General features: G+C 67.7%; 42 protein-coding genes and 1 pseudogene (1 of these 43 running past the window's edge). 18 read left to right on the plus strand and 25 right to left on the minus strand.

The annotated features are described in order from the left end of the window. The 8 genes from DS837_RS28400 to DS837_RS28435 all read right to left on the minus strand — a co-directional run. On the minus strand, positions 1–1,228 hold a 1,228-nt coding region (locus DS837_RS28400), incomplete at its 3' end, for a pyruvate formate lyase family protein (RefSeq protein ID WP_425599278.1). Between the two features lie 322 nt (positions 1,229–1,550). Next, complete coding sequence (locus tag DS837_RS28405; protein WP_247890175.1) at positions 1,551–2,147, minus strand: PqiC family protein; 597 nt, start codon at positions 2,145–2,147, stop codon at positions 1,551–1,553. Between the two features lie 8 nt (positions 2,148–2,155). Beyond that, positions 2,156–3,850, minus strand: a complete 1,695-nt coding sequence (locus DS837_RS28410) for a PqiB family protein (protein ID WP_247890176.1) — start codon at positions 3,848–3,850, stop codon at positions 2,156–2,158. Beyond that, entirely contained in the window at positions 3,843–5,099 is a 1,257-nt protein-coding gene (locus DS837_RS28415) for a paraquat-inducible protein A (RefSeq protein WP_149167806.1), read from the minus strand. The genes DS837_RS28410 and DS837_RS28415 overlap by 8 nt, the downstream gene beginning before the upstream one ends. Positions 5,100–5,276: 177 nt before the next feature. After that, positions 5,277–5,978, minus strand: coding sequence for a hypothetical protein (locus DS837_RS28420; RefSeq protein ID WP_149167807.1), 702 nt, complete (start codon positions 5,976–5,978; stop codon positions 5,277–5,279). Positions 5,979–6,088: 110 nt separating this feature from the next. Then, entirely contained in the window at positions 6,089–7,783 is a 1,695-nt protein-coding gene (locus DS837_RS28425; protein ID WP_149167808.1) for a tetratricopeptide repeat protein, read from the minus strand. A 65-nt stretch (positions 7,784–7,848) separates the two neighbouring features. After that, positions 7,849–10,167 (minus strand): NADP-dependent malic enzyme, encoded by a 2,319-nt coding sequence (locus tag DS837_RS28430; RefSeq protein ID WP_149167809.1) that lies wholly within the window; start codon positions 10,165–10,167, stop codon positions 7,849–7,851. A gap of 165 nt (positions 10,168–10,332) precedes the next feature. Next, a complete protein-coding gene (locus DS837_RS28435; RefSeq protein WP_149167810.1) occupies positions 10,333–11,634 on the minus strand; it encodes a dicarboxylate/amino acid:cation symporter in 1,302 nt (433 codons plus the stop codon). Positions 11,635–11,863: 229 nt separating this feature from the next. Here DS837_RS28435 and DS837_RS33165 point away from each other — a divergent pair, with 229 nt between their 5' ends. The 3 genes from DS837_RS33165 (at position 11,864) to DS837_RS28450 (ending at position 17,350) form a co-directional block, all read left to right on the plus strand. Then, positions 11,864–13,681 (plus strand): sensor histidine kinase, encoded by a 1,818-nt coding sequence (locus DS837_RS33165; RefSeq protein WP_282187594.1) that lies wholly within the window; start codon positions 11,864–11,866, stop codon positions 13,679–13,681. After that, positions 13,678–15,057, plus strand: coding sequence for a sigma-54-dependent transcriptional regulator (locus tag DS837_RS28445; RefSeq protein WP_149167811.1), 1,380 nt, complete (start codon positions 13,678–13,680; stop codon positions 15,055–15,057). The genes DS837_RS33165 and DS837_RS28445 overlap by 4 nt, the downstream gene beginning before the upstream one ends. A 97-nt stretch (positions 15,058–15,154) precedes the next feature. Then, on the plus strand, positions 15,155–17,350 hold the full coding sequence (locus DS837_RS28450) for a tetratricopeptide repeat protein (RefSeq protein WP_425599279.1): 2,196 nt from the start codon (positions 15,155–15,157) through the stop codon (positions 17,348–17,350). A gap of 7 nt (positions 17,351–17,357) precedes the next feature. Here the strand turns inward: DS837_RS28450 and DS837_RS28455 are convergent, their stop codons facing one another. The 6 genes from DS837_RS28455 to DS837_RS28480 all read right to left on the minus strand — a co-directional run bounded on the left by DS837_RS28455 (position 17,358) and on the right by DS837_RS28480 (position 24,820). Further along, the gene (locus DS837_RS28455) at positions 17,358–18,050 is read right to left on the minus strand and encodes a DUF2161 domain-containing phosphodiesterase (protein ID WP_149167813.1); all 693 of its coding nucleotides are present in this window, start codon (positions 18,048–18,050) and stop codon (positions 17,358–17,360) included. A gap of 72 nt (positions 18,051–18,122) precedes the next feature. Continuing rightward, the gene (locus DS837_RS32250; RefSeq protein ID WP_170296023.1) at positions 18,123–18,233 is read right to left on the minus strand and encodes a type II toxin-antitoxin system CcdA family antitoxin; all 111 of its coding nucleotides are present in this window, start codon (positions 18,231–18,233) and stop codon (positions 18,123–18,125) included. A 71-nt stretch (positions 18,234–18,304) separates the two neighbouring features. Then, positions 18,305–20,458, minus strand: a complete 2,154-nt coding sequence (gene scpA, locus DS837_RS28465) for a methylmalonyl-CoA mutase (RefSeq protein WP_149167815.1) — start codon at positions 20,456–20,458, stop codon at positions 18,305–18,307. A gap of 173 nt (positions 20,459–20,631) precedes the next feature. Then, positions 20,632–21,225 (minus strand): biotin transporter BioY, encoded by a 594-nt coding sequence (locus DS837_RS28470; protein WP_149167816.1) that lies wholly within the window; start codon positions 21,223–21,225, stop codon positions 20,632–20,634. A 38-nt stretch (positions 21,226–21,263) separates the two neighbouring features. After that, a complete protein-coding gene (gene accC, locus DS837_RS28475) occupies positions 21,264–23,264 on the minus strand; it encodes an acetyl-CoA carboxylase biotin carboxylase subunit (RefSeq protein WP_149167847.1) in 2,001 nt (666 codons plus the stop codon). 23 nt (positions 23,265–23,287) lie between these two features. Then, entirely contained in the window at positions 23,288–24,820 is a 1,533-nt protein-coding gene (locus DS837_RS28480) for an acyl-CoA carboxylase subunit beta (protein WP_149167817.1), read from the minus strand. A gap of 219 nt (positions 24,821–25,039) precedes the next feature. On the opposite strand from DS837_RS28480, the gene DS837_RS28485 reads away from it, so the two are divergent. Together DS837_RS28485 and DS837_RS28490 are read left to right on the plus strand one after the other, a co-directional pair. Next, positions 25,040–26,488, plus strand: a complete 1,449-nt coding sequence (locus tag DS837_RS28485; protein ID WP_149167818.1) for a helix-turn-helix domain-containing protein — start codon at positions 25,040–25,042, stop codon at positions 26,486–26,488. Between the two features lie 61 nt (positions 26,489–26,549). Next, positions 26,550–27,278, plus strand: a complete 729-nt coding sequence (locus DS837_RS28490; RefSeq protein ID WP_149167819.1) for an aspartate/glutamate racemase family protein — start codon at positions 26,550–26,552, stop codon at positions 27,276–27,278. 18 nt (positions 27,279–27,296) lie between these two features. Here DS837_RS28490 and DS837_RS28495 read toward each other — a convergent pair whose 3' ends face one another. The 3 genes from DS837_RS28495 to DS837_RS28505 form a co-directional block, all read right to left on the minus strand. Then, a complete protein-coding gene (locus DS837_RS28495) occupies positions 27,297–27,887 on the minus strand; it encodes a DUF2087 domain-containing protein (protein WP_149167820.1) in 591 nt (196 codons plus the stop codon). A gap of 373 nt (positions 27,888–28,260) precedes the next feature. Then, positions 28,261–28,686 (minus strand): EF-hand domain-containing protein, encoded by a 426-nt coding sequence (locus tag DS837_RS28500; RefSeq protein ID WP_170296024.1) that lies wholly within the window; start codon positions 28,684–28,686, stop codon positions 28,261–28,263. Between the two features lie 131 nt (positions 28,687–28,817). Then, positions 28,818–30,692 (minus strand): tetratricopeptide repeat protein, encoded by a 1,875-nt coding sequence (locus DS837_RS28505; protein WP_149167822.1) that lies wholly within the window; start codon positions 30,690–30,692, stop codon positions 28,818–28,820. A gap of 505 nt (positions 30,693–31,197) precedes the next feature. Here DS837_RS28505 and DS837_RS28510 point away from each other — a divergent pair. Then, positions 31,198–31,449: a hypothetical protein gene (locus DS837_RS28510; protein WP_149167823.1), complete on the plus strand. Its 252-nt coding sequence runs from the start codon at positions 31,198–31,200 to the stop codon at positions 31,447–31,449. A 92-nt stretch (positions 31,450–31,541) separates the two neighbouring features. Then, positions 31,542–32,381 carry a polyphosphate kinase 2 gene (ppk2, locus tag DS837_RS28515; protein ID WP_247890177.1) on the plus strand — a complete coding sequence of 280 codons (840 nt, stop codon included), beginning with the start codon at positions 31,542–31,544 and terminating at the stop codon, positions 32,379–32,381. A gap of 20 nt (positions 32,382–32,401) precedes the next feature. On the opposite strand, the gene DS837_RS28520 is transcribed toward ppk2, so the two are convergent. The 3 genes from DS837_RS28520 to DS837_RS28530 form a co-directional block, all read right to left on the minus strand. Beyond that, positions 32,402–33,832, minus strand: coding sequence for a hypothetical protein (locus tag DS837_RS28520; RefSeq protein ID WP_149167825.1), 1,431 nt, complete (start codon positions 33,830–33,832; stop codon positions 32,402–32,404). Further along, complete coding sequence (locus DS837_RS28525) at positions 33,829–35,754, minus strand: esterase/lipase family protein (protein WP_149167826.1); 1,926 nt, start codon at positions 35,752–35,754, stop codon at positions 33,829–33,831. The genes DS837_RS28520 and DS837_RS28525 overlap by 4 nt, the downstream gene beginning before the upstream one ends. Before the next feature lie 120 nt (positions 35,755–35,874). Beyond that, positions 35,875–36,498 carry a hypothetical protein gene (locus DS837_RS28530; protein ID WP_149167827.1) on the minus strand — a complete coding sequence of 208 codons (624 nt, stop codon included), beginning with the start codon at positions 36,496–36,498 and terminating at the stop codon, positions 35,875–35,877. 596 nt (positions 36,499–37,094) lie between these two features. On the opposite strand from DS837_RS28530, the gene DS837_RS28535 reads away from it, so the two are divergent. Next, entirely contained in the window at positions 37,095–37,943 is an 849-nt protein-coding gene (locus DS837_RS28535; RefSeq protein ID WP_149167828.1) for a DUF2092 domain-containing protein, read from the plus strand. Beyond that, a complete protein-coding gene (locus DS837_RS28540) occupies positions 37,940–38,719 on the plus strand; it encodes a hypothetical protein (protein WP_149167829.1) in 780 nt (259 codons plus the stop codon). Before DS837_RS28535 ends, DS837_RS28540 begins: the two co-directional genes overlap by 4 nt. Positions 38,720–38,777: 58 nt before the next feature. On the opposite strand, the gene DS837_RS28545 is transcribed toward DS837_RS28540, so the two are convergent. The 3 genes from DS837_RS28545 to DS837_RS28555 form a co-directional block, all read right to left on the minus strand. Further along, positions 38,778–39,608 carry an aminoglycoside adenylyltransferase family protein gene (locus DS837_RS28545; RefSeq protein WP_211102429.1) on the minus strand — a complete coding sequence of 277 codons (831 nt, stop codon included), beginning with the start codon at positions 39,606–39,608 and terminating at the stop codon, positions 38,778–38,780. A 128-nt stretch (positions 39,609–39,736) separates the two neighbouring features. Then, positions 39,737–40,021 carry a glycine zipper family protein gene (locus DS837_RS28550; protein ID WP_014239563.1) on the minus strand — a complete coding sequence of 95 codons (285 nt, stop codon included), beginning with the start codon at positions 40,019–40,021 and terminating at the stop codon, positions 39,737–39,739. Between the two features lie 72 nt (positions 40,022–40,093). After that, on the minus strand, positions 40,094–40,495 hold the full coding sequence (locus DS837_RS28555) for a Rap1a/Tai family immunity protein (RefSeq protein ID WP_149167830.1): 402 nt from the start codon (positions 40,493–40,495) through the stop codon (positions 40,094–40,096). 973 nt (positions 40,496–41,468) lie between these two features. Here DS837_RS28555 and DS837_RS28560 point away from each other — a divergent pair. From DS837_RS28560 to DS837_RS28600, 9 genes and pseudogenes are all read left to right on the plus strand, one after another. Beyond that, complete coding sequence (locus DS837_RS28560; RefSeq protein ID WP_247890178.1) at positions 41,469–43,691, plus strand: DUF3141 domain-containing protein; 2,223 nt, start codon at positions 41,469–41,471, stop codon at positions 43,689–43,691. A gap of 47 nt (positions 43,692–43,738) precedes the next feature. Then, positions 43,739–44,215: a hypothetical protein gene (locus tag DS837_RS28565; RefSeq protein ID WP_149167832.1), complete on the plus strand. Its 477-nt coding sequence runs from the start codon at positions 43,739–43,741 to the stop codon at positions 44,213–44,215. Between the two features lie 42 nt (positions 44,216–44,257). Next, positions 44,258–45,187: pseudogene (locus DS837_RS28570) on the plus strand (bifunctional enoyl-CoA hydratase/phosphate acetyltransferase); the annotation flags it as partial. Positions 45,188–45,194: 7 nt separating this feature from the next. Then, positions 45,195–46,397, plus strand: a complete 1,203-nt coding sequence (locus DS837_RS28575) for an acetate/propionate family kinase (RefSeq protein ID WP_247890179.1) — start codon at positions 45,195–45,197, stop codon at positions 46,395–46,397. 135 nt (positions 46,398–46,532) lie between these two features. Continuing rightward, positions 46,533–47,552 (plus strand): efflux RND transporter periplasmic adaptor subunit, encoded by a 1,020-nt coding sequence (locus tag DS837_RS28580; RefSeq protein WP_170296025.1) that lies wholly within the window; start codon positions 46,533–46,535, stop codon positions 47,550–47,552. After that, a complete protein-coding gene (locus DS837_RS28585; RefSeq protein ID WP_149167835.1) occupies positions 47,549–48,688 on the plus strand; it encodes an efflux RND transporter periplasmic adaptor subunit in 1,140 nt (379 codons plus the stop codon). The genes DS837_RS28580 and DS837_RS28585 overlap by 4 nt, the downstream gene beginning before the upstream one ends. After that, complete coding sequence (locus DS837_RS28590; protein ID WP_149167836.1) at positions 48,685–51,810, plus strand: efflux RND transporter permease subunit; 3,126 nt, start codon at positions 48,685–48,687, stop codon at positions 51,808–51,810. Before DS837_RS28585 ends, DS837_RS28590 begins: the two co-directional genes overlap by 4 nt. Positions 51,811–51,913: 103 nt before the next feature. Then, positions 51,914–54,676: an MGH1-like glycoside hydrolase domain-containing protein gene (locus DS837_RS28595; RefSeq protein ID WP_149167837.1), complete on the plus strand. Its 2,763-nt coding sequence runs from the start codon at positions 51,914–51,916 to the stop codon at positions 54,674–54,676. Positions 54,677–54,806: 130 nt separating this feature from the next. Beyond that, positions 54,807–55,931 carry an AI-2E family transporter gene (locus DS837_RS28600; protein WP_149167838.1) on the plus strand — a complete coding sequence of 375 codons (1,125 nt, stop codon included), beginning with the start codon at positions 54,807–54,809 and terminating at the stop codon, positions 55,929–55,931. Between the two features lie 356 nt (positions 55,932–56,287). Here the strand turns inward: DS837_RS28600 and DS837_RS28605 are convergent, their stop codons facing one another. Continuing rightward, positions 56,288–57,133 (minus strand): helix-turn-helix domain-containing protein, encoded by an 846-nt coding sequence (locus tag DS837_RS28605; protein WP_149167839.1) that lies wholly within the window; start codon positions 57,131–57,133, stop codon positions 56,288–56,290. A 63-nt stretch (positions 57,134–57,196) separates the two neighbouring features. Further along, positions 57,197–57,671 carry the 3' portion of an alpha/beta fold hydrolase gene (locus DS837_RS28610; RefSeq protein WP_149167840.1) on the minus strand. 374 nt of this gene lie beyond the right edge of the window, so 475 of the gene's 849 nt are visible here — the last part of the coding sequence; its start codon lies beyond the right edge, outside the window; it ends in the stop codon at positions 57,197–57,199.

The following is a 57,671-nucleotide window of genomic DNA, read 5'->3' on the forward strand; positions in this document are numbered from 1 at the left end:
GCCGCATCAGGTCGTCGTTCTCGTACTGCACCGAACAGGTCTTGATCGACGTCTCCGCGCAGAATTTCTTGAAACCCTCCGGCAGGCTCTCCGACCACAGCACCGTCAGGTTCGGTTCCGGCGCCGGGCCGAGATTCTGGAGCGTGTGCAGCATGCGGAAGCTGCCCTTGGTGACCAGCGTGCGCCCGTCGAGCGCCATGCCGCCGATGCACTCCGTCACCCAGGTCGGGTCGCCGGAGAAGAGCTGGTCGTATTCCGGCGTGCGCAGGAAACGCACCATCCGCAGCTTGATGACGAACTGGTCGATCAACTCCTGAGCGCCCGCCTCGTCCAGGCGGCCTTCGCGCAGGTCGCGCTCGATGTAGACGTCGAGGAAGCTCGACACGCGGCCGAGCGACATGGCCGCGCCGTTGGCCTCCTTCACCGCCGCCAGATAGGCGAGGTAGGTCCACTGCACCGCCTCGAAGGCGTTGGTCGCCGGGCGGCTCACGTCGAAGCCGTAGGACGCCGCCATCGTCACGAGGTCGCGGAGCGCGCGGATCTGTTCGGTGATCTCCTCGCGCAGGCGCAGTGTGTTCTCGTCGATGCGGTCGACTTCCAGGCTCTTGTACTGGGCCTTCTTGTCCTCGATCAGGAAGGTCGCGCCGTAGAGCGCCAAGCGACGGTAGTCGCCGATGATGCGCCCGCGGCCGTAGGCGTCCGGCAGGCCGGTGATGACGCCCGACTTGCGGCAGCGCAGCATCTCGTCGGTGTAGACGTCGAAGACGCCGTCGTTGTGCGTCTTGCGCAGCGCCGGGAACACGTCGTCCAGCTTGGGCGAGGGCTTGAAGCCATAGGCCTCCAGCCCCGTCTTGACCATGCGCCAACCGCCGAAGGGCATGATCGACCGTTTCAGCGGCTTGTCCGTCTGAAGCCCGACGATGACCTCAAGCTCCCGGTCGATGTAGCCGGGGGCGTGGCTGACGATGGAGGACACCAGTTCCGTGTCGGCGTCGAGAACGCCGCCCTTGGCCGCACGCTCCTCCTTCAGGAGATCGCGCACCTTGTTCCACAGCGACAGGGTGCGGTCGCTGGCCGGGGAGAGGAAACTGCCGTCGCCGCCGTAGGGGCGGACGTTCTTCACGATGAAATCGCGCAGATCGACCGTGGTCCGCCAGGAACCGGGCGCGAAACCGCGCCAGGGGTTCGGCGTCTCGGCTTCGGCAACGGGGATTTTCGGTTCGAACATCAGGGAATCCATGACGCGCCTCTATTGGTCTGCGGCGGTCCCTGCCCTCCCCGGCGGGGGCCGCGCCACGTTGCGCGGCGCCGGACCGGACGGACCCGCCCGACCAAGCATCGCGCTTGCCCAATCAGTAGGCGCCCAAAGCTCCCCGGCCACATTGATCCCAATCAATCAATCTCTGCGGAATACGCAGGGCACCGTCCAAGTTATGCGCGATCACATAAACTGAGACAAATGACAGCTATTGCGGCGCACCATGTGAGACACTCCATCGAAAATCGGTTATTTTCATCTGGTTCGGCTAATTTAAAATAGACCGATCAGATCAACGCAGCGCGCTTGCAATATCTTGCGCCAAGCGGGCCAGCGTGCGGCTGAGAGCCTCGGCAACGGCACCGGGATCGCCCGCCGCACTCACCGGTTCCTGCGCCGCGGTGTGGCCCAGCCGGCGCAGCCGGTCGCCGCCCTGGTCGAAGACGCGCCAGCGCGCCTCCAGAACGGCCGGCCCGTCCTCCGCCGCGTCGAAGCGGTCCAACGTCACCTCCACCACCTGGGACAGCGGGAAGTCGCGCTGAAGCGGCAGGCCGACCACCTCCGCCCCCGGCAGGCCTTTCTCCAGGTTCCGCAGCAGCGTACGGGTCACCATCTCGTCGAGGGGGCCGCCCCAGCGGTCGAACTCCATGACGACCAGCCGGTTGCCCGGCGCCCGCATCACCAACTCGGACCGGTCGAGATAGCCGGGGACCTCCACGCCCTCCAGCCCGATCACCCGCCGCTGCGCCTCGGCGCTCCGCGGTTGGGCGGCATCCGGCGCGACGGCGTCCAGATGGTAGAAGCGGCTTGGCGGCGTGCTGCAAGCGGCGAGCGACGCCAGGGCGGAGGCGCACAGCAGCAGGCGACGGGCATGAACAATCGGAGCCATGGGAGTCCTCAACCGCGTTTGCCCCGGATCAGGGCTTCGGGATGGCGTTCGAGATAGTCGGTCAGTCCACGAAGGGAGCGGGCCGCCGCGGTCAGCTCGCGCACCAGCCCCTGCAGGTCGCTGACCGCGGGGCGGGACGAGTTGACCAGACCGTCCGTGCTGCTGAGCGTCTTTTCGGCCTGCCGGACCAGCTTGGAGGTGTTCTCCGCCACGTCGCGCAGAGCGCGGATGGTCGGCTCGCCCTCGCTGCCCAGCGCCTGCGTCGTCTTCTCCAGCTCCGCCAGCGACCGGCTGAGCGAGCCCATGGCCTGCGCCACCTCCGGTGAGCCGATCAGGGCGCCGGCCTTCTGGATGGTCGAGCGCAACTCCACCACCGTTTCGGCGATGGGCGCGCGGGCAAGCTCGTTCATCAGGTCGGTGGCGGTTTTGGTCGCCGTGTCGAGCACGTTCGGCTGGGACGGCACTTCCGGATAGGGACCGCCGGAGATCATCGTCTGTTTCGGCGCGTCAGGGAACAGGTCCAGCGTCACGATCAACTCGCCGGTCAGCAGGTTGCCGGTGCGCAACTGCGCCCGCAGCCCCTGCTCGACCAGCGCCTTCATGCCGGCATAGGCGGCTTCGGTGTCGTGCGCCGCCGGCAGCTCGCCGCCCAGCCGTTCCGGCTCGATGTTCAGGGTCACCGGGATGCGGGCCTCGCCGGTCACCGGATCCACGTCGAGGCGGATGTCGGTCACCTCACCAACCCGGATGCCGCGGAACTCCACCGCCGACCCCGGATGCAAGCCGCGCACCGACCCGTCGAAATGCACCAGGAAGGGCACCCGCCGGGTGAAGCGGGCGTCGCTGGCGGCGTTGCGGCTCTCATAGAGGGGGAAGTCCGTGCCCTCCGCCGCGATCTCGCCGTTGTCGCCGGGGCCGCCAAGGCCGGGAGTCTCGAAGGACACGCCGCCCGTCGCCAGCGATTGCAGCGATTCCAGAGCCACCGTCGGCCCCTCCGGCCCGATGGACACCGACAGGCCGCTGGCGTTCCAGAAGCGGGTGTTGGGCCGGACGATCCGGTCATAGGGCGCGTGGATGAAGACCGGGAGGGTCAATGACTGCCAGTCCCGCGAGAACTCATAGCCGACCACTTCGCCGACCTGGATGCCCCGGTAGTAGATCGGCGCCCCCGGCCCGAGGCCGCCCAGCCGGTCGGCGCGCAGCGCGAAGCGCCTTCCCGGCGAGCTGGAGCGGATCAGCGGCGGTTCCTCCAGCCCGCGGAAGGCGCTGAGCGCCTCGCCATTGCCGGTTCCCGGGTCCATGCCGATGTAGGCGCCCGAAACCAGCGTGCCGAGGCCCGACACGCCGCCGAAGCCCAGCCGGGGCTTGACCACCCAGAAGCTCGTCCGGTCGTTGAGGTAGGAGGCGGCGCCCTTGACCATGCGCACGGAGACGACGACGTTCGCCAGATCGGGCGAGACAGCCACCCCCTGCACCGTCCCGACATCCACGTCGCGGTAGCGCACACGGGTCTTCCCGGGCTCCAGCCCCTCCGCCGTGTCGAAGGTGATGGTGATGGTCGGACCGCGCTCGTTCAGCGTCCTCCAGGCCAGCCAGCCGCCGATCAGCGCGGCGATCAGCGGCACCAGCCAGATCAGCGGCAAACCGCGGCGGCGGCGGATCACCGGGTTGGCCGGCTCCACCGTGGAATTCGGATCAATCATGATGGGAATCCTGCCGGCGCGCCCGCCGGGGCGGCGCATCCCAGATCAGCCGCGGGTCGAAGGACTCCGACGCCAGCATGGTGATGACGACGACCGCGGCGAAGGCGACGGCGCCCAGCTCCGCGTGGATGGTGGCGATGGCGCCCAGTTGGACCAGGGCCGCCAGAAGCGAGATCATGAAGATGTCCACCATGGACCAGCGCCCGACCCCCTCGATCAACCGGTAAAGACGTGTGCGGTCGCGCTGCCGCTTCGGCGATCCCCGCTGCACCGTCCACAGCAGATAGGCCAGCCCGATCAGCTTCAGCACCGGCACGGTGATGCTGGCGAAGAAGACCAGCAGGGCCACCGGCCACATCTCCGCCGCGATCAGCGCCTCCACACCGGACAGGATGGTGTCGGGCTGGCCGGCGCCGAAATAGACCACCGTCATGATCGGCAGCAGGTTCGCCGGAATGTAGAGGATCGTCGCCGCGGAGATCAGCGCCCAGCCGCGCGGCAGGCTGTTCGGCTTGCGGTGGTGCAGCCGGGCGCCGCAGCGCGGGCAGGCCCCCTCGGCCCCGGCGACCACTTGGTGGCAGTCGTGACAGGCGGTCAGCCGCTCCGGGTCGGCGCTGGCGGTCTGGGCGACGCGGGTCTGCGGCGCGATCCGCTCCCACACCTCGAAGGGGCTGAGCGACGCCTCCCCCCATACCTGCACCAGGATGAAGGCGACCAGAGCGGCCAGCGACGCACCCGGCTCCAACTCCGCCAGATCGGACAGCTTCACATAGGCGACGATCAGGCCGAGCAGGAAGACCTCCGCCATCGCCCAGCGGCGCAGCCGCGCCACCGTCCGGAAGATCCAGGCCGCACCCGGCGCCGCCGTCCGTCCGGCGGCGAGCGGCATCACGACGTAGAGCGTGCCGAGCACCTGAGCCAGCGGCGCCAGGAACAACACGAAGAAGACCAGAACGCCCAGCACCTCGTACCCGCCGTCCCACAGCGCCACCGAACCGCTGAGCAGGGTCGCCGTCTGCGCCCGCCCCTCCAGTTCGAAGGTCAGGATGGGGAACAGATTGGCGGTGATGAACAGGATCGTCGAGGCGATGGCGAGCGCCACCGCGTGCCCCAGCCCGCCGGTCCGGAAATGGCGCAGCACCGCCCCGCAGCGATGGCATTCCGCGCGATGGCCGGGTAAGGCCGGCGGCAGGGCGTGCGGTGCCCCGCAGTCGTGGCAGAGCAGGATCGGGTGGTCCGGTGCGGTCATAGCGTTGGCTTAACATTTCCCAGGGGCGAAAGGTCCGCCGCATGCGGAGTGCGCCGGCGGAGGAACACCGACCAGGGCGGATCACTGGCCGGGGCGGACCGCAAGCCCCGGATGGAAAAAGCCCTTCCCCCATGAATGGGGAAAGGGCTTCGGCCTTTGACGGAGGATGGGCTTCGGTCAGACGAACAGGTTGAAGCTGCCCATGAGTTTCTGCGTGCCGGACTGGCCGGTGGGGATCGAATTCAGGCTCGACGCCGCCTGGCTCAGCCCGTCCAGCATGGCCTGTTGGCCGGTGGAGAGATTGAACGGGCTTTCGCCCTTCTTCGGTGCCTTGACGACCGTGTCGTAATCCTGGGTGTACTTGCCCATGCTGAGCTGAATGGCGTAATTCTTGGTGTCCTTGGCGGACTGTCCCTTTTCACGTGTCAAGCGCAGCGTGTAGTCGCCGCGGTCGAGTTCGTATTCGCCCTGCATCATGCCCTTGAAGGCATCGTAATTCTTGCCGGCGCTCTTGTCGCTGTCGGCCACGACCGTACCGAACTTGGACATCACCTGGACGCGCAGCCCCTCGTCGCCCACCTGCCCCAGCGTTACCGCGCCCTTGGTGGTCACGCGGAACTTGTAGAAATCGACGGGATCATCGGCGCCCAGCGCGCCGACCACGTTCAGGCGGGTCATGTTCTTGGCGAGAACCCCCATGTCCGTGGCGAAACCGGGGGTGTTGATGGAAGACTTGCGAACGTCCTTGCGGAATTCCTGCACGTCCGCGTTGGCGGTGGCTTCGGCCTCCCGCTGCGCCTTCAGGCGCTCGACAGCAGCGGACACGGACTTGTTGAGGTCCGCAACCATCTGACCAACGCCGGCCATTCCGTCAGACATGGCTCACTCTCCCATCAGGCACGCCCCCAATCGGGGGGACGCGAATGGATCGCTAGACCCTCACTTTACCGCAAAGCATGTAAAGTTGCGAATTGTTTTTCGCCGAAATTTCAGATAGGGCAACGGGCGAGTTGTCCAGCCATCCTTTTCAGCACGCCAAGGGTGTCCTCCCCGTCCTGCGGCTGGAACAGGCGCTGCGCCGCGAACCAGGGGCGTACCGCGGTGCCGAGCTGGGTCCAGTCCCGACCGCCGAAGCGCCAGACCGGCACGCCGAGCGCCGCCGCCAGTTCCCCCACTGCCGTGGCCGGCGCGATCACCAGATCCAGATTCGCCATCAGCGCCGCCGTCCCGTCGAAATCGTCGGTCAGGTCGAGATCGTCCCAGCGGTGGATGGCGACCCCGAAGCGTGCCTCCGCCGCGGCCCGCTCGGCCTCGCACGCGCCATACTGGAGAGTGACGAAGACCACTCCCGGCACGGCGAACAGCGCACCCCACTGGTCGAGCCGGCTGTAGGCGACGCGGCGCGATTCGGTCATCAGCGCGCTGCGCCAGCCGATCCCCACGCGAAGGCCGGGGCCGAGCGCCGCCACCCGCTCCCGCCAGAACGCCACCCGCGCCGGATCGGGGACCAACCAGCCGCCGGCAGGACCGGCGAACGTGGACAGGTCGCGGCGGAAGACCCGCGCCAGGGAGCCGATGGGCGTATGCCGGTCGCAGTCGGGCACGGACTCCGCATCGGGCATCGGGGAACGGACCAGCGCGCCGGGGAAGGAGCGGGCGAACAGCGGCACCAGCCGCCGGTCGGTCTCGATCACCACGGAGTGCGCGCGGGCGATGGCCTCCGCGCAGAGGGAGGAGAACAGGATGGTGTCGCCCACCCCTTGCTCGCCCCAGATCAGCAGGCGCTTCCCCGTCAAGTCCTCGCCGCGCCACGCGGGCAGCCGCGGCTGACGCGCCCCGCCCGCCTGACCGGACGCGAAGCGCCAGCCATAGCCGGCCCAGCCCTCCGCCAGCGCGCCGCGCTCCAGTTGCAGCAGGCCGCGGTTGAAATGGGCCAGCGCCAGATCGGGACACACGCGGAGCGCCCGCCCGTACAGACGCTCCGCCAGCTCACCGTCGCCCAGACGCTGCACCGCCAGACCAAGATTGCAGAGTGCCGCCGCATAGCCGGGGTCGAGCGCCAGGGCGCGGCGGAACCAGCGGGCCGCCTCCGCGTGGCGGAGCCGCGCCTGCAGCGCGTGGCCGAAATTGTTGATGGCCTGCGGTTCGTCCGGCGTCAGCCGCAGGGCGCGACGGTGCGCTCGCTCGGCCTCGTCCAGCCGCTCGGCGTCGCGCAGCCCGCCGCCGAGGTTGGACAGCCCCTCCGGCAAAGCCGGGTCGAGCAGAACGGCGCGTCGCCACGCCGCCAGGGCCGCCGCGGCCCGACCTTGCCGGCTCAGTGCGTTGGCCAGATTGTTCCAGAACGTCGCCCGGTCGGCGCCGCGGGCCAGAGCGGCGCGGTGGCAGGCTTCGGCTTCCGCGAAACGGTCCTGCCCGGCGTGCAGCGTGCCCAGACTGTCGGCTGCGTCCACGAACCGGGAGTCAAGGGCGAAGGCCGCCTCGAAGCATGTGGCGGCCCCGTCAGTCTGTCCGAGATCGCGCAGCACCAGCCCGAAGCCGTAGAGCAGCGCCGGGTTGCGGCGATCCAGCCGCAAGGCGTCGGTGTAGGCGGTCACAGCCTCGGCCAGCCGCCCCTGCGCGTGATGGCGGGCGGCCTGGGCCGTCAGACCGGGGAGGTCATCCAGGGAGACATCGTCGGGACTCATCCCGGCAGAGTGGCCCGCGGGACCGGAGCGGCGCAAGCACCGTCCGGTCCCGCGGTTGCGGTTGCTCAGTCCTCGCCGTCCTGCAACGCCGGGGGACGCGGGGCGGCGTTGACCGGGGCGGCGAGCTGGGCGTCGACCACCGCCACCGCCGTCATGTTGACCAGACCGCGCGTGGTCACCGACGGGGTGACGATGTGCACGGGGCGCGCGGCGCCCAGCAGCATCGGCCCGACATTCTGCGCGTCGGCCATGATCTTCAGCATGTTGAAGGCGATGTTGGCGGCGTCCAGGGTCGGCATGACCAGCAGGTTCGCCTCGCCCTTCAGGCGGCTGTCGGGCAGCACGCCCTTGCGCAGCACCTCCGAAAGGGCGGCGTCGGCGTGCATCTCGCCGTCCACCTCCAGGTCGGGATTCTCCTCGGCGATGAGCTGGTAGGCCAGACGCATCTTGCGGGCCGACGGGGTGTCCGCGCTGCCGAAGTTGGAGTGGGAGAGCAGCGCCACCTTCGGCTCGATGCCGAAGCGCTTCACCTCTTCCGCCGCCAGCCGGGCGATCTCGGCCACCTGCTCGGCGGTCGGGTCGGGGTTGACGTAGGTGTCGCAGATGAAGTGCGTGCCCTTCTGCGAGATCAGCCCGTTCATCGCGCCGGCCACCTTCACGCCCTTGCGCAGGCCGATCACGTCCATGACGTGGTTGAAGTGGTCGCCGTAGCGGCCCGAGGTGCCGCAGACCATGCCGTCGGCCTCGCCCCGGCGGACCATCAGCGCGCCGAAGACGCTCGGCTGGGTGCGCACGACGTTCAGCGCGTTGGCCGGCGACACGCCGCGGCGGCCCATGAGCTGCCGGTAGACCTCGGCGTAGTTGTGGCAGCGCAGGTCACGGGCGGCCTCGATCACCTCCACGTCCTTGCCGATGCGGATGCGCAGGCCCATGTCGGCGATGGTCCGCTCGATCACGTCGGCGCGGCCGAGCAGGACCGGGTGGGCGATGCCGTCGTCCACCACCACCTGGGCGCAGCGCAGGACGCGCGGGTCCTCGCCCTCGGCGTAGGCGATGCGCTTGGGCGCCGCCTTCGCCTTGGTGATGACCGGTTTCATGACGAGGCCGGAACGGAAGACATACTGGCCGAGGCTGTCGCGGTAGGCGCGGAAATCGGCGATCGGCCGCGTCGCCACGCCCGACTCCATGGCGGCCTTGGCGACCGCCGAGGACACTTCGATCACCAGACGCGGGTCGAAGGGCTTGGGCAGGATGTAGTCCGGGCCGAAGCGCAGGTTCTCGCCGACATAGGCGGCGGCCACCACGTCCGACGGCTCGGCCTGGGCGAGGCTGGCCATGGCGTGGGTGGCGGCGATCTTCATCTCCTCGTTCACCGTCGTCGCCCCGACGTCCAGCGCGCCGCGGAAGATGAAGGGGAAGCAGAGGACGTTGTTGACTTGGTTCGGGAAGTCCGAGCGGCCGGTGGCGATGATGGCGTCGGGGCGGGCCTGCCGGGCGAGGTCCGGCATGATCTCCGGCTCCGGGTTGGCCAGCGCCAGCACCAGCGGCTTGTCGGCCATGCGGGCCAACATCTCCGGCTTCAGCACCTTGGCGCCCGACAGGCCGAGGAAGATGTCCGCCCCGTCGATGACGTCGTTCAGCACGCGGGCGTCGGTGTCCTGCGCGTAGGCGTCCTTGTAGGGGTTCATCTCCTCGTTGCGGCCCTTGTGGACCACGCCGATGCGGTCGACCAGCCAGACGTTCTCGCGCTTGACGCCCAGGCTGAGCATCAGGTCCAGGCAGGCGATGCCCGCCGCCCCGCCGCCGGTGGAGACGACCTTGACCGTGGAGATGTCCTTGCCGACCAGTTTCAGCCCGTTGAGCACGGCCGCACCGACCACGATGGCGGTGCCGTGCTGGTCGTCGTGGAAGACCGGGATCTTCATCCGCTCGCGGCAGCGGCGCTCCACCTCGAAGCAGGCGGGGGCGGCGATGTCCTCCAGGTTGATGGCGCCGAAGGTCGGCTCCAGCCGGACGATGGTGTCCACCAGACCGTCGACGTCCTTCTCGTTCAGCTCCAGGTCGAAGCAGTCGATGCCGGCGAACTTCTTGAAGAGGACGGCCTTGCCCTCCATGACCGGCTTGGCGGCCATCGGACCGATGTCGCCCAGGCCCAGCACCGCCGTGCCGTTGGTGATGACCGCCACGAGGTTCGCGCGGGCCGTCAGCTCCGCGGCCTGGGCCGGGTCGGCGGCGATGGCGCTGGACGCCGCGGCCACGCCCGGCGAATAGGCCAGCGCGAGGTCGCGCTGGTTCGCCATGGGCTTGGTGGCGACGATCGCCAGCTTACCGGGCTTCGGGTTCCGGTGGTACTCAAGCGCCATAGCGTCGAAGTCGCCGGACATACGTCCACTCCCCTTTTAACTTGATTTCAGTTAATTTGCCGAACGACGAACTGTTTCCACCCCGGCTTATACCTGAATTGCCCAAGCATCGGAATGGGGAAAGGGGCGGTCCGCGGCGGACCGCCCCCTCCTTTTCACCTCTTGGGACCGGAAGCCGGACCCGCGTCAGATGCGGGCGAGCGCCGGTTCCTTGAAGTGCTCCTGGTATTCGGCGACCGCCTTGCTCTCGTCGAACTCGCCTTCCATCTTGGCAACCACGATGGTGGCGACGCCGTTGCCGATCAGGTTGGTGATGGCGCGGGCTTCCGACATGAAGCGGTCAACGCCCAGCAGCAGCGCCAGACCTTCGATCGGCAGATGGCCGGTGGCCGACAGGGTGGCCGCCAGCGTCACGAAGCCGCCGCCGGTGACCGCCGCCGCACCCTTCGAGGTCAGCATCAGCAGGCCGAGGATGGTCAGCTGCTGCCAGATCGTCAGGTCGATGTTGAAGGCCTGGGCGATGAAGATCGCGGCCATCGACAGGTAGATCGAGGTGCCGTCCAGGTTGAACGAGTAGCCGGTGGGGATGACGAGGCCGACAACGTGCTTGGAGCAGCCGAACTTCTGCATCTTCTCCATCATGCGCGGCAGCACGGACTCCGACGAGGAGGTGCCGAGCACGATCAGCAGCTCGTCCTTGATGTAGCGCAGGAAGGTCAGGAGGCTGAAGTTGTACAGGCGGGCGATGCTGCCCAGCACGACGAAGACGAACAGCGCCATCGTGATGTAGACCGCCGCCATCAGCTGGCCGAGCGAGGTCAGCGACGACACGCCGTACTTGCCGATGGTGAAGGACATCGCGCCGAAGGCACCCAGCGGGGCGACGCGCATCAGGATGCCGATCACGCCGAACATGGCGTGCGACACCTTCTCGAACATGTCCTCGACCACCTTGCCCTTCTGGCCCATGGCGGACAGCGCGACGCCGAAGATCACCGCGAAGAACAGGATCTGCAGCATGTCGCCCTTGACGAAGGCGCCGACGACGTTGTCCGGGACGATGTTGACCAGGAAGTCGATGGTGGTGTGGTTCTGCGCCTCGGTGGCGTACTTGGCGACGGCGTCGGCCTTCAGCGAGCCGGCCTGGATGTTCATCCCCGCCCCCGGCTTCACCAGATTGACGACCAGCAGGCCGAGACCCAGGGCGAAGGTGGTGACGATCTCGAAATACAGGATCGCCTTGCCGCCGACCTTGCCGACCTTCTTCATGTCGCCGATCGAGGAGATACCCGTGACCACGGTCAGGAAAACGATCGGGCCGATGACCATCTTGATCATCTTGATGAAGACGTCGCCCAGGGGCTTCATCTGCACCGCAAGAGCCGGATAGAAATGGCCGAGCAGAATGCCGATGGTGATCGCGGTCAGAACCTGGACGGTCAGGTTCGTGTAGAATGGCTTTTTCTGGGGCTGCCCTTGGGCGTGCATGATCGTCTCCTCGTGGCGTTCCTGAAATGGGCTGCCGCTCTTGTCTCGCGGTCGGCGGCCTGCCCGTCATGCCCCTCTCAAAGCAAGCGGTGTGCCAGAATCAAAAGTGAGGAATCGCAGCGCTCTGACGGAACGCGTGGGTCAGAATCCGCACGACAGGGGCGGAATCCATGTGCGAAAATCCGCACATTGCGACGCCTTGTTGCGATGCGGCATGAATTGAGGACCGTTGGTTAGGATCGCCCCCACCCGCCGGACATTTTCGCAAAGCCGCGACTGGCTGGCTCGGCGGCTGCCCGTCCTGTTCGCCCGTCCGCGGCGGGTGATGCTGGCCGTCCTGGTGATCGGCATGCCGCTGGCCGCGGCGGTGGCGGCGGGTCTGGCGGCCGACAACGCCAGCGAATCCCTGCGCGAACAGGGGTCGGCGCAGCTGTCGCTGTACGACTCCAACCTGCGCACGGAGCTGGAGCGGCACGCCGCCGTGCCCATGGTGCTCGCCCGCGACCAGGAGGTCGCCGACCTGCTGCGCGACCCCAGCCCGGAGCGGGTGGACCACCTGAACCGCAAGCTGGAGGCCATCGCGGCGACGCTGAAGGCGTCGGCCCTCTATGTGATGAACGGGGCGGGCACCACCGTCGCGGCCAGCAACTGGAACGCCGCGCCCAGCTTCGTCGGGCAGAATTTCAGCTACCGCCCCTATTTCCAGTCGGCCATGGAGCAGGGGGAGGGGCACCATTTCGCGCTCGGCACCACCTCGCTCGTCCCCGGCTACTACACGGCGCAGCGGGTGGTGGCGGAAAACCGCACAGACGGGCGGCTGGCGGGCGTCGTGGTCCTGAAGGTCGGCTTCCAGGAGCTGGAGCGCGCCTGGTCGCGCGGCCAGGAGAAGGTTCTGGTCTCCGACCGCGACGGCGTCGTCTTCATCACCAACGTCGAGGGCTGGCGCTACAACGCCCTGCCCCGCCGCCTGCCGGTCACGCTGCCCGCCGTGGCGGTCCCCGCGACCGAAGAGATCCCCACCCTGCCCTGGGCTTTCGGGGGGGCGTCCGACCGCATCACCCTGCGCGAGGGCAACGCGGAGCGGCGCTACCTCCTGCAATCCGCCGCGGTGCCCGGCGGCGACTGGACGATCCACGCCCTGACCAGCCTCGCCCCGGTCGCCACCCGCGCCCAGCAGGCCGGGTTGCTCGCCGCCGCGGTGGTGGCGCTGGCCGCCCTGACCGGCCACGCGCTGGCCCAGCGCCGCCTCAACCTCGTAGAGCGGCTGGCCCTCCAGGAGGAGGCGCGGGCCGAGCTGGAGCGCCGCGTGGCCGCCGCCACGGCGGAGCTGCGCGCCACCGAGAACGAACTGACCCAGGCGGCCAAGCTGGCGGCGCTGGGCCAGATGTCGGCGGCCATGGCGCATGAGATCAACCAGCCGCTGGCCGCCATCCGCAGCTTCGCCGACAACGCGGTGGTGCTGCTGGAGCGCGGACGGCCGGACTCGGTGCGCGACAATCTGGCGGAGATCGCCGACCTGACCGACCGCATGGCTGCCATCACCCGCAGCCTGAAGGGCTTCGCCCGGCGCGCTTCGGGCACGCTGGGCGCCGTCTCCGCCGCCGCCGCCGTCGGGCAGGCGCTGGCCTTGCTGGAGGCCCGTCTGCGCCGCGAGTCCGTGACGGTGGACACCGACCTGCCGCCCGGCCCCCTGCTGGTCACCGGCGAGGATGTGCGGTTGCAGCAGGTGCTGGTCAACCTGATCGGCAACGCCGCCGACGCCATGCGCGTCTCCCCCCATCGCCACGTTCATATCGCCCTGACCACGGAGGGGGAGGAGGCGGTGCTGACCGTCCGCGACAGCGGCCCCGGCATCGCCGAGGCCGACCTGCCGCGCATCTTCGTGCCCTTCTTCACGACCAAGGAGGCGGGCGACGGGCTCGGGCTCGGCCTGTCGATCAGCCACGGCATCGTCGAGGATTTCGGCGGCAGCCTGACCGCCGCCAACCATCCGGAGGGCGGCGCCCTCTTCACCATCCGCCTCAAGCGCAGGGATATCCAGACATGACGACCGGCAGCATCGCCCCGGGCGGCCCCGTCCTCTTCGTGGACGACGAGCGGTCCGTCCGCCTCGCCGGGCAGCAGGCGCTGGAACTGGCCGGCTTCGACGTCACCGCCTGCGATGGGGCGGAGCGGGCGCTGCGCCATCTCGGCCGCGACTGGCCGGGCGCCCTGGTCACCGACGTGCGCATGCCTCAGATCGACGGGCTGGAGCTGATGGAGCGCGCCCTGGCGCTGGACCCCGAACTGCCGGTCATCCTGATCACCGGCCACGGCGACGTGCCGATGGCGGTGGAGGCGATGCGGCGCGGCGCCTACGACTTTCTGGAAAAGCCCTTCCCCTCCGACCGGCTGGTCGAGGTGACGCGGCGCGCGGTGGAGAAGCGCCGGCTGGTGCTGGAGAACCGCCGCCTGCGCGACCAGCTGGCCGGGCTGCCCGCCGGGGAGGCCTCGCCCATCGTCGGGCGGACACCGGGGATCGAGCGGCTGCGCAGCGCCATCGCCGCGGTGGCCGACACCGACGCCGACGTGCTGGTGCTGGGCGAGACCGGCACCGGCAAGGAGATGGTCGCCCGCGCCCTCCACGCCGGCAGCAATCGGCGCAAGCACCCCTTCGTCGCCCTGAACTGCGGCGCCATGCCCGAGGCGATCTTCGAGAGCGAGCTGTTCGGGCACGAGGCCGGGGCCTTCACCGGGGCCGGCAAGCGCCGCGTCGGGCGCATCGAGCACGCCAGCGGCGGCACCCTCTTCCTCGACGAGATCGAGAGCATGCCGCTGTCGCTCCAGGTCAAGCTGCTCCGCGTGATCCAGGAGCGGGTGGTGGAGCCGCTCGGCTCGAACGAGCTGATCCCCGTGGACCTGCGCGTCGTCGCCGCGACCAAGGTGGACCTGCGCAAGGCGGCCAGCGAGGGCAAGTTCCGCGAGGACCTCTATTACCGGCTCAACGTCGTCGTGGTGACCATCCCGCCGCTGCGCGACCGCCGCGACGACATCCCCCTGCTGTTCCAGCATTTCGTCGTCCAGGCCGCCGCCCGCTACAACCGCGAGCCTCGCGCGCCCAGCCCGGCGCAGGTGCAGCGGCTGGCGGCCCACGACTGGCCGGGCAACGTCCGCGAACTGCGCAACGCCGCCGACCGCTTCGTTCTCGGGTTGGACGACGCGCTGGCCGCCGTGGGCGGCGGCGCTCCGGTGATGGCGGCGGGCCGCGCTGGGCTGTCGCTGGCCGAGCAGGTCGACCTGTTCGAGAAGAGCCTGATCGAAAGCGAACTGGCGCGGGCCAAGGGCAGCGTGAAGGCCGCCATCGAAGCGCTGAGCATTCCGCGCAAGACCTTCTACGACAAGCTGAAGCGCTACGGCCTCAGCCGCGAGGATTTCGTGGAGTGACCCGTCTTCCAGCGATGGACGGCGGGACCGCGATGGGCGAAAAGACCCGCTGACCCTAACCGCTGCCCATGGACACCGGAGGCCCGCCCTGGCGACCATAACCGAAGCCCTCGCCGCCGCGCTCGACCACCACATGAACGGGCGGTTGGCGGAGGCGGAGATCCTGTACGGGCGCATCCTGGAGGCCGCCCCCGAGCAAGCGGACGCCCGCCATTTGCTGGGCGTGCTGTGCGGGCAGACCGGGCGCGTGGAACAGGCCGCAGCGCTGATCGGCGAGGCCATGGCGCTGCGCCCCGACGCGGCGGATTATCCCGCCAACCTCGCCAACATCCTCGACGCCGCGGGGCAGCCGGAACGGGCCGCCGCCGCCCATCGCCGCGCCCTGTCGCTGGCCCCCGACGCGGCGGAGGGCTGGTACCGCTTCGGCAACACCCTGCCCCACGGCGGCACCCATTTGCGCGAAGCGGCGGTCGCGGCGCTGGAGCGCGCGGTGCGGCTGGTGCCCGGCGACCATCGCGCCTCGGGGCGCGCCGCCCTGCTCCTTCAGATAATGGCGCGCGCCCATCGCGACGCCGGTCGGCGTGCCGAGGCCGCGGCGCTTCTGGAGCGGTCGGTGCGGTTGCTGCCGGAGGATGCGGGCATCCGCTTCGACCGCGCGGCGGCGCTGTATGCGCTGGGTGACCGGAGCGGAGCGATGCGGGAATTCCGCCACACGCTGGCGCTCGCCCCCGGCCACGCCGAAGCCTTGAGCAACCTCGGCCTGCTGCTCGACGAGGCCGGTCGCACCACGGACGGCGCCACAGCCTGCCGACGGGCGCTGGCCGTACAGCCCGGCCATGTGGAGGGCTGGGTCAACCTGTCCGCCGCCTGCGAGACCTTGGGACGTTACGGCGCGGCGGCCGAGGCGGCGCGGCGGGCGCTGACCGTGCAGCCGGGCCATGCCGGCGCGTTCAGCAATCTCGCTGGGGCGCTGGGGCTGATGGGACGGGTGGAGGAGTCTCTGCCGCTGCTCCAGCGGGCGGTTCAATTGGACCCCGACGACCGCGATGCGCGCAGCCGCTACCTGTGCGCCCTGCTCTACCGCAGCGGTCAGGACGGTGCGGGCCTGCTGGAGGAATCGCGGCGCTGGGCGGAGCGTTTCGCCGTGGCGGCGCCCCTGCCGCGCCCGGCGAACGATCCCAACCCAGACCGCCGCCTGCGCATCGGGCTGGTGTCCGGCGACTACCGGAACCACGCCTTTTCCTTCTACATGGAGCCGCTGTTCCGCGCCTTCGACCGGTCGGCGGTGGAGTTGTACTTCTATTCGACCGTCACCGCTCCCGATGCCAAGACGGAGCGTTTTCGCGCCCTGGCCGACCGTTGGTGCGACGCGGCCACTCTGACCGAGGAGGAACTGGCTGCCCGGGTCCGGCGGGACGGGGTGGACGTGCTGGTGGATCTGGCCTCCCACACGGCGGGCAACCGGCTGGGCGTCTTCACCCGGCGCCCGGCGCCGGTGCAGGTGACCACGGCGGTGAACATCGTCACGACCGGCATCGATCGCTTCGACGCCTGCATCACCGACACTCTGCTCGCCCCGCCGGGGGAGGAGGCCCATTACGCCGAGCCGCTGCTGCGGCTGCCCCGTTTCTCCTGGGCCTATCAGGGACCGCCGGAAGCGCCGGAGGTCGGCCCGCTGCCGGCGCTGCGCAACGGCTTCATCACCTTCGGCTCCTTCAACAACCCGAGCAAGATCACCGAGGAGACGGTGGCCCTGTGGGCGGGGGCGCTGAGGGCCGTCCCGAACTCCCGCCTGCTGTTGAAATACAAGGCGATGCGCGATACGGCGTCGCGCGCTCACCTGACCGCGCTGTTCGCCTGCCACGGCGTGGCTTCGGACCGGCTGGAGCTTCGCCGCCCGCCGGCCGGCATCCGCGCCAACCTCGCCGACTACAACGACATGGACATCGGGCTGGACCCCACCCCCTACAACGGCCACACCACGACCTGCGAGGCGCTGTGGATGGGGGTACCGGTGATCGTGCCGGCGGGCCGCCCCCAGGATCTGGGAATCGCGCGGGTGGGGTCCGCCATCATGACCTCCGCCGGGTTGCCGGACCTGATCGCTCCCGATGCCGCCTATTCCACTCGCGCCGTGGCGCTGGCCGCCGATCGCGACGCGTTGGCTGCCCTGCGCGCGGGCTTGCGGGACCGCGTCGCGTCCTCCCCGCTCGGCGACGTTCCGGCTCTGGCCCGCGCCTACGAGGCCGCCTTCCGCACGCTCTGGCGGCGCTGGTGCGCGACGGCGCAGTAAAGCACGCCTATTCGGTGGCGAGCGCGTGGGCGAAGGTTTCCACGCCCTGGACGCCGGCCTCGGTCAGTCCGTAGGTGCCCTTGGCGATGCGCTCGAACCAGCCGTAGACGTTGCGTTGAAGGATGCCCGCGGCGTCCTTCGGCGCCCCGGCGGCGCGCAGCGCCTTCAGCGACAGCGGCCCGGCGGTCAACAGTCGGGCGCAGCGCAGCGCGTCTTGGCGGTAGGCGGTGACGATGGGCACGCGGGTGGACCCGCCGCGGTTGGGATCGCCGCGGCGCCGCGCGTGCTCTCCCAGCAGGCGGGCGGCGCGCGCCCTGTCCTTGCGCGGGTTGTAGGGAACCGGGTCGAGCAGAACCTCGACCTCATGCCCCGCCGCCCGGCCGGTGTCGACGATCAGCAAGCCGACGCCCAGCCGTCGGCAGAGCTTGCGCACCCCGCTGTCGTGGGGCGACGCGCCGCTGGCCTTGCGCCCCGGCTGCGGCACGGCGAGATAGACGGTGTCGGTCAGGGCGAGCCGGTCCACCCCCTGAAGCAGCAAATCCAGGGTGAAGCGTTTCTTCAGCTCGACGATCAGCGGCGGTTCGGCCCCGCGCACCGCGACGAGGTCGCAGCCGTGGATCTCGGCCTTCACGTCGTAGCCCTGGGCTTCGAGGAAGGCCTTGACGGGGGCATAGAGGTCGGTTTCGGCGGTGATGGGCAAGTGAAGAAACTCTCGCTGCGACCCTCACTCTTCCCCCTTCCCCCACAGAGCGGGGAGGGACAGCGAGGCCCATCAGAATAGCCGCTTGCCCTCGCTGAACACACCATGCTTCACAACGAACTCATCATAAGCATTCAGCGCCGGGCGGTTTTCCTCCACCCAGCGCCGCTGCTCATCGGTCAAATCCCGGGGTCCAGGGGCCATATCGGCCCCTGGCTGGGGAGCGCGAGGGAAGGACATCCCCTCACCCATTATCACGCCGCGGCCTTCTGCTTGCGCAGGATGGCCAGGATGTCGGAGGCGGCCTTCGGGATGTTCGTGCCGGGGCCATAGATGGCGGCGGCGCCCGCCTTGTAGAGGTAGTCGTAATCCTGGGGCGGGATCACGCCGCCGCAGACGACGAGGATGTCGCCGGCGCCCTGTTTGCGCAGCTCCTCGACCAGTTGCGGGACCAGCGTCTTGTGGCCGGCGGCCTGGGACGACACGCCGATGACGTGCACGTCGTTCTCCACCGCCTGACGGGCGGCCTCCTCCGGGGTCTGGAACAGCGGCCCGATGTCCACGTCGAAGCCGATGTCGGCGAAGCTGGTGGCGATCACCTTGGCGCCGCGGTCGTGGCCGTCCTGCCCCATCTTCACGACGAGGATGCGCGGGCGGCGGCCCTCCTCGGCGGCGAAGGCGGACACCTCCTCCTGGATCTTCTTGAAGCCCTCGTCGCCCTCATAGGCGGCGCCGTAGACGCCGGAGACGGAGCGGATGACCGCCACATGGCGGGTGAAGGCCTTCTCCAGCGCGTCGGAAATCTCGCCGACCGTGGCGCGGGCGCGGGTCGCTTCGACCGCCAGCGCCAGCAGATTGCCGGACTTTTCCGTGGCGGCCTTGGTCAGGGCTTCCAGGGCGGCGCGGCACTTGGCGTCGTCGCGGTTGGCACGGACCTGATTGAGGCGAGCGATCTGGGATTCGCGGACCGCCGTGTTGTCGATGTCCAGCACATCGACCATCTCGGGGTTCTCCGGACGGTACTTGTTGACGCCGACGATCACCTCCTCGGCGCGGTCGACGCGGGCCTGCCGGCGGGCGGCGGCCTCCTCGATCAGCAGCTTGGGCATGCCGCTGTCCACCGCCTTGGTCATGCCGCCGAGATCCTCGACCTTGTTGATGAGGTCGAGCGCAGCGTTGGCGAGGCTGTGGGTCAGATTCTCGATGTAGTAGGAGCCGCCCAGCGGATCGACCACGTTGGTGACGCCCGACTCCTCGGCGATGATGAGCTGGGTGTTGCGGGCGATGCGGGCGGAGAATTTGGTGGGCAGGCCCAGCGCCTCGTCGAAGGCGTTGGTGTGCAGCGACTGGGTGCCGCCCAGCACCGCGGCCATCGCCTCGATGGTGGTGCGGATGACGTTGTTGTAGGGGTCCTGCTCGGTCAGCGAGACGCCGGAGGTCTGGCAGTGGGTGCGCAGGGCCAGCGAGCGGGCGTCCTTCGGGTCGAACTTCTGCTTCATCAGGGTCGACCACAGCAGACGCGCGGCGCGCAGCTTGGCGATCTCCATGAAGAAGTTCATGCCGATGGAGAAGAAGAAGGACAGGCGCGGCGCGAACTTGTCGACCGGCAGCCCCTTGGACATGGCGGCGCGGACGTATTCGAGGCCGTCGGCGATGGTGAAGGCCAGCTCCTGCACCGCGGTCGCCCCGGCCTCCTGCATGTGGTAGCCGGAGATCGAGATCGAGTTGAACTTCGGCATGTTCAGCGCCGTGTACTCGATGATGTCCGCGATGATCCGCATCGAGGGTTCGGGCGGGTAGATGTAGGTGTTGCGGACCATGAACTCCTTGAGGATGTCGTTCTGGATGGTCCCGCTCAGCTTGTCCTGGCTGACCCCCTGCTCCTCCGCCGCGACGATGTAGCCGGCGAGGATCGGCAGCACCGCGCCGTTCATGGTCATCGACACCGACATCTTGTCGAGCGGGATGCCGTCGAAGAGGATCTTCATGTCCTCGACGCTGTCGATGGCGACGCCGGCCTTGCCCACGTCGCCGACCACGCGCGGGTGGTCGCTGTCATAGCCGCGGTGGGTGGCGAGGTCGAAGGCGACCGACAGGCCCATCTGCCCGGCCTTCAGGTTCGCCTTGTAGAAGGCGTTGGAGTCCTCGGCGGTCGAGAAGCCGGCGTACTGGCGGATGGTCCAGGGCTTCACCGCATACATCGTGGCGCGCGGGCCGCGGGTGAAGGGCGGGAAGCCGGGCAGGCTGTCCAGCTCCAGACCTTCCAGATCGTCGGCGGTGTAGAGCGCCTTGACGTCCAGCCCCTCCGGAGTCTTCCAGACGAGGTCTTCGAGCGTCCCGTTGGCGCCGAGGTCCTTGGTGGCCAGGGTCTGCCAGTCGGCCTGGGTCTTCTTCGGGAACTCGCTCATGGGACGTCTCCTCGACACGGCTTCTTGGTTCGAATGATTTGAAACGATCAATGAATGGGAGGGTCTTGCCCCCACCCCGGCCCTCCCCCGCTCTCGCAGGGGAGGGAGAACAGTCCCCTCCCCTGCGAGAGCGGGGGAGGGTTAGGGTGGGGGCAAGCAAGCCCCCCTTACTCTCAGCCCTGCGACCGGCGGGCGACGACCTTCCAGGCGGCCTGCATGATCGCGGCACCCAGCGCCGTCTTCAGGACCGTGGCGGCCAGGAACGGCGTCAGGCCCAGAGCGACGGCCTTCTCGCCGCCGAACAGGACGGCCATCCAGGCCACGCCCGGAACGAACAGCAGGGCGTGGCCGATCGCCAGGGCGCCGACGGCCTTGAGCGGGCTGCGGTCCCAGCCGCGCTCGGCCAGCCAGCCGGTGACGCCGGCGGCCAGGACGAAGCCCAGCAGGTAGCCGGCGGTCGGGCCGGCCATGTAGGCCGGGCCGGCGCCCGGACCCGCGAAGACCGGCAGGCCGGCCAGACCCTCGGCCAGATACAGCAGGACCGTCGCCGTGGCGAGGCGGCTGCCGTAGGCCATGCCGAGCAGGATGACGACCATGCTCTGCATCGTCATCGGAACCGGCCAGAAGGGCACCTGGACCTTGGCCGAGGCGGCCAGGAGCAGGCTGCCCAGAACCGCGGCGGTGGCGGCGGTGAGCAGGCCGCCCCGCGGGGCGACCGTCTCGAGAAGCGAAGCGGCACGCTGCGAAAGCGTGTTTGCGAAAGCCATCGTCCTTACCTTTCCCTATATGTCGGAGCCCGCTTGGCTCACGCGAACTCCAGGATCTTCTGATCGACCGCCAGGCTGGAGCCGGGCGTCGCGTGCACCTTGGACACCGTGCCATCCTGCGCCGCGCGCAGGATGTTTTCCATCTTCATCGCCTCGACCACGGCCAGCACCTCGCCGGCCTTGACCTCCTGCCCCTCGGTCACGGCGACCGAAACGAGCAGGCCGGGCATCGGCGACAGCAGGAACTTCGACATGTCCGGCGGCGCCTTCACCGGCATCAGCGCGTCGAGCCGCGCCGCGTTCGGAGTCAGCACCTTGACCAGCGCCTGGCTGCCGGAGTGGGACAGGCGGTAGCCGACGCCGACGCGGTCCACCTGGACGCAGACATGCGCGCCGTTCACCGTGCCGCGGAACAGCGGCTGGCCGAGCGTCCAGTCGCTCCACACCACATGGTGCTTCCCCTCGAAATCGACGGTGTAGCCGATGCGCTGCGGGCTGCCGTCCGTCGGGTGGACATGGACCGGGTGCTGCGTGCCGTCCATCACGACGACCCAGTCGTCGCGCACCCGGATCTTGTTGCCCGGCATCTTGCCGGTGATCTGGATGTCGCGGTCGTTCAGGCAGCGGTGGATCACCGCGGCGACGGCGATCAGGATCGCCGGCTCCTCCGGCGGCAGGTCCGAGGCGTGGAAGCCGTTCGGGTATTCCTCGGCGATGAAGTTGGTGGTCAGCCGGCCTTCGACGAAGCGCTGGTTGGCCATCAGCGAGGCGAGGAACGGGATGTTGTGGCTGACGCCGCGAATGTAATACTGGTCCAGCGCCTCGCGCATGCGGGCAATGGCGGCATCGCGCGTCGACCCCCAGCTGCACAGCTTGGCGATCATGGGGTCGTAGTACATGGAGATCTCGCCGCCCTCATAGACGCCGGTGTCGACGCGGACGTGCGGGTCCTCCGACGGCGGACGGTAGTGGGTCAGCCGGCCGGTCGAGGGCAGGAAATTGCGGAAGGGGTCCTCGGCATAGACGCGGGATTCGATGGCCCAGCCGTGCAGGTGGATGTCCTCCTGCTTCAGCGTCAGCTTCTCGCCCGCCGCGACGCGGATCATCAGCTCGACGAGGTCGAGGCCGGTGACCAGTTCGGTGACCGGATGCTCCACCTGGAGGCGGGTGTTCATCTCCAGGAAGTAGAAGTTGCGCTCGGCGTCTACGATGAACTCGACCGTGCCGGCGGACTTGTAGTCCACAGCGCGGGCCAGCGCCACCGCCTGCTCGCCCATCGCCTTGCGGGTGGCGGCGTCGAGGAAGGGCGACGGCGCCTCTTCGATGACCTTCTGGTGGCGGCGCTGGATCGAGCATTCACGCTCGCCCAGATACAGGGCCGTGCCCTGCCCGTCCGCCAGCACCTGGATCTCGATGTGGCGCGGCTGCTGGATGTACTTCTCGACGAAGACGCGGTCGTCGGCGAAGGAGGAGCGCGCCTCGTTCTGGGCCGAACGGAAGCCTTCGCGGGCCTCCTCGTCGTTCCAGGCCACGCGCATGCCCTTGCCGCCGCCGCCGGCCGACGCCTTGATCATCACCGGATAGCCGATGTCGCGGGCGATGGTCACCGCCTCGCTGTCGTCGGCGATGACGCCCAGATAGCCGGGCACCGTGCTGACGCCGGCGGCCTTGGCCAGCTTCTTGGACTCGATCTTGTCGCCCATGGCCTGGATGGCGTGGGCGTCCGGACCGATGAAGGCGATGCCGGCGGCGGCCAGCGCCTCCTGGAACTCGCGCTTCTCCGACAGGAAGCCGTAGCCGGGATGGACGGCCTGGGCGCCGGTCTTCTTGCAGGCGTCGACGATGCGGTCGATCAGCAGGTAGCTCTGCGCCGAGGGGGCGGCGCCGATGTGGACGGCCTCGTCGGCCATCTCGACGTGCAGGGCGTTCTTGTCGGCGTCCGAATAGACGGCGACCGTCTTGATGCCCAGGCGGCGCGCCGTGCGGATGACGCGGCAGGCGATCTCGCCGCGGTTCGCGATCAGGATCTTTGAGAACAGGGTCGTCATGGGGCGGCGCGCCTTCAGAGCGGGATGTTGTCGTGCTTGCGCCAGGGGTTCTGGAGCTGCTTGTTCTTCAGCATGGACAGCGCCTTGATGACGCGCCGGCGGGTGCCGTGCGGCATGATGACGTCATCGATGTAGCCGCGCGACGCCGCCACGAACGGGTTGGCGAACTTCTGCCGGTATTCCTCGGTGCGCGCCTCGATCTTGGCGGTGTCGCCGATGTCGCCGCGGAAGATGATCTCCACGGCACCCTTTGGCCCCATCACCGCGATCTCCGCCGACGGCCAGGCGTAGTTGATGTCGCCGCGCAGATGCTTGGACGCCATCACGTCATAGGCGCCGCCGTAGGCCTTGCGCGTGATGACGGTGATCTTCGGCACGGTGGCCTCGGCGTAGGCGAACAGCAGCTTGGCGCCGTGCTTGATGATGCCGCCGTATTCCTGCGAGGTGCCGGGCATGAAGCCGGGGACGTCCACCAGGGTCAGGATCGGAATCTCGAAGGCGTCGCAGAAGCGCACGAAGCGCGCGGCCTTCTTGGAGCTGTCGATGTCCAGGCAGCCGGCCAGAACCATCGGCTGGTTGGCGACGATGCCGACCGTGCTGCCGTTCATGCGGCCGAAGCCGATGATGATGTTCCGGGCGTAGTCGGGCTGAAGCTCGAAGAAGTCGCCCTCGTCGACCGTCTTGAGGATCAGCTCCTTCATGTCGTAGGGCTTGTTCGGGTTCTCCGGCACCAGCGTGTCGAGCGACAGGTCGTCGCGGTCGATCGGGTCGGTGCAGGGACGCTCCGGCGCCCGCTCGCGGTTGGAGGCCGGCAGGAAGTCGATGAAGCGGCGGAGCTGGAGCAGCGCCTCCACGTCGTTCTCGAAGGCCATGTCGGCGACGCCGGACTTGCTGGAATGGGTGATCGCCCCGCCCAGCTCCTCCGCCGTCACCACCTCGTGCGTGACCGTCTTCACCACGTCCGGGCCGGTCACGAACATGTAGGAGCTGTCCTTCACCATGAAGATGAAGTCGGTCATGGCCGGCGAATAGACGGCACCGCCGGCGCACGGCCCCATGATGAGGGAGATCTGCGGGATGACGCCCGAGGCGTTGACGTTGCGCTGGAAGACCTCGGCGTAGCCGCCGAGCGAGGCGACGCCCTCCTGGATGCGGGCGCCGCCGGAATCGTTCAGGCCGATGACCGGCGCGCCGACCTTCATCGCCTGGTCCATGATCTTGCAGATCTTCTCGGCGTGGGCTTCCGACAGCGAGCCGCCGAAGACGGTGAAGTCCTGGCTGAAGACGAAGACGAGGCGCCCGTTCACCGTGCCGTGACCGGTGACCACGCCGTCGCCGGGTACCTTCTGGCCTTCCATGCCGAAGTCGTTGCAGCGGTGCTGCACGAACATGTCGAACTCCTCGAACGAGCCTTCGTCGAGAAAGAGTTCGATGCGCTCCCGCGCGGTCAGCTTGCCCTTGGCGTGCTGCCCGGCGACGCGCTTTTCGCCGCCGCCCAGCCGCGCACCGGAGCGCATGGCGTCCAACTTGGCCAGAATTTCTTGCATCAGGCGTTTCCCACTTTGGCGAGCGGCGGAGGACCTTGCGAACCTTGTGGCAGCGGCCCCCTCACCGGAACGCCTGGATTATTCACAAGATTTGCAACAGGGCAATTGGCCGGGCGGGAAAAATGTGCGAAGTTGCGAACATCTTTGCAAACGCAGCGCGCGGTTTGCCAAGTTTGCGAATATGCACTTCGACATAATCTCCGGGTGATAGGCGGGTCCATGCAGAAGCTCTTCCTCGGCTACAAGCTCCGCCGCCTGCGCGAGCAGCGCGGGCTGACCCAGGCGGCGCTGGCCAAGACGCTGGACCTGTCGCCGAGCTACCTGAACCAGATCGAGAACAACCAGCGCCCGCTGACCCTGCCGGTGCTGCTGAAGATCTCCGCCGTGTTCGAGGTGGACCTGTCCAACTTCGTCGAGGACGAGGACAGCCGTCTGGTCGCCGACCTGCGCGAGGCCCTGGCCGACCCGCTGTTCGCCGGGGCGCCGCTGACCAACGCCGAACTGCGCAGCGCCGTCGGCTCCAGCCCCGAGTTGGCCCGCCGCGTGCTGAGCTTGCACCAAGCCTACCAGAAACTGCACGAGCGGGTGCAGTCGTTGGCCGACAGCCTGTCGAACCAGGAACCGAGCGACGCCTTCGCCGGGCCGCAGTTCCCATACGAGGAGGTCCGCGACTACTTCCACTACTGCAACAACTACATCGGCCCGCTGGACGAGGCGGCGGAAAATCTCTGGAACACGGAGAAGATCCACTCCGGCGCCCTGCTGAACGAGTTGGCCGCCTATCTGAAGCGGCGGCACGACGTCCGTGTGAAGATCGTCGCCGACGACGGCGAGACGGCCATGCGCAGCTACGACGGCAGCACCGGCACGCTGCGCCTGTCGGCCCTGCTGAACGGCCCGAGCCGCGCCTTCCACATGGCCCACCAGATCGCCCTGCTGGGCTTCGGTGACGTGATCGAGGAACGGGTCGCCCAGGCGAAATTCTCCAGCGAGGACGCGCGGTCGATCTGCCGCGTCGGACTCGCCAACTACTTCGCAGGCGCGCTGGTCCTGCCCTACCGCGCCTTCGCCGCGCAGGCCCGCGCGCTGCGCCACGATGTGGAGCAGTTGCAGAGCCGCTTCGGCGCCAGCTTCGAGCAGGTCTGCCACCGGCTGTCCACCCTGCAACGGCCGGGGGCGCGGGGGCTGCCCTTCTACTTCGTGCGGGTGGACATGGCCGGCAACATCACCAAGCGCCATTCGGCGACGCGCTTCCACTTCGCGCGCTTTGGCGGCGCCTGCCCGCTGTGGAACGTGCACGAGGCCTTCGCCCAGCCCGGCAAGATCCTGGTGCAGTTCGCCACCATGCCCGACCGCACCACCTACATCGGCATCGCCCGCACGGTGACCAAGCGCGGCGGCGCCTATCTGAAGCCGTCGCGCCAGTTCGCCGTCGGGCTCGGCTGCGAGGCGACCCACGCCAACGAGATCGTCTACGCCGCCGGCATCGACACCTCCAACGAGGCCGCCGCCGTGCCCATCGGCGTGAACTGCCGCATCTGCGAGCGCACCGACTGCCAGCAGCGCGCCTTCCCGCCCATCGGCAGCCAGTTGTCGGTGAACGAGCATCACCGCAGCTTCGTCCCCTACCTGTTCACCCAGGAGGGGCGGACCGTGGAAAAGGCCTGAACGGTTGGCGATCCGCAACGGCCGCTCTATCATCCGCGCCCTCAACCGACGGGATCACGACATGACGACGCCCACCGCCCGGCCCCTGCCCCAGAAGACCATCGGCGTCCTCGGCGGCATGAGCAACCAGGCCACCGCCGAATATTACCGCCTGCTGAACGACGGGCTGAACGCCCGGTTCGGCGGCTGGGACAACGGCGAGATCGTCATCGTCAGCGTCAATTTCGGCAACATCGAGCATTTCGTCCGCCGGAACGAATGGGACGCCGCTCACCGCTACCTGTCCGGCAAGGTCGACGCGCTGGAGCGCGCCGGGGCCGACGTCATCCTGTGCGTGTCGAACACCATGCACCGCGTGGTCGAGCCGATCATGGAAGGGTGCGCCACCCCCTTCATCCACATCGCCGACCCGACCGGCGCCGCGATGCGGACCGCCGGCCTGTCGCGGGTCGCGCTGCTGGGCACCATGCCGACGATGCTCTCCGAGGATCTGCGCCGCCGCTACGCGGAGCGCTTCGGGGTGGAGATCATGGTGCCGTCCGACGCCGACAAGGCAACGGTCGACCGCATCATCTTCGACGAGCTGGTGCGGCGCGACCTGCGCCCGGAGTCCAAGGCCCGTTACCTGGAGATCATCGACCGGCTGGCCGCCGACGGGGCGCAGGGGGTGATCCTCGGCTGCACGGAGATCTTCCTGCTGGTCGATCAGGCCGACCGGCCGGATGTCCCCATGTTCAACACGACGGCGCTGCACGCCGCCGCCGCGGTGGCCTTCGCACTCGGCGACTAGGCGGCCGGAACGCGGCGCTCATGCCTTCGCCCTTTCACCGGCGGACGCGGCCTTGAGACGGCGGATCAAGGCCAGCGCTTCCGGCGGCGGCCGCTGCTCGACGCGCCGGTAGACACTCCCGTCGCGCGTCCGGTCGAGCAGACCGAAATCGCACAGCTCGCGGCGCAGCAGGGCATGGTCGCCGAAATGGTGGGCGTCGCGCAGAAGGCGGTTCACCTCGCCTTCGGCCATCACCTGGCCGGCGGCGATCCGCGACCACAGGACCCACAGGCACAGATCCCGCTCGGAGCGTTTCGGCGGCCAGCGCAGCAAGGCGCCGGCGGCGTCGAAGCAGCGGGCCACCTTCAGGACCCTGACCGGATCGGCCGGCGGCGCCACGTTGACCGTCGCGCCGAGTCGATCCGGCGCCGCCGCCTGTTCCATCGTCTGAGTCTGTTCCGTCGCCTGCACCCGGAAATGCTGGAAGTTCCGGCACCCGACCGCCTTGGCCAGCATGTTGAGCCATTCGACATGGCCGGGCGGCTCGGTCCGGCCGGCAAGTTGTGTGCGCAATGAGCGCGCAAGCGCGGAAATATCGCCCGCGCTGTAGGGCAGCGATCTCTTGGACATGGAATCATCCTCACGACGCGCCATTCCGCGAAGGGATGCCGGTGGTCGCCGACTTCCGACGCGGCACGCGATGAGGTGTCGGTCGAGAGAGTGTCGTGGCAGGTTTAGCTCCCCTCGACGGGGCGGCGACGCCTTGGTGAACTGCCGACCAGAGCTGCTTTCTACCGCAAGGCGGCGGCAGCGGCAACTGGCAAACCCGGGGCGGTTCCGCTGGCGTCAAGGGAAGCGAATATGCCTATCGCCGAACAAGGCCCCTGCGGTCGATTTTATTATTTATTATCAAAAACTTATCATTCCATCTTCTGTTTTTCCACTGACAGCGGCTTGCCGCCGTTTCAGGAACGTGGAAGGGCCGTCGACCACGTCAGCTCACTCATCGGTTCCGAACACGACTCAGGAGCGCGCTGAATTCCTGCCGGTCAAGAAACCCGTCGTGATTGGTGTCGGCCTGTTTGAAGGCGGAATCGACGATATCAAGAAACTCAAGGGTGTCGATCTTGCCATCAGATCCGGCGATGTTCGCGAACACATCGGAGGGCAGAAAGGTCTCACCGGCGGTCAAGGCAAGGTCCTTGTTGCGGTCAAGAATATAGAACACCAGCATTTGATTGTTCTTGAACTCCATCATGGAGACGCTGCCGTCCTGATCGTCGTCGAGAAGTTCGAAGATCCTGGCGTCGCGTGCAGTCTCCACGGAAGCCGCCGCCACGGGCGCCGCAATGTGCGTGAGCGCCGCCACAGCCACAATCAACGTGAACGCCACTTGCAACGTGAACGCCACTTGCGCCTTCGCAGCCATGGCCAATCTCCCCATCCGGACCGAAATGTTCGGCTTCTTCCTGGTATCGGGCCGCAAGCCGGCGTCGTTTCAGAAGTAGCATGCGGCCGCTTTCGGGAATGCTACGCTAGCGCCACGTTGCATCCCGGCGATCAGAGCCTCTCGCCGTCGGCCATCTGCGAGGGCGGGATGGCAAGCCCAGCCTTGCGCAAGCCATCAACGATCCGGACGATGATGTCCGGGTGGATGTTACGCCGCTCGAATTCGGAGATCGCCTTGATCGGGAAGTTCGGGTCGAGCCGCAGGATCTCGGAGACCGCCTTCGCCGCCTCGGACCGGTTTCCGGTCTGGCCGTGGATCATCGCCAGCGCGACGTGGCCGAGAATGACCTCCCGCCCCAGATTGGCCCGTCGCATCTCCTCGAGAGCGTCGTCATAGCGACCATTCACGTAATGATACGTGGCGATCACGATGCGGTACCAGCTCGGCTGCGCCGGGTTGCGCATGAAGGCTTCGCGGATCAGGGGGATGCCGCGCTCCCATTCACCGGTCAAGCTGTAGCAGCGCCCAAGATCGGCGAGGATCGCGCTGTCGTTCGGGTTGAGCGCGAGCGCCTGTTCGTACGCGGCGATGCTGCGCTGTGGCTCGCGGCGCAACCACCAGGCAAGGCCGAGCGCCTGATGGGACAGCGCGCTGTCCGGAGCCAGCATCACCGCGCGCTCGGCCAATTGCAGCCCTTCATCCATCGGATTGGGACGCGCCGGACTGGGGTTGAAGTCGAGCCGGGCTTCGTCGATGGTGATCATGGCCAGCGCCGCCCAGGCCTCCGGGTAGCCGGGGTCGCTCTTGGTCGCCCGTTCGAGGCAATCGCGCACCTCGGCGTGGAGGGCGACGCTGAGCTGGCGCCAATACTGACGGGTGCGCAGAAGGCAGGCGTAGGACGACAGATCCTGTGGTGCATGCTGGCCGCTCAACCGCGCCTCCTCGCGCTCGATCACGCCGTCCGATTGCGCCAGGGTCCGCGCGACCTGAACGGCGATGTCATGGCGCAGATCCAGCAGCTTGGCCGGCGTGACGGCGCGTCGGAAACTGTCCGACCACAGGTAGCGATGATCCTTGGCCGCGATCAGCGTGGCCGTGACTTGGATGTAGTCTCCGGTTTGAGCGACGCTGCCCTTCAGCATGTAGTCGACACGGGTGGTCGGCACGGCCTCGCGCAGGGCCGGCGCCGAAGGGTAGCGGAAGCTGGTGTCGGCGCCGAAGACCAGGAAATCCTCGAAGCGGACGAGCGCCGAGACGATATCCTCGGTGATGCCGTCGGCGACGAGGTCGAGAGCCGGATCGCCGGAACCGTTGGTGAACGGCAGAACCAACAGGGCCGGACCGCGCACCGCTCGTTGTGGCGCGGCCGGCGCCGTGGCGCTCTCCGGGGCGCTCCTCGTCGGGTCGGGAGCGCTGCCGCGCCACCCGGCGAAGAGCCCCAGACCGACCGCCAGAAGCGTGACCGCGACCGCGACGGCCAGCCAACGGAGCGGACGGTCGATGTGACGTCCGAGGACGTGCGGCGTGCGGGGCGCGTCCAGCCTTTCACGGGTCGACAGCGATGCGGGGCCGGATGCCTCATTCGGAAGGTCGGTCCCGGCAGTGACCGGCACCAGGGAAAACTGGGGGACGTAGCCACCCTTGGGGATGGCGATGCGCAGCGGGTCGGCGGCGCCTTCGGTCAGATAATAGTGCTCCAGGGCGCGGCGAAGACGGCCGGCCTGGATGCGGACAACCGGATCGAGCAGCGGATCGAAGCTGGCGTCACGGTCGAACACGTCCATGGCGATGGTGTAGGCCTTGATGCGATTGGCCCGCCCGGCCAGGGCCTCCTGCACGATGAATTGCAGAAAGCGGCGGCCACGGGCGGAACCACGCAAACTGCGGCTGGCCAGCACACGCGCCAGTGCCGCGTCAATGAGCGGTGCCGTGATGGTGGACGCAGGCAGATCAGTGGCTTGCGGCTCGTCGGAGGCGTGAAGCACGAGCGCCCTCCTTCCTTTATGTCCGTCCGGCAGCGGTGCCCATAGGCAAGCGGTCGTTGCAACATGCGGCCCATGCCGGAACGGCCTACACCAGCCACGCGCCTGAAGCTGTAGACACCATGATCACGAGGCGCATGGCACAGCATCCGCCAGAACCTCTCGAATGCACGAAAAGTTTCCACACACGCACGGCGCGCATGATCATTGCGGAAAACGACGCCAAACCAAGAGTGAAAACCAGTCTAGCTCGAAGAAGTGGCGGCAGGAATACTTACCGACGGCATAGACGCTTTACGCTCACGCCCTGGCTACATTACTTCTTTCGGAATCATAATCCCCTACCTTTTTGTGCAGCACGCGAAGCCGTTCTGTTTACCTGTTACGGTATCAAAGCCAACCGTTTCACGCTTCAAGACAGCGGGCGATCCGGTGCAGATTGTCCGGGGGCAAAGCCCGAAATAAGGCAGGCACCCCGGCGCTCTTCCAGAACCGGGGAGACTAGCCCATGTCGGATAAGCTACGGCACGTCGTGGAGCGGTTCCCGGACTTGGAAGAGATGATCAAACAACACAGCGCGGACAACCGGTTCTTTCGCAGCCTCTGTGAAGATTACGGAGAAGCCGTCGAGATTTTGCGCGGATGGGAAGCGTCGAACAGCGGACGACGCTCGAAACGCACCGCCGCGTGCCGCGCTCTCATCGCGGACCTCGAACAGGAAATCCTGCTCGAACTCCAGAACCGGATCGATGGTGTATGACCATTCGCTGAGCCTGTCGCCGTACCTGTCGCCGAGTCTGCCAATGAACCGCCAGTCCCGTTACGGATCACACGGAACACCCGTCCGCGAGGATGATGAGCATGGCAAAAAAGCTGAAGACCAAGCAGCGCGTGGAGTACGCACAGCAAAAGCTCAAGCGGCGGGACTACGAACGCGCGCTTGTGGAGCTTCATGTCGAACTGGTGAAGCTGCAACAATGGGTTGTTCACAAGGGCATGAAGGTCTGCGTCGTCTTCGAAGGGCGCGACACCGCCGGCAAGGGCGGAACCATCAAGGCCATCACGGAGCGCGTGAGCCCGCGCGTGTTCCGCGTCATCGCCCTGCCAACGCCGACCGAGCGCGAAAAGTCGCAAATGTACATTCAGCGCTACATCCCGCACCTGCCCGCTGCCGGGGAAGTCGTCATCTTCGACCGGAGCTGGTACAACCGCGCCGGGGTCGAGCGGGTGATGGGCTTTTGCACCGAGGAACAGGCGAAGCGGTTCCTCGACGCCGTCCCGAGCGTGGAGAAGGCCATCATCGAGTCCGGGGTGATTCTGCTGAAATATTGGCTCGAAGTCAGCCCGAAAGAGCAAACGCGCCGCCTGGAAGCACGGATCAACGATGGGCGGAAGGTCTGGAAGCTGTCGCCGATGGATTTGAAGTCCTACGGCCGCTGGTACGACTATTCGCGCGCCCGCGACGACATGTTCGCACAGACCGACACCCCCTGGGCACCGTGGTTCGTCGCGCGTTCGGACGACAAGAGGCGGGCGCGCCTGAACATCATCCGCCACATGCTCGACCACATTCCCTACGAAGAGCTGCCCAGGGAAGCGGTGAAGCTGCCCAAGCGCCAGGACCCGGACGGCTACGAGGACCCCAACTATCCGTCGAAGGTCATTCCGGAGCTGCAATGGCCCACGGGGTGAGGCCGAACGGTCACCCTCGATCAGCGCCGCCGAACAAACCACAGGCGAACGGACCACAGGCCGGCGGCGAGAAGTCCAGCCACCACGGCACCCAGAAGAGCGAAGTCGCCGGCACCGGAGCGTAGGGAATGGCCGCTTTCCGACGCCGCGCGGACCTTCTCCAGATCCTCCCTCAGTGAGGAAAGTGGAAGCGTGGCGAGATCGTCCACAGGGATTGACCCCAGAATGCGTCGCGGATCCGTCGCTGACCACCACCGGCTGTCCAACGGCAGGCCCTCGGCAAGCCAGCCGACCTCCCCCTCGTCCGTGAAGAATTGCGGATCGAGCGTCAGCGGGAACAGGGTCGTCTCGCCCCGCATGCGCAGTTCGATCATTGCGTTCACGTCGTTGCAGACGCCCAGCGCGTAATAGCCGCCGAACGGAAGCTCCGGATGGCGCCGCTTGATCGCGTCATAGGCGCGCACGATGACGCCGGCGAGGCGGATCACCTCCATCGCCTCCTCCCCGCGGTAGCGGTGCGCCACCCTGCCCATGACCCAGGCCTGATCGCGCGTGACGCTCGGGCGGAACACGGCCCGGCCATCGATTCCGAAATAGAAGGACAGATCCGCGTTGACCACACGGCCACGGACGACGAGTTCGTGCTGAGAATGACTGACCGGAACCAGAAGCGTCCGGTCCGTGCCGGGGATCGGCAGCCGGGTGTCGATCCAGAACGGCGTCAGGACATCGCGGCCATGATAGATCAGGTCGCCGAAATTGGCGAAGTAACGCGAATCGCGGACCTCCACGTCGTGGCCGTCGCGCGCCAGCGCTTCCATCAGGGCGCGGGGCGTGTCCAGCGTCCGGCCGTCAAGAGCGACCCGGTGGCGCGGCCTGCCGTCCGGCGCATTCAGGGAGAGGCGGTTGAGCAATTCGGCCAAACGCAGGCCATCGGCGTAGCGTTCGGCCAGTGCGGGATCGACGCGGTCGCCGGACTCCAGCCCAAAGCCCAGCGGGCGCAGATAGGCATCCGGCGCCGGAGGGGTGCCGGCGGCTGGAATGCCCAGCTCCTCATCGACCGCCGCCTCGACCGTAGCGGACCCAGGCGGCGGGCCATCGTCACCGGACCGGTCCAGCATGGCACCGGCGAGCCGCACGGACCGGCCCATTCCCCGGACCGTCAGCCCGGGAAACCGGTCCAGCCCCTCGAAATCCTTGCCGAGGATCATCTCGCGCAGCCGCTTGATCTCATCCGGCCCCAGAATGCCGCCGGCCTTCGGATTGCGCCCCAGGCGCTGGTACAGGGCTTCCACGAAGTCCGGATTCCGGGCCAGCTCGGACATGACCTGCGAGACGGGCAGCCATGGCGCCTCATCCGCCCGCAGAGACGCGGAGCACAGCAGGGCGGCGGACAGGACGAGAGTGGAAACGGCGCGCGGCAGACCCGCGATCAAGAGGCCCACCATCATCGGGTTCGGCTCGCGACACGCGGGGCGCGGGCGTTGGCTCCGGCGCCCGGCGGCCCACACTCGTTGAGTTTCGTGCAGGATTCGTCCCAGTGGAGGAGAAGGATGCGGCGCACCTCCTCGATCGTGCGCGGATCGGACTGCGTCGAGTGCCCGGAACGCACGATATATTCGGATTCGACCCCGTCGATGTGGGCGCTTTTGTATTCCACGACGCCGTCGTCGCCGGTTTCGACCGGTCCATCGCCGCGCACCGCGATGATCGAGTGCGCCTTGACCCCATGGGCGATGGGTATGCGCGCCAGGGTTTGGACCAGAAGGCTGCCCGGGGTCATGGCATGGATGCTGCCAAACCCTGTTTGCCCGGCAAGCGTGGTGCTGGTGCCGTCCAGCTGGCCGATCTCCGAGGTCACTCTCAGGATGCGCCCCGGCAATCGCACCAGGCTTGCGACGAAATGGCTGATCCGGTTGCCGGCGACATAGCTGCCACCGTGCGGCGTGGCGATGAAGACGAGGCGCTTGACCGACGGAACCGGCTTCACGAACAGGGCGCGTGTCAGCAGGTCGCGCGTTTCCTGGTCGAGCTGAAGCTGGTCGGGCGGTTTGCGGAACGCCGCGTTCCACAGTCGGGCGTCCGTGTTCACCGCCGCCATCTTGGTCAGAAGGCCACCCTGGCTGTGCCCGATGACGACCATCTCGCGCAACGCCGGTTCGCGCCCGGACGGGTCCAGGGCGGCCACCGCCTCCTGCAGCGCATCACGCAACAGCAGGGCGGAATAGGGGACGGGATTGCCCGTTTCGTAGCTGAAGAACCAGAACTGGAAGTGGTCGCGGATGCGCGGGTCGCTCTTCAGATCGTTCAGCATCTCGGCCCAGCGCACCGGGCTCGATGCCGTCCCGTGAACGAAGACGACGGGAATGCGGCCGGACCGGTATGGTTCCAGCGCGACCAGGCGGGACGGCATCTTGTCCAGCAGGCCGCCGCGCAGGAAGCCGCCGAACTCGAATTCCCAGACCGGCATTCCGTCCAGCATGTAAGCCAGCGTGGAGGTGTGCTCCACCTCCAGCGGCACGGGTTGGCGGTCGATCAGCACCGCTTCGGTGTCGGAGGAGGGATAGAGTTCGAGTTGGGCGCGCACCTGACCGCCCATGATCTGGCGCCGGGGATCGGTGATGCGCAGCAGCGCGGTCACGGGCGTCTTGACGCGTGGGGCGACCTGGAAGCCTTTCGCCAGGGTGTCCTGCGTGGTCCCCGCCGCCAAGGGCGCGCCGATGCCGGGTTGGCGATAGCGGGCGTCGAGGCCATGAACCTCCAGCTCGGCGACCGGAAAGAATCCGGTCAGCTGGCGCCCGCCCCACGCCAGCTCCCGAGCGTCGAAGGCCACATCCAACGCACCGAACGGGAGCGGGTGGCGCGCCTCCCGAATGGCGATGCCGGTTCTGTCCTCCGTGGCCAGCCCGGAGGTCAGGCCACGGTTGTACAGGTCGGTGGCCAGCCGGAACCGCGGATCGTAGGGGCTGGGCGGCTGGTCCATCCCTCCCGGAAAGAGAAACGCGTAGGCGTAGAGAGCGGACGCCAGATAATAGGGTCGCCCTCCCCGCTCCTCCGCGTGCAGGAACGACATCTCGGCCAAGGCAAAGATCTCGTCGGCGCCGCCATGCCCTTGCGCGACCACCGCGCGGAGGTCGGCCATGGCGTTCTCCGGCTGCGTCAGAAAGCGGTCCGTCAGGGACCACCGGCGCAACACGTTGTGGGTCGGATCGCTGAGCGCGTGCGCCGACAGGACGTTGTGCGTGAGCTGCCGGTGGACGGTGCCATGGTCCACGCGTTCGACGCTGACCGCCGTCGCACAGCCCCCGGCAAGGAGCGTCCCGGCCAGCAGGACCGCGACGGCGAATCCTCTCGGAAAGGGCGGCCGCCTCATCCCGCCGCCCCCCGTTCCACCCGTCGCCACCGGCCGGGCATCGTGGCTTGCGTACACTCCCATGCCCTCCGCCCGGGCTCTCCGCCCCTGCTCTTCGAATGCGTTCGCGACGGCCGCCGTTCAGAACCAGCTCTTGCGCGCCGGCTCGATCGACACCGCGAGGGCTTCGCTGACGACGGCGGTGATCGTGTCGCCAACCTTCAGCGAGGGAATCTTCGCTTGGCGGGCGGGATCCGTCACATTGACGGTGTAGACCTCGCCGCCCTTGGGATTGACGAGGTCGATGCTGTTCGCGCCGAGGTCGATGCCGACGACCAGCCCGCTGAGCTGCGTCACCTGCACGCCGATGCCGCCCGGCGCCTCGGCCGGGCGCGCGATCACCTGCTGGACCTCATCCTCGGGCACGGGGGCGCCGGGTTGGGACACCATGAAAGCCACGGAGCGGTAGAACTGCGCATCGACGGTGTCTCCCACCTTCAGCATCTCCAAGCGCACCGACGGCCCGGCCATGACGGTGACCGGCGTGCCCGACCGTCCGGCCAGCGTGACCTTCCGCTTGTCCGCATCGATGGCCGTGATTTTCGCGTGGATGGTGACGGCGGCACTTTCCGGAATGGCGTTCGTCAGAACGGGCCTGCTCTGCGCCGACGCCGGATGCGGAACGGTGGCCGCCGCCAGGAGCGCGCCGCAGAGAATGCCCATTGCGGCGGCGGTGACGGTTGGCAAGGCTGCACGACGCTTCATGCTATCCTCCTGTCTTGCCCGGCATGCTCCAGCGCCGCCCCCAACTGCCGCCTTCGCGGCGCGACGTTGGCGTGCGGATCTGGAACCGCCCGGTGTGGTGCGTTGTTGTCCACAGCCAAGTCCTGTAGCCGGAGACGCGGCCTCTGACGAGTATTCTACGGTAGCCTGGATTTCGCTGATCCCTGCCGTTGGGCCAGGCGCTCAGAACACATCCGGCACGGTGAAGAGCGTAAGCATCGGACGGCTTCAGCGGTTTCAGTTACCGTAATGGATGTTACGGTAGCGTACTTGGCACGATGAGGGTGTGCCGCCGCTCATCACCGCGGACAACCGCCAACAATGCTCCCGGTCATGAGGGAGGCGGCGGTCGAGCGGCGTATCGTTCCAACAGAGGCTCAGCCCCGCCCCTGGCACCCTTACGTGCGGCGAGCATATTCGCGGTCGCGCCGGAAACTCCGGGCAGCGTTACCGTAGCGGCCTGCGTTGAACGTGGCTGCTACTTCCAATGGCTCCGCTCCATGCTGCTCAATGACGTCCGGAGTCGGGCTCGCGGGAGCATGACCGCCGGCGCGGCGTCCGGGTCAGGAGGGACATTGATGAACGGACCCAGGTGGCTGATACGGTCGGCGCTGTGCCCGGTGCTCTGCGTTTTCGCCCTGGCCGGGCCAGCCTTCGCGGCCGAGGCGCCGCCATCCGACAGCCCGGCGCACGCGGTCGAGCCGGACGAGCCGGACGACTTGCCGATCGACGACGAGGCGATGACCGTCCTGACGCGCATGGCCGACACGCTCGCCCAGGCCCAGCGCTTCACCGTGACCATTCGGGCCAGTTACGACGTGGTTCAGGACACGGGGGAGAAGATCACGTTCGGCGAGCGACGCGCCGTCACCCTGAACCGTCCCGACGGCTTGCGGGTCGAAGCGCAGGAAAGCGACGGGAAGCGGTCGGTCGTGACGTTCGACGGCAAGGCGATCTCCGTGTTCAATGCGGACGAGAACGTCTATGCCCAGATCGAACGGGCCGGCACCATCGACGACGCCGTGCGCTATCTGGTCCAGGATCTTCGGGTGCGGCTGCCGCTGGCGCTTCTGCTGGTCAGCACACTGCCGGACGAGTTGGAGCAACGCCTTCAGACGCTCGACTATGTGGAGCGGGACACGCTCACGGCGGTGCCGACCGATCACTTGGCGGGGCGGACCGAAGATGTCGACTTCCAGATCTGGATCGCCACCGAAGGCCCGCCTCTGCCGCAGCGCGTGACCATCACCTACAAGGGTGACGAGGGCGAGCCGCAATACCGGGCCGAATTCTCCGACTGGAACCTCAACCCGGACGTCCAGCCGGCCCAGCTCGCCTTCCATCCTCCGGACGGTGCGGAACGCATCCCGGTCATGATCCGTGTCCGCCGCAACGCGGCCGGCAGTTCGGAAGGAGCGCCGAAATGAACAGGTCGTCGTCACGGCCATCCTCACGGCCATCGTCGCAGATTGCCTTTTCCATCGCCGCATCCCTGCTTCTGGTGGTCGGATCGGTCGCGGATGCCTATGCCCGCGGCGGCGGAGGTCGCGGCGGCGGCGGCGGCCGAGCGGGCGGCGGGGGTTATTCCCGGTCCGGTCCGGCGGCGGGTGGCGGCTTTTCCGCTCAACGTTCCTCGGCGGGACGATCCACGGCGGGAGTGGGGGCCCGTCAGGCCGGTGCCACCCAGCGGTCGAGCGACCGGATGGCCTCCGCGCAGACGGCGTCCCGGCAGTCCGGCGCTACGGAGCGTTCCGCGCAGCGCGCCGAGACGAAGCAGACACGCACCGAATCCCGGGCCGACACGCGCACTTCGGGCCAGCAGGAACGAACCGAGCGGCAGGGCCAGCGGCAGCAGGGCCAGACCGAACGCACGGAAGCCCGCCAGCAAGGCCAGACCGAACGCACGGAATCGCGGGCCTATGCGGCGCAGAACATCGCCAACGACTGGGACGGTCATCACTACGACGATGACGACGACGATTGGGGCTGGGCCCTTGCGGGTGCGGCGGTGGGAGCGACCGCCGGCTACATCGCCGGGGCCGCCACGGCGACGCCCAATTATGTGACGGTGCTTCCCTGCACACCCACCGTCGTGCCGTACGGCGGCGTCAGCTACTACGGCTGCGGCGGAACTTGGTACAATCGCAGCTATGTGGACGGAAGCGTCACTTACGTTACCGTCACTCCGCCTCCCGGATACTGATTGCTCTGAGCTTGGTCATGATGCGGGCTGTCGGGCCAGCCCACCTTTTCACGGCCTTTCACGACAGGGTCCGAATGTGTGCGATGACGTGGTCGACATGCGGCCGCACCCTCGGCACAAGTCCACTCCAATCCTCCCGCTCCTCACCAAGATAGGCCGCTCGGGCGTGCGCCAGAACGCGCCGGTGCTCCTCGGGCAGACGGGCGAGTGCCCAATCGGCGGCCTGATCCTTCGGGAGGATCTCGCCGGTCGTGAGCGTCGTCCAAATTCGCGCCAGGGTCAGCAGCCCGTTTCGCCTGTCGTCCCCCTCTTCGATCCCCGGGATCAGGATCGGCACCATGTCCACCATGGCCTGGACAAGATCCGCGTGCGGCACCGGATCGAGGACCGAGTCGACGGGCGGGCCGAAGAGCGGCAGGGCCCCGCAACGGGCCGTCTCGATCAGAACGGCGACGTCGGGATCTCGATATGGCCATTCGGGCATGTCGCCCCGCTCGAAATCGACGCGCATCCATTCGCCATACTGGAGCTCAAGGGCGCCGGGGTGGCGCCATGGGATCAGGGCCGGGCGGGCGAGGATGGTGAGTTCGATGGGGCGGCCCGGCCCGCCGACGGCGGTGCTTCCCGAGATCGGCAAAAGCTGGCGGATGATCGCGACGCGTTCACCGTCCGACAGCGATCGATCGGTGACGACAAGGATGTCGAGATCGCTGTTCGGGCGCAGGCCACCCGCGACCGCCGAGCCGTAGAGATACGCGGCTGAGGCAGCGCCGCCGAGAACGTCGCGAACAACCGCCGCAGCGGCGACGGTCTGCTCGCAGGATCGTGGTTCATGCGCCAGGGATGGTATCATCGCGATCAGAATGCCCGCCGCATCGCAGAATGACAACGGCTGGCCAAGCTTCGCGAGCGTCCTTTACGCAGTCGTCGGCGATGCCCGTGACAAGGACGCGCCGGCCATCCAGTGGGGTCGGCGGCATGGCGAGAACGTCCCCGTCAGCGCAGGATCGCCGCGGGTCACTGGGTGCCGCTTCGCTGGGTGGACCCCTGCTGGACGCCGCGCTGGTAGGCCGAGGCCTCGGTCCGCTTGTGATAGTCATAGAGCAGACCGCCGGCCAGACCGGCACCGGCGCCGATGGCCGCACCCATGCCGGCGTTGCCGGCTATGGCGCCGATCAACGCTCCGCCGGCGGCGCCTCCGGTCGTGCCGGTGAGCGCGCGCTGCTGGGTCGGTGACATGTCGGCGCAAGCCGCAAGGGGAAGCGCGACGACGGCGACGCGGAGGATCTGTGTGGGTTTCATGGTCTTTCCCATCCTGGTTGGCCTTTGATCGAAGGCCGTGGACCGCGGCGAAGGAAGCGGAGGCCGGCGGGATCAGGCGCGGCAGGGGTAGCGCTGAGACAGGAAGCGGAACAGCCCATCCACCGGCGGCGTGTCCATCAGCCTGGGATTCTGCTTCGCCCAGGCGACGAAAGCGGAAACGGCGTCGTTGCGCGACGGCGGTGGCGTCGGCGCGCACACCAGCTGGCGCTTGCCTTCGGCGGCCGTCACGACCTGATGGTACTGATAGGCGCCGACGGCGAAACCGTGGCAGAAATGGAGCGCCGCGATGCCGGTCGGGTCGTTTGGTGTGGCTTCGCACAGCCGCACAAGGTCGCCCGTGGTCCGGACCTGAAAATTGGTTTCCGTAGGGGTCGGCCCCATCTGCGCGTTCGCGGCGGTGATCACCGTCGCCGTCAGGGCAACGGCCAGAGCGACCTTGGTTCGGTGTTTCATGGTTTGCTCCCAACGCTTTTTGTGGGCGGCTTTTCAGGGACAGGAGACGCTTCCCCGGCGAACCGGTCGGCCCGATGCGAAATCGATGGACAGCCAATCGATGGACAGCCGATCGGATGGGCAGGGCGCACAGGTCGGGGGAACAATTGAACTCGCAAGACACTGTGCTTTGGAAGGTAGCATTCCTCCAAGCCAAAGCGCAGTCATGCTACGGTAACGCCCACCGTATCGATCATGTGAAGAAGGCCGCCTTCTGTCCGTAATACCGATAAATTGGCAAAATTTACTCTATTTAAAGACAAGTTCTATCTTGTCACAAGGAAAATCATATAAATTCAGTAAACAAAATCGTGCAAATAACGGACAATTGCGGCTTACTACAATCTGAATTTCATTCACGGAAAATCCAAAATCTGGTTTTTGGTCGGGATCCGGTGCCGCCGTACTGTTTTTGGGATGAGCCACCAAAGGAACGTGGCCTGATACGGTAACAGTGCCAACAGTTGCATGCTTCAACGCGGCGGATGATGCGGTGCAGTATTTGCCGTATCAAAGCCAGTGCCTTGGCCCCTCACCTTCTCATCATGGGGCGGTATCCGCAGCGCCAGCGTCGCAGCGCCTTCGCGGATGCAAAGAAGCCGGTCGGCACAGCGAACGCACAGCCGGCACAGGAGCGTACAGCCAAAGAGGGCATGTGATGAAAAATCGGCGGGTGCGCCCCCTGACGGAACAGCAGCCTCTGGCGAGCTGGTTTTCCGCCTGGACTGCGGCATTTCCCTTCCTTGGACCCTTCGTCGAACCCTCGGAAAACGGGGCCGCAGGAAAATCAACGGGGGCAAAATCAACCGGGACAAAGCCGGTGGAAGAGACGACGGCCGGGAAAGGCGCGGATGGTTGGCCAACGCCGGCTTTCCCCAACCCGTTCAATGTTCCCAACCCGTTTCAGGACGCTTTCGACTATGGCGTCGACGCCATGCAGCGCTGGGTCCTGTTCCTGGATGTCCTGCGGCGCCGCGGCGACCAGTTCATGGACCACGCCGATAAAGGAAAGCCGCCCGTTCTGTCCTTCCCGTACGAGGTCGTGATGGAAGGGCGGAGGCTGAAGCGGCCGTGCAACTACATGCTGCTTCGCATTCTGCCGGACCCTGCCGTCGGCACCGACCCATCCAAGCGTCCGTTCGTCATCGTCGATCCGCGCGCCGGTCACGGGCCCGGGATCGGCGGCTTCAAGCCGGACAGCCAGATCGGCACCGCACTGCGCGCCGGGCACCCCTGCTACTTCATCGGCTTTCATCCCGAACCGGAGCCGGGGCAGACCCTCGCCGACGTGGGTGAAGCGGAGGCCTTCTTCATCGAGCATGTCGGAAAACTGCACGACGGCGCGGCCGGCAAGCCGTGCGTCATCGGCAATTGCCAGGCCGGATGGGCGGTGATGGCGCTGAGCGCGGTCCGGCCCGACCTGATGGGACCGATCATCATCGCGGGCTCCCCGCTGTCCTATTGGGCCGGCGTGAAGGGGCGGAACCCGATGCGCTACCTCGGCGGGCTCTATGGCGGCGCGTGGCTCGCCGCCCTGGCCAGCGACCTCGGCAACGGCCGTTTCGACGGGGCGCATCTGGTCGGCAACTTCGAGAAGCTGGACCCGGCCAACACCTATTGGAAGAAGGCGTACAACCTGTACGCCCATATCGACACGGAAGCGGACCGCTACCTTGAGTTCGAAAAGTGGTGGAGCGGCTTCTTCCTGATGAATGGGGAGGAGATCGAGGTCATCACCGACGAACTGTTCGTCGGCAACAAGATGACCAGCGGCGGCATCGTCCGGAACGGGCGCCGGCTGGATTTGCGGAACATCCGCTCGCCCATCCTGGTCTTCGCGTCCTTCGGCGACAACATCACGCCGCCGCAACAGGCGCTGGGCTGGATACTCGATCTCTACAGCGACGTCGAGGACATCCGGGCCCACGAGCAGACCATCGTCTACAATCTGCATCACGACATCGGGCATCTGGGCATCTTCGTGTCCGGCCGCGTCGCCCGCAAGGAAACGTCGGAGTTCGTCGAGAACATCGACTTCATCGACCTGCTGCCACCGGGTCTCTACGAGATGATCCTTCAGCCGAAGGACCCGAACGTCCCCGGCGCCGATCTGGTCGCGGGCGATTACGTGACGCGGTTCGAGCCGCGCACGCTCGACGACATCCGCGGGCTTGGCGGCAACACGCCGGAGGACGACCGACGCTTCGCCGCGGTGGCCCGCATCTCGGACATCAACAAGGGCCTGTACGCCACCTTCGCCCGGCCTTCGATCCAGGCGACCGTCAACGAGCCCTTCGCCGAATGGCTGCGGATGATGAACCCGGCGCGCAGCCAGTACTACCTGTTTTCGCACCTCAACCCCTTCATGGCGGCGGTCGGCCCCATGGCCGATTGGGTGCGCGAGCACCGCCGCCCGGTGAGCCCGGACAACCCGTACCTGAGCGCGCAGAACCGCGTTTCGGACGAGATCGTGCAGGGGCTCGACCGCTGGCGGGACGCGCGCGACGGCGCCGTCGAGCGCCTGTTCATGGGCCTCTACAACGCACCGCTCCTTCAGGCTCTGGTCGGGCTGGCCGCGCCGGGCGAGGACGCGCGGCCGCCGCACGTCCGCGACGAGGCGTTCGAAGCCCTGTTCGAGAAGCGGATGGCCGAAATCATGGCCCGCGTCGAGGAAGGCGGTGTGCGGGAGGCGCTGTTCCGTGTCCTGATCCACGCACGGCGCGGCGAAGGCGCCCTCGACGAGCGCGCCTTCCAGATGCTGCGGAAGATCCGCGAGGAGCATCCCGGCACCCAGCACCAGTCCATGGACGCCGTCCGCGCGGTCTTCCGCGAACAGGTCTTCCTGATGCTGATGGACGAAGCCGCGGCGATGAGCGCGCTGCCCAAGCTGCTGTCCGGCGAGAAGGAGCGCAAGGAGGTGATGGCGCTGGCGGAGCGCGTCCTGGAGGCCTCCGGGCCTTTGACCCCCGACCAGCGCGCCCGCCTGCGGCAGGTGGACGCTCTTTTGCAGAACAAGGAGGAGCGGATCGAGGCCGAGCGCGAGCCGCCCCTGCGCGTGCTGCCCGGTTCCGGCGGATCGTCCCTGGGCAGGGCCGCCTCCGACATCAGCAGGACAGACGCGCAGCGCAGGGTGATGGGCACCGCGAAAGCCAAGTGAACCCGGCGCCGACGCACGGGACTGACAAGCAACAAGGGGAACGCGTCATGAGCAACATGGACCAGACCAAGGCGGCCGCAGCCGTCCCCGACATCGGCGACGACCTGATTTCGCCCGCCGAACTCCGGAAGCTCGCCGAGGAGCACGAGATGGCCCTGCTCCAGGAAGCCCTGGAGCGGGAAAAGAAGCACATGAAGGAACAGGACACCGTCCGCGAAGCCTTCATGAACCAGCACATCCGCCCCGACGCCAAGGAGCGGTTCACCCGCGCGGTGCGCGACGCCGCGTCGCGCGGCGTGAAGGAAATCCAGGTGGCGCGCTTCCCGAGCAGCTACTGCACCGACGGTGGCCGGGCGATCAACAATTTCGAGCCGGACTGGCCGAATTCCCTGACCGGCTTCGCCCGCGAAGCCTACGAGGTCTTCGACAAGAATCTGAGGGCGAAGGGCTACAAGCTGCGGGCGCAGATCCTGGACTATCCCGGCGGCATGCCGGGGGATGTCGGGCTGTATCTGCGCTGGTGAGGGGGGAACGCCATGGCCGGCAACCAGCCACCCTCCCCGCGTCGGCATGAAAAGTACGAACGGCTGGTCGCCGCCTGCCGCGAGATCTCCCCCATCCCCACGGCGGTGGCGCATCCCTGCGACGCCTCGTCCCTGGGCGGCGCCGTCGATGCGGCCCGCCAGGGCTTCATCACCCCGATCCTGATCGGTCCGGCCGCGCGCATCCGGGCCGTGGCGGACGAGTCCGGGCTCGACATCGCCCCGTACGAGATCGTGGATGTGCCGCACAGCCACGCCGCCGCCGCCACGGCGGTGGAACTGGTGCGCCAGGGGCGTGCGCAGCTTCTCATGAAGGGAAGCCTGCACACGGACGAACTGCTGCGCGAGGTGGCGAGGAAGGACAGCGGGCTGCGGACGGAACGGCGCATCAGCCACGTCTTCATCATGGACGTGCCGACCTACGGGAAGCCGCTGTTCATCACCGACGCCGCGGTGAACATCGCGCCGACCCTGGAGGACAAGCGCGACATCATCCAGAACGCCATCGATCTGGCGCGGGCGTTGGGGAATCCCCAGCCGAAGGTGGCGATCCTGTCGGCGGTCGAGACCATCAACCCGAAAATCCCCTCCACCGTGGAGGCCGGCGCGCTGTGCAAGATGGCCGACCGTGGGCAGATCACCGGCGGCCTGCTGGACGGGCCGCTGGCGCTCGACAACGCCATCAGCCCCGAAGCGGTGAGGATCAAGGGCATCGACTCTCCGGTCGCCGGGCAGGCCGACATTCTCGTCGTGCCGGATCTGGAGGCGGGCAACATGCTCGCCAAGAACCTGACCTTCCTGGCGAACGCCGATGCCGCCGGCGTCGTGCTGGGAGCGCGGGTGCCCATCGTGCTGACCAGCCGGGCCGACAGCGTCATGACGCGCATGGCCTCCTGCGCCGTGGCGGCGCTGTACGCGCACCGGCAGCGGGTCGAGCAGCCGGTGAAGGGGTGAGGTCGCCATGACCGAGACGACCATGACCGAAACGGGCATGACCGAAACGATCCTGGTCATCAACGCCGGTTCCTCCAGCATCAAGTTCCAGCTGTTCGATGTGGCGGACGGGACGCTGCCGGGGCGCCTGCGCGGCCGGATCGAGGGGATCGGCACGGCGCCCCGGCTGGTTCTCCAGGACGGAAGCGTTCCCTTGCCGGCTGAATCCGGTGACGGGGTTCCCGGCGCGCTGGCCTTTCTCGGCGCGTGGCTGCGGGAACGGCTGAGCGGCGCCATGCCGGTGGCGGTCGGGCATCGTGTGGTTCACGGCGGACCGGCCTACGACACCCATGTGGCGGTGGACGACACGGTGATCGGGACGCTGGAACGCTACGTTCCGCTCGCCCCGCTCCACCAGCCGAACAATCTGGCGCCGATCCGGGCGATCCGGAAACTCCTGCCGGATGTGCTTCAGGTGGCCTGCTTCGACACGGCCTTTCACCGGCACCATTCCGAACCGGCCGACCGCTACGCCATCCCGGACTCCCTTTACCAGGAAGGCGTGCGGCGCTACGGCTTTCACGGCCTGAGCTACGAATACATCGCCGGGCGCCTGCCGGACCTCGCCCCCGGAATCGCCGGCGGACGGGTCGTCGTCGCGCATCTTGGCAGCGGGGCCAGCATGTGCGCCATCCAAGATGGGCGCAGCGTCGACAGCACCATGGGATTCACCGCGCTGGACGGGCTGCCGATGGGGACGCGGCCAGGGCAGTTGGACCCCGGCGTGGTCCTGTACCTGATGGACAAGGGCACGGACGCCCGCGCCATCGAACGGCTGCTGTACCACGACTGCGGTCTGAAGGGGCTGTCCGGCATCAGCAACGACGTCCGTGACCTGCTGGCCAGCACCGACCCGCGCGCCAGCCTCGCGCTGGACTGCTTCGTCTACCGGGCGAGCCTCGCCATCGGGGCGCTGGCCGCCGCCATGGGGGGCATCGACGGGCTCGTGTTCACGGCCGGCATCGGCGAACGGGCGCCCGCCATCCGCAAGGCCATCGCGGAGCGGGCGCGCTGGCTCGGCTTCGACCTCGACGAGGCGGCCAACGCCGCGAACGCGCTGTGCATCACGACGCCGGACAGCCGGGTCAAGGGCTGCGTCATCCCGACCGACGAGGAACGGATGATCGCGCTTCATACCCGCAACATCCTCCGCCGCCACCGCTCCGCGTGACACGGTCCTGGGAAGGAGAGAGGCATCATGCCCTGGTCATCTGGGTTCGGGTCATCTGGGTTCGGGTCATCCGGATTTTGGTCATCCGGATCGGCGATTGTCGCCGGCCTCCTGCTTCTCGGCTGCGAGCAGCCGGTGCCGCCACCGGCCGAGGCGACGCTGATCCGCGCCCTGCCGGTGCAGGTGAGCCAGTTCGACCGCACCGCCGCGCTGACCGGTGAGATCCAGGCCCGCCACGAAAGCAACCTCGGCTTCCGCGTCGGCGGCAAGGTGGTCGAGCGGCTGGTGGACGTGGGGCAGACGGTCACGTCCGGCCAACTGCTGGCACGGCTGGACAACCAGGACCAGACCAACGCCTTGCGGTCCGCCGAATCCGACGTGGCGGCGGCGCAGGCCGCCGTCGAGCAGAGCCGGACTCAGGAGGAACGCCAGCGCTCCCTGCTCGCCAACGGCTTCACAACCCGGGTCCAGTACGACAACGCCCAGAAGCGCTACCAGCAGGCGCAGGCCGAACTGAACTCCGCCGAGGCACAGCTGGGCTCGGCCCGCGACACGCTGTCCTACACCGAACTGCGGGCCGACCGCGACGGGGTCATCACGGCTAAGACGGCGGAGCCCGGCCAGGTGGTCGCCGTCGGCCAAACGGTGTTGCGGCTGGCCGATCCGGGAGAGCGGGAAGCGGTCTTCCAGGTACCGGGCGCCAGCATTCGGCTGGAAGGACGGGAGGGCCTGCCGACGGTCGAGGTGCGGCTCGTCAACGATGCGAAGACCGTCACCGAGGGAACGATCCGCGAGGTGTCTCCGGGGGTCGATCCGGTGACCCGGACCTACACCGTAAAGGTTTCCCTGCCCAACGCCCCCGACGCCTTCCTGCTGGGTTCCTCCGTCGTCGGGCGGGCCAAGCTGCCGGCGCGGCCGGTGGTCAATCTGCCGTCCTCGGCGCTGTTCCAGACGGAGAATGGAGACCCGGCGGTGTGGGTCGTGGCGCGGCCGGCCGACACAGTGAGCCTGCGCCCCGTCTCCGTCCTGCAATACGACACCGGCACGGTCACCGTCTCCAGCGGCCTCGACAACGGCGATCTGGTGGTGGTCGGCGGCGTCCAGAAGCTGCGGCCGGACCAGAAGGTCACCATCAAGCCGGGGAGCGGCGCATGACCGGCATCGCGCGGCCGAACACGTGGCGGCCAACCACGAACCCGCTGCTCATCGCGCTTCTGGCCCTGGCCCCGGCGCTGGCGGCCTGTCAGCCGCAGGGCGGCCATCACGCCGACGCGGCGCCGGTGATCCGGCCGGTGCGGACCATCACCGTGGAGCCGGTGACCTTCCGGATGGGCGGCTCCGCCACCGGAACCATCGAGGCGCGGGCCGACGCCGACCTTGGCTTCCGCATCGCCGGAAAGCTGGTCGAGCGCAAGGTCGATGTGGGCAATCTGGTCAAGGCCGGCGACGTGCTGGCGCGGCTGGACGACCAGGACCAGCGCAACGCGCTGCGGACCGCCGAGGCGAACCTCGCCTCCGCGCAGGCCGATCAGGTGCAGGCGCGCAACGAGGAGTCCCGCAAGCGGGAACTGCTGGCCAACGGCAACGCCCCCCAGGCGCAGTACGACGCGGCGCTGCTGGCGATGCGCACCGCCGACGCCAAGGTCGTCGCGACGCAGGCGGCGCTGCAATCGGCCCGCGACCGGGTCGGCTACACAGAGCTGCGGGCGGATCGGGACGGCGTGGTGACCACCATCGGGGCCGAGCCCGGACAGGTGGTCGAAGCCGGCCAGATGGTGGTGCGCGTCGCCCAGCCGGAGGAGCGCGAAGCCGTCTTCAACGTCGCCGAGACCGGCATCCGGGCGGCACCGAAGGACCCGGTGATCGAGGTCTCGCTGGCCGGCGCGCCGGACATCGCGGCGGTGGGCCGCGTCCGCGAGATCTCGCCCCAGGCCGATCCCGTCACCCGGACCCACACCGTCCGGATCGCGCTGGACAACCCGCCCGACGCCCTGCGCCTCGGCGCGACCGTCGTCGGCCGCCTGAAGCAGCCGCCCGCTCCGGTGGTCGAGCTGCCGGGAACGGCGCTGTTCGAGGAGGCGGGGCGGAGCTTCGTCTGGGTCGTCGATCCGAAGGCCCAGACCGTCCGGCGCCAGCCGGTCGTGATTAGGGCCAGGGAAAGCGATGGCCCGGTCATCGTCACCGAGGGCCTGACCCGCGGCGACGTCGTGGTCACCGCCGGCGTGCACAGCCTGAGCGAAGGCCAGCGGGTCCGGTTCAACCAGAAAATAGAAACGGCGGCGGCACCATGACCGGCTTCAATCTCTCCGAGTGGGCTCTGCGCCACCGCTCCTTCGTCTGGTACCTGATCATCTCGCTGACCTTGGCGGGCGGCATGGCCTACATGCGCCTCGGCCGCGAGGAGGACCCGGCCTTCACGATCAAGACCATGGTGGTCCAGGCCAACTGGCCCGGCGCCACCATCGAGGACACCATGAAGCTGGTGACCGACCCGATCGAGAAGAAGCTGGAGGAGATCCCCTATCTCGACTACGTCAAGAGCTACACCAAGCCCGGCATCTCGGTCGTCTACGTCAACCTGAAGGACTACACGCCGGCCGAGGCGGTGCCCGACCTGTGGTATCAGGTCCGCAAGAAGATCGCCGACATGAAGGCCACCCTGCCGCAGGGCGTGCAGGGGCCGGCCTTCAACGACGAGTTCGGCGACACCTTCGGCACGGTCTTCGCCTTCACCGCCGACGGCTTCAGCTACCGCGAGCTGAAGGATTATGCGGAGACCGCGCGGGCCGATCTCATGCGCGTGCCGGACGTCGGCAAGATCCAGTTCGTCGGCGTCCAGAACGAGCGGATCTACCTCGACTTCTCGACGCGCAAGCTGGCCGCGATGGGGATCGACCGCGAGCAGGTCATCGCCGAGCTTCAGGCCCAGAACGCCGTGGCCCCGGCCGGCGTGGTGCAGGCGGGCGACGAGAAGATCTCGGTCCGGGTCAGCGGCGCCTTCACGTCGGAGGACAGCCTGCGCGCCATCAGCCTGCGCGCCAACGACAAGTTCTACCGGCTGGCCGATCTGGCGGACATCCGGCGCGGCTACGCCGACCCGCCGTCACCGCTGTTCCGCTACAACGGGCAGCCGGCCATCGGGATGATCATCTCCATGGCGGCCGGCGGCAACGTGCTGACCTTCGGCGAGGGCATCCGCGAGCGGATGCGGCAGGTCGAGGCGAACCTGCCGGTGGGCATCGGCGTCCACCTCGTCGCCAACCAGTCGGTGGTGGTGGAGGAATCGGTCGCCGGCTTCACCAAGGCGCTGAAGGAAGCGGTCGTCATCGTCCTGGTGGTCAGCTTCATCAGCCTGGGGCTGCGCGCCGGGCTGGTGGTGGCGACCTCCATCCCGCTGGTGCTGGGCATGACCTTCATCGGCATGGAGTTCTTCGACATCACGCTCCAGCGCATCTCGCTGGGCGCGCTGATCATCGCGCTCGGCCTGCTGGTGGACGACGCCATGATCACCGTGGAGATGATGATCACCAAGCTGGAGGAGGGCTTCAGCCTGGATAAGGCGGCGACCTTCGCCTACACCTCCACGGCCTTTCCCATGCTGACCGGCACGCTGATCACCGTGGCCGGTTTCATCCCCATCGGCTTCGCCCAGGGCGGTGCGGCGGAATACTGCTTCACGCTGTTCGCCGTGGTGGCGATGGCGCTGCTGTTCTCCTGGATCGTGGCGGTCCTGTTCGCGCCCCTCATCGGGGTGAACGTGCTGCCCAAGACCATGAAATCGAAGCATGGCGGCGAACCGGGACGCCTGATGCGGATGTTCCGGGGCAGCCTGCGCTTGGCCATGCGGGCGCGCTATCTGGTGATCGTCGCCACGCTGCTGCTGTTCGGCCTGTCGGTCTTCGGCCTGCGCTTCGTCCAGCAGCAGTTCTTCCCCGCCTCCGACCGCCCGGAGCTGCTGGTCAATCTGACCCTGCCGCAGACGGCCTCGATCCGGGCGACCGAGGAGGTGGTGGATCGCTTCGAGAGGGTGCTGGCGGCCGACCCCGACGTCGAGCGCTGGAGCTTCTACGTCGGCCAGGGCGCGGTGCGCTTCTACCTGCCGCTCGACGTGCAGCTGGCCAACGACTACTTCGCGCAGGCCGTGGTGGTGACCAAGGGCTACAAGGTCCGCGAGGACGTCCGCGCCCGGCTGGAGAAGGTGCTGAACGAGAACTTCTCCGATCTGAACACGCGGGTCAGCCCGCTGGAGATGGGGCCGCCGGTCGGCTGGCCGATCCAGTACCGCGTCTCCGGACCCGACGTTGGCGAGGTGCGGGCCATCGCCGCCCGGATGGCCGACACCATCGGCACCAACCCCTACACGCTGCTGGTCAACTACGACTGGAACGAGCCGTCGAAGGTGGTGCGGGTCGATGTGGACCAGGACAAGGCCCGCCTGCTGGGGATCAGCTCCAAATCGCTCAATCAGGCGCTGAACGCCACAGTGTCGGGTGCCGCCTTCACGCAGGTGCGCGACGACATTTATCTGATCGACGTGGTCGCCCAGGCGACCAACGCGGAGCGCAGCTCCATCGAGACGCTGCGCAACCTCCAGATCGCTATTCCGGACGGCCGCACCGTGCCGCTGGGCGAGGTCGCGACCATGCGCTACGACCTGGAGCAGCCGGTGGTCTGGCGGCGGACGCGCCTGCCGACCATCACCGTCCAGGCCGATCTGGTCCCCCCGCTGCAGGCCGCGACGGTGGTGCAGCAGCTGGCCCCGGCGGTGGAGGAACTGCGGCGCAGCCTGCCGCCCGGCTACTCCATCGAAGCGGGCGGCACGGTGGAGAACAGCGCCAAGGGCATGGCCTCGATCACCGCCGTCTTCCCGATCATGGTCTTCGTCATGCTGACTATCCTCATGATCCAGCTTCAGAGCTTCCAGAAGCTGTTCCTGGTCATCAGCGTGGCGCCGCTCGGCCTGATCGGCGTCGTCGCGGCGCTGCTGCCGACCGGCACGCCGCTGGGCTTCGTCGCCATTCTGGGCGTGGTCGCGCTGATCGGCATGATCGTCCGCAACTCGGTCATCATGATCGCCCAGATCGACGAGCATCTGGAGGCCGGGGAGCATCCCTGGGACGCCGTCATCAACGCCACCATGCACCGCGTGCGGCCGATCCTGCTGACGGCGGCGGCGGCCAGCCTGGGCATGATCCCCATCGCGCCCGAGGTCTTCTGGGGCCCCATGGCCTACGCGATCATCGGCGGCCTGATCGTGGCGACCCTGCTGACGCTGCTCTTCCTGCCGGCGCTCTACGTCGCCTGGTTCCGAATCCGGGAACCGGCGGCGGAGGAACGCGCCAAGCCGCGGTACGACGAGGCCATGCACCCGCCGGGGCCGGCGCCGACCAAGGGGGTGACGAGCGGTGTGTGACCATCCGCCGATCCGCCCCCTCACGCGGTGCGCCTCCGCGGACGTCTCCGTCGGCGCCGGATGAGCGGGAACATCGACGAACGGTTCAGCGAGGGAGGGGGACATGCCTGACCGGGGTGAACGGCTGGAAGGTGGGCGGACCGCCGAGCAGGTGCGGCTCGATCAGGCGCGCGAACAGGGCGTCCCCTGGAAGATGTGGGGCCCCTATCTCAGCGAGCGGCAATGGGGCACGGTGCGCGAGGACTACAGCGAACACGGCGATGCCTGGAACCACTTCCCGCACGATCACGCCCGCTCGCGCGCCTACCGGTGGGGCGAGGACGGCTTGGCCGGCATCTCCGACGACCGCCAGCGGCTCTGCTTCGCGCTGGCGCTGTGGAACGGGCGCGACCCCATCCTCAAGGAGCGGCTGTTCGGGCTGACCAACGGCGAAAGCAACCACGGCGAGGATGTGAAGGAATACTACTACTACCTCGACAGCACGCCGACCCACTCCTACATGAAGTATCTCTACAAGTATCCGCAGGCGGAATTTCCCTACAACGATCTGGTCGAGACGAGCTGTCGGCGGAGCCGCCAGGACTTGGAATACGAACTGCTCGACACCGGCGTGTTCGACAAGGATCGTTATTTCGACGTCTTCGTGGAATACGCCAAGGCATCTCCCGAGCGAATTCTGATCGAAATCACCGTTCACAACCGTGGGCCGGAGGCGGCGGACCTGCACGTCCTGCCGACGCTGTGGTGGCGCAACCAGTGGTCACGGGACGACGGTTCCGAGGACACCGCGCGCAAACCCACGCTCCGCGAAGCCGTACCGGGCCGCCGCATCGCCGCCCTCGATCCCGAGGAGGGGGAGAAGGCCCTGCATTGCGACGGCGGTCCGACGCTGCTGTTCACCGAAAACGAGACCAACCGCCAGCGCCTGTTCGGGGTCCCGAACCGCACCCCCTACGTCAAGGACGGGATCGACGCCTGCGTCGTGCGCGGGCAGGCGGAAGCGGTGAACCCGGACAAGACCGGCACCAAGGCCGCCGCCCACTACCGCCTGACCCTCGCCCCCGGCGGGAGCCGGACCATCCGCCTGCGCCTGGACGCGGACAACATGGCTGGAGAAGCGGCGGGCGACGATGTCTTCGGCGCCGCCTTCACCGACCTGTTCGACGCCCGCCGCCGGGAGGCCGACGCGTTCTACGCCTCGATCACCCCGCCGTCGTTCAGCGCGGACGAGGCGCTGGTGTTCCGTCAGTCCCTGGCGGGCATGTTGTGGAGCAAGCAGTATTACGAATACGACGTCGGCACCTGGCTGAAGCAGCACGGAGCCAACCCATTCGCGGCGGCCCGCCGGATCGGCCCGCGCAACAGCCAGTGGCACCACATGCACAACGCCGACATCGTGTCGATGCCGGACAAGTGGGAATACCCCTGGTACGCGGCCTGGGATCTGGCCTTCCACGTGCTCGCCCTGACGCTGGTCGATCCCGATTTCGGCAAGCAGCAGTTGGAGCTGATGCTGCGCGAGCGCTACCTGCACCCCAACGGGCAAATTCCGGCCTACGAGTGGAACTTCGGCGACGTGAACCCGCCGGTCCACGCCTGGGCGACCATCTTCACCTACCGGCTGCTGAAGCCGCGGAACGACGAGGCGGATCGCCGCTGGCTCGAGCAGACCTTCCACAAGCTGCTCCTGAACTTCACCTGGTGGGTCAACCGCAAGGACCGCGAGGGACGGAACGTCTTCGAAGGCGGCTTCCTCGGGCTCGACAACATCGGCGTGTTCGACCGCAGCGCGCCGTTGCCGACCGGCGGCTGTCTGGAGCAGGCGGACGGCACGGCCTGGATGGCGCTGTTCGCCCTGAACATGCTGGAGATCGCGGCGGAACTGACGAAGACCGACCCGCTCCATGCCGACATGGCCGTCAAGTTCGCGGAACATTTCCTGTGGATCGCGTCGGCGATGACCCGCATCGGCGACGACACCGGCATGTGGGACGAGGAGGACGGCTTCTTCTACGACGTGCTGCGGCTGCCGGACGGACGGACGGAGCGCCTGAAGGTCCGATCCCTGGTGGGTCTGCTGCCGCTGTGCGCCGTTTGCGTCTTCGACGGCGACGTCCTGGCCGAGCACCCGGACATCGCCAGGCGTTTCCACTCCTTCCTGGCCGATCGCCCGGAGTTGGTGGGCGCCATGCACGACCCGCGGCAGATCGGGTTCGGCGGGCGCCGGCTTGGAGCCATCCTGAACGAAGGCCGGCTGCGCCGGGTTCTGACACGCATGTTGGACGAACGGGAGTTCCTCAGCCCCTACGGCATCCGGTCGATGTCCCGGCATCACGCCGACCACCCCTATGTCTTCGTCGTTGGAGGCCAGGAATTCAGGGTTCCCTACCTGCCGGCGGAGTCCGACAGCGGCATGTTCGGCGGAAATTCGAACTGGCGCGGGCCGATCTGGATGCCGATCAACGCGCTGATCGTTCGCGGGCTGCTCCAATACTATGCCTATTTCGGAAACGGTTTCCTCATCGAATGCCCGACCGGATCGGGGACCATGATGAACCTCTATGAGGTCGCCCGGGACATATCGCGGCGCCTGGAGAGCATCTTCCTGCGCGACGAACACGGCAATCGGCCGGTGTTCGGCGGCGCCCGGACGTTCCAGCAGGACCCGCACTGGAAGGATCACATCCTCTTCTACGAGTACTTCCACGGCGACATCGGCGCCGGCATGGGGGCCAGTCACCAGACCGGCTGGACCGGGGTTATCGCCCGCCTCATGCATGTCTTCGCAACGACCACGGCGGACGGTTTCCTCGACAGCGCGAAGGGAGCCCACGCCGACAGGACCGTCCACGAGCAGCACGTGTGAGATCGCGCCGCTTCCTCTGCCGTCATGTTCGGATCGACATCATGCGCGCGCAGCGGCATCCACACCCGATGAACGTCGGCAAGACGGACAAGGGTACTTGGGCCATCGTGCCCTGAAGGGATCACAAGCCATGGCGGACTTCATTCACGACCGGTTCCTGCCGCACGCCGACGCCTCGGAATCCCCGGAGCGGTACGAGATGAGCTATGTCCGCAAGGCGCTCGTCCTGTCCATGATGCTGATCCTGCTGATCGGCTGCTTCGTCGTGCTGCGCCCCTTCATCGCGGCGATCCTCTGGGCCATCATTCTCTCCTTCAGCACCTGGCCGCTGCACCAGCGCATCGAGCGAGCGCTCGGCGGCCGCACCACGCTGGCGGCGGCGATCATGACGCTGATGATCATGGCGATCCTCGTCGGCCCTCTCGCGGCGCTTGGAATAAAGCTGTCGGAGAATGTCTTCCGCGTCGTCGAAACGGTTCACGCGGCCATGAACCGGGGACTTCCGCCCTTGCCGGACTGGCTGATCGGCGTTCCGATAGTCGGCGACCGGCTGCAGGTAACCTGGAGCGTGCTGGCGGGCGGCGAGTCCAATCTGCGCACGACGCTCCAGCCCTACATCGGCCAGATCCGCGACTTTGCACTGGCGAGCGGTGGGCATCTTCTCTCGGGGACGTCGCTGATCGCGCTGAGCGTCCTGATCGCCTTCTTCCTCTACCGGGACGGCCGCACCGCCGTGCGCCGGCTGCACAGCATCGTCGGGCGGATCGCCGGCGCCCGCGCGCGGCAGTCCCTCGACGTTGCCGCCGAGACGATCAACGGGGTCGTCCATGGCGTGCTCGGCACCGCGCTGGTGCAAGCCATCGCCGCCACCGTGGGCTATTGGATCGCCGGCATTCCCGGCGTCCTGCTTCTCGGCTTCGTCTCCTTCTTCCTGGCGCTGGTGCCGATGGGGCTGGCGCTGATCTGGTTGCCCGCCGCGATCTGGCTGGCCAGCCAGGGCCGCACCGCCATGGCGATCTTTCTGGTGGCCTGGGTCGGCGTGCTGGTCGGCAGCCTCGACAACGTCCTGCGCCCGATCCTGATCGGTCGGAGCAGCGATCTTCCCTTCATCATCATTTTCCTGGGAATCGTCGGCGGTCTCGTCGCTTTCGGCCTGATCGGCATTTTTCTCGGCCCGACACTGCTCGCCGTGGCGTACGGCCTCGTTCGGGAATGGAGCGGGGGAAACGAGCCCGGCGACGCTGCGGCGGAGTAGGCGCCCCGCAGCTCTGGGGAGTGCGGTTTATAGGTGTTCTCGCAACAGTTTATGGTTCCACTCAGAAGTTCTCCGCAAGGAACTGAGATGGTCCCCGTTCCCCGGTTCTCCCGCACTTTGCGTGGAAGGGCTGACGACGCTGGAGCCGGCGCCTCGGCAGATCCTATGTAATGGAGCATGCAAGAGCTTTCTGTGATCCCGGACTGCCGTGTCGTGAAGGTTGAACCTGTTGATGCGGTTGGTCTCGTCAGATGTACGGACGCGCCAGCTTCGATCTGCTGCGCCGTCGCGATCTCCTCGCAACCTGATCCACGCAAAGTGCGGGAGAACCGGGGAATGGGGATCACCTCAGTCCCTCACAACTGGGCGAGGGTCTGCCGCATGATCTCCGCTGTGGCGAGGTCGGCCGGGAAGAAAGCCTCGATGGCCAGTTCGGACAAAGTGACGTCCACCGCCGTTCCGAACACCGTCGTGGTGCTGAAGAAGCAGAGAGTCCCGGCGTCCGTCCTGAGCCGCAGAGGAACCACCACGCCATCATGCGACGACAACGGCTCGCCCCGGCCGTGCGGAGCCGGCCCGCCGGACATCGGGTAGCCCTTCAACTCGCCGAACAGCGCGGCCAGTACGGGATCGGCGCTGACGTCGATCTGCCGGATCAGCCGGTGCAGGATGTGCGCCCGCCACTGGGCGAAGTTCTCGATCCGCGGTGCCAGCCCGGAGGGGTGAAGGCTGAGGCGCAGCACGTTCACCGGAGGCTGGAGAAGATCCGGCGAAGCGCCGGTGAGCAGCGGGGCGACCGCCCGGTTGGCCGCAACCAGCGTCCAGTGCCGATCGACGGCCAACGCCGGGTGAGGCTCGTGCCCGGTCAGCACGAGATCGACCGCCCGACGGGCGGCCTGCATCTCCGGATCGCCCAGCCGGTGTTCGGAAAAGACCGGCGCGAAGCCCGCGGCGGCGAGCAGCGCGTTGCGGTCGCGCAGCGGAATGTCCATTCGCTCCGCCAAATGGAGCAGCATGGTCCGGCTGGGCTGCGAGCGCCCGGTTTCCAGGAAGCTGACGTGCCGGGTCGAGATGTCGGCTTCGCAGGCGAGGTCGAGTTGGCTCAAGCCACGCCGCTTGCGCCACGCGCGCAGCAACTCGCCGACCGGTTGGCGCGGCACGGTCCTGGGGGTCGGTCGGTGCCCGGTGGCTGTTTGCGGCATTGTTCCGGCCTCCGGTCCGGTGTTGTCGGTGTTTTGCGCTCCACATGATACCAGCGCTGCCGATCATGCATCCAGAAAGGTCAGCAGGTCGCGGTTGAAGCGGTCCATATGCGTCAGGAACAGACCGTGCGGCGCCCCCTCGTAGACGGTCAGCGTCGCGTTCGGCATCAGCTCGGCGGTTTTCCTTCCGGTGATGCCAAGCGGGCTGGAGACATCCAGATCGCCGTGGATCAGCAGGGTCGGCACGGTGATGTCCCGAAGCTCCCGCCGGAAATCCGTGGACGTCGTCGCCCGATGGCAGTCCAGAAGCGCCTTCATCGAGGCTTGCAAGGCCATCGATTTCACCCAGGCCATCATGCCGGGTGAACTGTCCGCCGTCATGAAGGGGCGAATGTTGTCCTCCAGCCATGCCGGAAAGTCCCGCATCAGCCAATCCGAGCGGAAGGCTTCGAAGATGGCAGGATCGATTCCGTCAGGGTGGTCGTCGGTCCGGGAAAGCGTTGGTGTCATCGTGCCGACCAGAACCGTGCGGGAAACG

It is taken from the genome of Azospirillum brasilense (genome assembly GCF_008365405.1).
Taxonomy (GTDB): domain Bacteria; phylum Pseudomonadota; class Alphaproteobacteria; order Azospirillales; family Azospirillaceae; genus Azospirillum; species Azospirillum brasilense_D.

Excerpts from the sequence above, each read along its gene's own strand:
- DS837_RS28405 (WP_247890175.1), bottom strand. The coding sequence starts at position 2,147 with ATGGCTCCGATTGTTCATGCCCGTCGCCTGCTGCTGTGCGCCTCCGCC.
- DS837_RS28510 (WP_149167823.1), top strand. The coding sequence starts at position 31,198 with ATGTCGGATAAGCTACGGCACGTCGTGGAGCGGTTCCCGGACTTGGAA.
- DS837_RS28420 (WP_149167807.1), bottom strand. The coding sequence starts at position 5,978 with ATGTCTGACGGAATGGCCGGCGTTGGTCAGATGGTTGCGGACCTCAAC.
- DS837_RS28495 (WP_149167820.1), bottom strand. The coding sequence starts at position 27,887 with ATGTCCAAGAGATCGCTGCCCTACAGCGCGGGCGATATTTCCGCGCTT.
- DS837_RS28435 (WP_149167810.1), bottom strand. The coding sequence starts at position 11,634 with ATGCACGCCCAAGGGCAGCCCCAGAAAAAGCCATTCTACACGAACCTG.
- DS837_RS28480 (WP_149167817.1), bottom strand. The coding sequence starts at position 24,820 with ATGCAAGAAATTCTGGCCAAGTTGGACGCCATGCGCTCCGGTGCGCGG.
- DS837_RS28590 (WP_149167836.1), top strand. The coding sequence starts at position 48,685 with ATGACCGGCTTCAATCTCTCCGAGTGGGCTCTGCGCCACCGCTCCTTC.
- DS837_RS28600 (WP_149167838.1), top strand. The coding sequence starts at position 54,807 with ATGGCGGACTTCATTCACGACCGGTTCCTGCCGCACGCCGACGCCTCG.
- DS837_RS28565 (WP_149167832.1), top strand. The coding sequence starts at position 43,739 with ATGAGCAACATGGACCAGACCAAGGCGGCCGCAGCCGTCCCCGACATC.
- ppk2 (WP_247890177.1), top strand. The coding sequence starts at position 31,542 with ATGATGAGCATGGCAAAAAAGCTGAAGACCAAGCAGCGCGTGGAGTAC.
- DS837_RS28560 (WP_247890178.1), top strand. The coding sequence starts at position 41,469 with ATGCAGCGCTGGGTCCTGTTCCTGGATGTCCTGCGGCGCCGCGGCGAC.
- DS837_RS28555 (WP_149167830.1), bottom strand. The coding sequence starts at position 40,495 with ATGAAACACCGAACCAAGGTCGCTCTGGCCGTTGCCCTGACGGCGACG.
- DS837_RS28470 (WP_149167816.1), bottom strand. The coding sequence starts at position 21,225 with ATGGCTTTCGCAAACACGCTTTCGCAGCGTGCCGCTTCGCTTCTCGAG.
- DS837_RS28575 (WP_247890179.1), top strand. The coding sequence starts at position 45,195 with ATGACCGAGACGACCATGACCGAAACGGGCATGACCGAAACGATCCTG.
- DS837_RS28445 (WP_149167811.1), top strand. The coding sequence starts at position 13,678 with ATGACGACCGGCAGCATCGCCCCGGGCGGCCCCGTCCTCTTCGTGGAC.
- DS837_RS28430 (WP_149167809.1), bottom strand. The coding sequence starts at position 10,167 with ATGTCCGGCGACTTCGACGCTATGGCGCTTGAGTACCACCGGAACCCG.
- DS837_RS28500 (WP_170296024.1), bottom strand. The coding sequence starts at position 28,686 with ATGGCTGCGAAGGCGCAAGTGGCGTTCACGTTGCAAGTGGCGTTCACG.
- DS837_RS28540 (WP_149167829.1), top strand. The coding sequence starts at position 37,940 with ATGAACAGGTCGTCGTCACGGCCATCCTCACGGCCATCGTCGCAGATT.
- DS837_RS28585 (WP_149167835.1), top strand. The coding sequence starts at position 47,549 with ATGACCGGCATCGCGCGGCCGAACACGTGGCGGCCAACCACGAACCCG.
- DS837_RS28605 (WP_149167839.1), bottom strand. The coding sequence starts at position 57,133 with ATGCCGCAAACAGCCACCGGGCACCGACCGACCCCCAGGACCGTGCCG.
- DS837_RS28425 (WP_149167808.1), bottom strand. The coding sequence starts at position 7,783 with ATGAGTCCCGACGATGTCTCCCTGGATGACCTCCCCGGTCTGACGGCC.
- DS837_RS28485 (WP_149167818.1), top strand. The coding sequence starts at position 25,040 with ATGCAGAAGCTCTTCCTCGGCTACAAGCTCCGCCGCCTGCGCGAGCAG.
- DS837_RS28490 (WP_149167819.1), top strand. The coding sequence starts at position 26,550 with ATGACGACGCCCACCGCCCGGCCCCTGCCCCAGAAGACCATCGGCGTC.
- DS837_RS28525 (WP_149167826.1), bottom strand. The coding sequence starts at position 35,754 with ATGAGGCGGCCGCCCTTTCCGAGAGGATTCGCCGTCGCGGTCCTGCTG.
- DS837_RS28595 (WP_149167837.1), top strand. The coding sequence starts at position 51,914 with ATGCCTGACCGGGGTGAACGGCTGGAAGGTGGGCGGACCGCCGAGCAG.
- DS837_RS28530 (WP_149167827.1), bottom strand. The coding sequence starts at position 36,498 with ATGAAGCGTCGTGCAGCCTTGCCAACCGTCACCGCCGCCGCAATGGGC.
- DS837_RS28550 (WP_014239563.1), bottom strand. The coding sequence starts at position 40,021 with ATGAAACCCACACAGATCCTCCGCGTCGCCGTCGTCGCGCTTCCCCTT.
- DS837_RS28535 (WP_149167828.1), top strand. The coding sequence starts at position 37,095 with ATGAACGGACCCAGGTGGCTGATACGGTCGGCGCTGTGCCCGGTGCTC.
- DS837_RS28520 (WP_149167825.1), bottom strand. The coding sequence starts at position 33,832 with ATGATGGTGGGCCTCTTGATCGCGGGTCTGCCGCGCGCCGTTTCCACT.
- DS837_RS28410 (WP_247890176.1), bottom strand. The coding sequence starts at position 3,850 with ATGATTGATCCGAATTCCACGGTGGAGCCGGCCAACCCGGTGATCCGC.
- DS837_RS28415 (WP_149167806.1), bottom strand. The coding sequence starts at position 5,099 with ATGACCGCACCGGACCACCCGATCCTGCTCTGCCACGACTGCGGGGCA.
- scpA (WP_149167815.1), bottom strand. The coding sequence starts at position 20,458 with ATGAGCGAGTTCCCGAAGAAGACCCAGGCCGACTGGCAGACCCTGGCC.